The organism is Micromonospora sp. RP3T (assembly GCF_003027925.1).
Lineage (GTDB): Bacteria > Actinomycetota > Actinomycetes > Mycobacteriales > Micromonosporaceae > Micromonospora.
Map to the genome: position 1 here is coordinate 1 of NZ_PYPS01000040.1, position 57,671 is coordinate 57,671.

Annotated in this window: 43 protein-coding genes and 3 pseudogenes (1 of these 46 running past the window's edge); 33 read left to right on the plus strand and 13 right to left on the minus strand. The window is 69.6% G+C overall.

The features are described from left to right. Nucleotides 1-136: 136 nt before the first annotated feature. Together C8054_RS26425 and C8054_RS26430 are read left to right on the plus strand one after the other, a co-directional pair. The gene (locus C8054_RS26425) at nt 137-757 is read left to right on the plus strand and encodes a tyrosine-type recombinase/integrase (protein ID WP_107161444.1); all 621 of its coding nucleotides are present in this window, start codon (nt 137-139) and stop codon (nt 755-757) included. Between the two features lie 125 nt (nt 758-882). After that, nucleotides 883-1,722, plus strand: coding sequence for a hypothetical protein (locus tag C8054_RS26430; RefSeq protein WP_146179976.1), 840 nt, complete (start codon nt 883-885; stop codon nt 1,720-1,722). Nucleotides 1,723-1,728: 6 nt separating this feature from the next. Here C8054_RS26430 and C8054_RS26435 read toward each other — a convergent pair. After that, nucleotides 1,729-1,908: pseudogene (locus C8054_RS26435) on the minus strand (transposase); the annotation flags it as partial. A gap of 776 nt (nt 1,909-2,684) precedes the next feature. Between C8054_RS26435 and C8054_RS26440 the strand changes: the two are divergent. From C8054_RS26440 to C8054_RS26450, 3 genes are all read left to right on the plus strand, one after another. Then, nucleotides 2,685-3,017 carry a CU044_2847 family protein gene (locus C8054_RS26440; protein WP_107161448.1) on the plus strand — a complete coding sequence of 111 codons (333 nt, stop codon included), beginning with the start codon at nt 2,685-2,687 and terminating at the stop codon, nt 3,015-3,017. Between the two features lie 5 nt (nt 3,018-3,022). Beyond that, nucleotides 3,023-7,330: a trypsin-like peptidase domain-containing protein gene (locus tag C8054_RS26445; protein WP_107161450.1), complete on the plus strand. Its 4,308-nt coding sequence runs from the start codon at nt 3,023-3,025 to the stop codon at nt 7,328-7,330. Between the two features lie 272 nt (nt 7,331-7,602). Further along, nucleotides 7,603-8,001 carry an MmcQ/YjbR family DNA-binding protein gene (locus C8054_RS26450; protein WP_107161452.1) on the plus strand — a complete coding sequence of 133 codons (399 nt, stop codon included), beginning with the start codon at nt 7,603-7,605 and terminating at the stop codon, nt 7,999-8,001. 747 nt (nt 8,002-8,748) lie between these two features. Here the strand turns inward: C8054_RS26450 and C8054_RS26460 are convergent. From C8054_RS26460 to C8054_RS26475, 4 genes are all read right to left on the minus strand, one after another. Further along, nucleotides 8,749-9,591, minus strand: a complete 843-nt coding sequence (locus tag C8054_RS26460) for a hypothetical protein (protein WP_146179977.1) — start codon at nt 9,589-9,591, stop codon at nt 8,749-8,751. A 29-nt stretch (nt 9,592-9,620) separates the two neighbouring features. After that, on the minus strand, nt 9,621-10,049 hold the full coding sequence (locus C8054_RS26465; protein WP_199199929.1) for a peptidase inhibitor family I36 protein: 429 nt from the start codon (nt 10,047-10,049) through the stop codon (nt 9,621-9,623). A 57-nt stretch (nt 10,050-10,106) separates the two neighbouring features. Continuing rightward, nucleotides 10,107-14,717, minus strand: a complete 4,611-nt coding sequence (locus C8054_RS26470) for a glycosyltransferase (RefSeq protein ID WP_107161461.1) — start codon at nt 14,715-14,717, stop codon at nt 10,107-10,109. Nucleotides 14,718-14,778: 61 nt separating this feature from the next. Then, nucleotides 14,779-15,468 carry a helix-turn-helix domain-containing protein gene (locus C8054_RS26475; RefSeq protein ID WP_107161464.1) on the minus strand — a complete coding sequence of 230 codons (690 nt, stop codon included), beginning with the start codon at nt 15,466-15,468 and terminating at the stop codon, nt 14,779-14,781. Between the two features lie 206 nt (nt 15,469-15,674). Between C8054_RS26475 and C8054_RS26480 the strand changes: the two are divergent. The 6 genes and pseudogenes from C8054_RS26480 to C8054_RS26505 form a co-directional block, all read left to right on the plus strand. Next, nucleotides 15,675-16,069: pseudogene (locus tag C8054_RS26480) on the plus strand (transposase); the annotation flags it as partial. A gap of 336 nt (nt 16,070-16,405) precedes the next feature. Then, nucleotides 16,406-17,014 carry a hypothetical protein gene (locus C8054_RS32130; RefSeq protein WP_158273893.1) on the plus strand — a complete coding sequence of 203 codons (609 nt, stop codon included), beginning with the start codon at nt 16,406-16,408 and terminating at the stop codon, nt 17,012-17,014. Between the two features lie 384 nt (nt 17,015-17,398). Continuing rightward, a pseudogene (locus C8054_RS32895) lies at nt 17,399-17,559 on the plus strand (IS481 family transposase); the annotation flags it as partial. Between the two features lie 104 nt (nt 17,560-17,663). Then, nucleotides 17,664-17,735, plus strand: a complete 72-nt coding sequence (locus tag C8054_RS33380; RefSeq protein WP_368854614.1) for a hypothetical protein — start codon at nt 17,664-17,666, stop codon at nt 17,733-17,735. Between the two features lie 330 nt (nt 17,736-18,065). Next, the gene (locus C8054_RS26500) at nt 18,066-18,422 is read left to right on the plus strand and encodes a YciI family protein (protein WP_107161466.1); all 357 of its coding nucleotides are present in this window, start codon (nt 18,066-18,068) and stop codon (nt 18,420-18,422) included. 74 nt (nt 18,423-18,496) lie between these two features. Further along, nucleotides 18,497-19,723, plus strand: coding sequence for an RNA polymerase sigma factor (locus C8054_RS26505; protein WP_107161468.1), 1,227 nt, complete (start codon nt 18,497-18,499; stop codon nt 19,721-19,723). A gap of 461 nt (nt 19,724-20,184) precedes the next feature. On the opposite strand, the gene C8054_RS26510 is transcribed toward C8054_RS26505, so the two are convergent. Further along, nucleotides 20,185-21,000, minus strand: coding sequence for a DUF3152 domain-containing protein (locus tag C8054_RS26510; protein ID WP_107161470.1), 816 nt, complete (start codon nt 20,998-21,000; stop codon nt 20,185-20,187). 143 nt (nt 21,001-21,143) lie between these two features. Between C8054_RS26510 and C8054_RS26515 the strand changes: the two genes are divergently transcribed. From C8054_RS26515 to C8054_RS26560, 10 genes are all read left to right on the plus strand, one after another. Further along, the gene (locus C8054_RS26515) at nt 21,144-21,644 is read left to right on the plus strand and encodes a SigE family RNA polymerase sigma factor (protein WP_107161529.1); all 501 of its coding nucleotides are present in this window, start codon (nt 21,144-21,146) and stop codon (nt 21,642-21,644) included. Continuing rightward, on the plus strand, nt 21,641-22,372 hold the full coding sequence (locus C8054_RS26520; RefSeq protein ID WP_107161472.1) for a hypothetical protein: 732 nt from the start codon (nt 21,641-21,643) through the stop codon (nt 22,370-22,372). The genes C8054_RS26515 and C8054_RS26520 overlap by 4 nt, the downstream gene beginning before the upstream one ends. 254 nt (nt 22,373-22,626) lie before the next feature. Next, nucleotides 22,627-23,217 carry an RNA polymerase sigma factor gene (locus C8054_RS26525; RefSeq protein WP_107161474.1) on the plus strand — a complete coding sequence of 197 codons (591 nt, stop codon included), beginning with the start codon at nt 22,627-22,629 and terminating at the stop codon, nt 23,215-23,217. Further along, a complete protein-coding gene (locus C8054_RS26530) occupies nt 23,207-24,259 on the plus strand; it encodes a CU044_5270 family protein (protein ID WP_107161476.1) in 1,053 nt (350 codons plus the stop codon). Before C8054_RS26525 ends, C8054_RS26530 begins: the two co-directional genes overlap by 11 nt. 111 nt (nt 24,260-24,370) lie before the next feature. Then, entirely contained in the window at nt 24,371-25,003 is a 633-nt protein-coding gene (locus tag C8054_RS26535) for a hypothetical protein (protein WP_107161478.1), read from the plus strand. A gap of 188 nt (nt 25,004-25,191) precedes the next feature. Continuing rightward, nucleotides 25,192-26,292, plus strand: coding sequence for a peptidoglycan-binding protein (locus tag C8054_RS26540; RefSeq protein ID WP_199199930.1), 1,101 nt, complete (start codon nt 25,192-25,194; stop codon nt 26,290-26,292). Nucleotides 26,293-26,315: 23 nt separating this feature from the next. Then, a complete protein-coding gene (locus C8054_RS26545) occupies nt 26,316-27,020 on the plus strand; it encodes an ABC transporter ATP-binding protein (RefSeq protein WP_199199933.1) in 705 nt (234 codons plus the stop codon). Beyond that, entirely contained in the window at nt 27,017-28,258 is a 1,242-nt protein-coding gene (locus C8054_RS26550) for an ABC transporter permease (protein WP_233220189.1), read from the plus strand. The genes C8054_RS26545 and C8054_RS26550 overlap by 4 nt, the downstream gene beginning before the upstream one ends. A gap of 130 nt (nt 28,259-28,388) precedes the next feature. Further along, the gene (locus tag C8054_RS26555) at nt 28,389-28,925 is read left to right on the plus strand and encodes a hypothetical protein (protein WP_107161482.1); all 537 of its coding nucleotides are present in this window, start codon (nt 28,389-28,391) and stop codon (nt 28,923-28,925) included. Nucleotides 28,926-28,986: 61 nt separating this feature from the next. Then, nucleotides 28,987-29,526, plus strand: a complete 540-nt coding sequence (locus C8054_RS26560) for a hypothetical protein (RefSeq protein ID WP_146179978.1) — start codon at nt 28,987-28,989, stop codon at nt 29,524-29,526. A gap of 313 nt (nt 29,527-29,839) precedes the next feature. Here C8054_RS26560 and C8054_RS26565 read toward each other — a convergent pair whose 3' ends face one another. Next, nucleotides 29,840-30,409, minus strand: a complete 570-nt coding sequence (locus tag C8054_RS26565; protein ID WP_107161486.1) for a TetR/AcrR family transcriptional regulator — start codon at nt 30,407-30,409, stop codon at nt 29,840-29,842. Then, entirely contained in the window at nt 30,399-30,890 is a 492-nt protein-coding gene (locus C8054_RS26570; RefSeq protein ID WP_107161488.1) for an SRPBCC family protein, read from the minus strand. The genes C8054_RS26565 and C8054_RS26570 overlap by 11 nt, the downstream gene beginning before the upstream one ends. A 308-nt stretch (nt 30,891-31,198) precedes the next feature. On the opposite strand from C8054_RS26570, the gene C8054_RS26575 reads away from it, so the two are divergent. The 6 genes from C8054_RS26575 (at nt 31,199) to C8054_RS26600 (ending at nt 39,344) form a co-directional block, all read left to right on the plus strand. Continuing rightward, nucleotides 31,199-31,912, plus strand: a complete 714-nt coding sequence (locus C8054_RS26575) for an MBL fold metallo-hydrolase (protein WP_233220191.1) — start codon at nt 31,199-31,201, stop codon at nt 31,910-31,912. Between the two features lie 355 nt (nt 31,913-32,267). Then, the gene (locus C8054_RS32135) at nt 32,268-32,435 is read left to right on the plus strand and encodes a hypothetical protein (RefSeq protein WP_158273894.1); all 168 of its coding nucleotides are present in this window, start codon (nt 32,268-32,270) and stop codon (nt 32,433-32,435) included. 84 nt (nt 32,436-32,519) lie between these two features. Further along, nucleotides 32,520-33,404: a tetratricopeptide repeat protein gene (locus tag C8054_RS26585; RefSeq protein WP_107161495.1), complete on the plus strand. Its 885-nt coding sequence runs from the start codon at nt 32,520-32,522 to the stop codon at nt 33,402-33,404. An 81-nt stretch (nt 33,405-33,485) separates the two neighbouring features. After that, the gene (locus C8054_RS26590) at nt 33,486-35,087 is read left to right on the plus strand and encodes a tectonin domain-containing protein (RefSeq protein ID WP_107161497.1); all 1,602 of its coding nucleotides are present in this window, start codon (nt 33,486-33,488) and stop codon (nt 35,085-35,087) included. 286 nt (nt 35,088-35,373) lie between these two features. After that, complete coding sequence (locus C8054_RS26595; protein ID WP_107161499.1) at nt 35,374-37,476, plus strand: tectonin domain-containing protein; 2,103 nt, start codon at nt 35,374-35,376, stop codon at nt 37,474-37,476. Nucleotides 37,477-37,562: 86 nt separating this feature from the next. Next, the gene (locus C8054_RS26600) at nt 37,563-39,344 is read left to right on the plus strand and encodes a tectonin domain-containing protein (RefSeq protein ID WP_146179979.1); all 1,782 of its coding nucleotides are present in this window, start codon (nt 37,563-37,565) and stop codon (nt 39,342-39,344) included. 159 nt (nt 39,345-39,503) lie between these two features. Here C8054_RS26600 and C8054_RS26605 read toward each other — a convergent pair whose 3' ends face one another. After that, nucleotides 39,504-42,428: a TIGR03767 family metallophosphoesterase gene (locus C8054_RS26605; protein WP_146179980.1), complete on the minus strand. Its 2,925-nt coding sequence runs from the start codon at nt 42,426-42,428 to the stop codon at nt 39,504-39,506. A gap of 77 nt (nt 42,429-42,505) precedes the next feature. Next, nucleotides 42,506-42,931 (minus strand): nuclear transport factor 2 family protein, encoded by a 426-nt coding sequence (locus tag C8054_RS26610; RefSeq protein ID WP_158273895.1) that lies wholly within the window; start codon nt 42,929-42,931, stop codon nt 42,506-42,508. A 767-nt stretch (nt 42,932-43,698) separates the two neighbouring features. On the opposite strand from C8054_RS26610, the gene C8054_RS26615 reads away from it, so the two are divergent. The 4 genes from C8054_RS26615 to C8054_RS26630 all read left to right on the plus strand — a co-directional run bounded on the left by C8054_RS26615 (nt 43,699) and on the right by C8054_RS26630 (nt 53,913). Further along, complete coding sequence (locus C8054_RS26615) at nt 43,699-45,687, plus strand: hypothetical protein (protein WP_199199931.1); 1,989 nt, start codon at nt 43,699-43,701, stop codon at nt 45,685-45,687. A gap of 554 nt (nt 45,688-46,241) precedes the next feature. Continuing rightward, the gene (locus tag C8054_RS26620) at nt 46,242-47,369 is read left to right on the plus strand and encodes an FKBP-type peptidyl-prolyl cis-trans isomerase (RefSeq protein WP_107161508.1); all 1,128 of its coding nucleotides are present in this window, start codon (nt 46,242-46,244) and stop codon (nt 47,367-47,369) included. A gap of 370 nt (nt 47,370-47,739) precedes the next feature. Next, a complete protein-coding gene (locus tag C8054_RS32140; protein WP_107161510.1) occupies nt 47,740-51,288 on the plus strand; it encodes a BTAD domain-containing putative transcriptional regulator in 3,549 nt (1,182 codons plus the stop codon). A 186-nt stretch (nt 51,289-51,474) separates the two neighbouring features. Beyond that, nucleotides 51,475-53,913, plus strand: coding sequence for a tectonin domain-containing protein (locus C8054_RS26630; RefSeq protein WP_146179982.1), 2,439 nt, complete (start codon nt 51,475-51,477; stop codon nt 53,911-53,913). A gap of 230 nt (nt 53,914-54,143) precedes the next feature. Here the strand turns inward: C8054_RS26630 and C8054_RS26635 are convergent, their stop codons facing one another. After that, nucleotides 54,144-54,782, minus strand: coding sequence for a response regulator transcription factor (locus C8054_RS26635; protein ID WP_306766831.1), 639 nt, complete (start codon nt 54,780-54,782; stop codon nt 54,144-54,146). A 5-nt stretch (nt 54,783-54,787) separates the two neighbouring features. Then, a complete protein-coding gene (locus tag C8054_RS26640) occupies nt 54,788-55,807 on the minus strand; it encodes a sensor histidine kinase (protein ID WP_158273896.1) in 1,020 nt (339 codons plus the stop codon). Nucleotides 55,808-56,034: 227 nt separating this feature from the next. Here C8054_RS26640 and C8054_RS26645 point away from each other — a divergent pair, with 227 nt between their 5' ends. Further along, nucleotides 56,035-56,628: a CDP-alcohol phosphatidyltransferase family protein gene (locus tag C8054_RS26645; protein ID WP_107161519.1), complete on the plus strand. Its 594-nt coding sequence runs from the start codon at nt 56,035-56,037 to the stop codon at nt 56,626-56,628. After that, nucleotides 56,625-57,095 (plus strand): VTT domain-containing protein, encoded by a 471-nt coding sequence (locus tag C8054_RS26650; RefSeq protein WP_107161521.1) that lies wholly within the window; start codon nt 56,625-56,627, stop codon nt 57,093-57,095. Before C8054_RS26645 ends, C8054_RS26650 begins: the two co-directional genes overlap by 4 nt. A 312-nt stretch (nt 57,096-57,407) precedes the next feature. Here the strand turns inward: C8054_RS26650 and C8054_RS26655 are convergent, their stop codons facing one another. Further along, nucleotides 57,408-57,671, minus strand: the 3' portion of a protein-coding gene (locus C8054_RS26655; protein ID WP_107161523.1) for a cytidine deaminase. The gene runs 174 nt beyond the window's last position; the window shows 264 of its 438 coding nt (coding positions 175-438); the start codon falls outside the window, past its right edge; its stop codon occupies nt 57,408-57,410.

The following is a 57,671-nucleotide window of genomic DNA, read 5'->3' on the forward strand; positions in this document are numbered from 1 at the left end:
CCGGTGTTCGGGTTCTGCTTGGTCGCTGAACCAGATACCGGAGACCTCGCTACATCTCGAACACCGACACGCCAAGATCCTCACCCAACAGCTCAAGCCCTCGCACGGACTTCGACACAGGCCCTAGGCCGAGGCGTTGCTCGCCGCCGCCGCCAACATCGGCCCCCAGGCCGCCCGCACCGCCGCGATCGTCGCCCTGCTGCTCCACACCGGGCTGCGCGTGGGAGAACTCGTCGGCGCCGACGTCGAGCAGTTCGGCCACTACCGCAACCACCGCGTCCTGCGGTTCACCGTCAAGGGCGGCGGCCCGCACCTGGTCGCGTTGCCCGCTCCAGTCACCCGCCGCCTGGACGCCTACCTCGCCGGCCGGCCCGACGTGACCGAGTCCCGGGTGCCGGTGCCGGCCGGGCAGGCCGGGGCTCGTCCGCGCCGGCCCCTGATGGCCACGGCCAGCGGCGCCCGTGTCGACCGGGGCGCGGTGTGGCGGCTGCTGCGGCGCCTCGCCACCACCGCGAAGATCCCGGTCAAGATGAGCCCTCACGTGCTGCGCCACACCTGCGCCACCCTCGCCCGCGACGCCGGCGCCCGCCTCAAAGACGTCCAGGAGCGGCTCGGGCACGCCGACGCCCGCACCACCCGCCGCTACGACCACGGCGGTAAGCGCCTTGACCGGGCCCCGGCCCGCACCCTCGCCGCGTACCTCACCGCCGCAGGCGACGAGCATTCCCCGGAATCAGCAGAGGCAGAGGCGCCATGACCGCCAAGGCACGCACCCGGCACCGGCGGTGGTGTCGCCCGCGGGGATGAGGCCGCGCCGTAGCGCCGGCTGTGCCCGGCGCGGCGGGACCGGGTAGTCCGACCGATGCGGCTATGGTCCGCAGCATGGACGACGTGAGCAGCTTGCATTCCTCGGTGACCACGTTCGCCGAGGAGCACGCCATCACCATGGTGCCTGCCGTGCCAGTGCAGGGCCAAGGCGGACCGGAGGTTCTGCTCGACGCAGAGTGCATCGACCTGCCGAGCTTCCTGAATCTCGCGCGTCAGATGGGTGCGCAGGCCCTGTACCTGGATGCCGACCCGTTCGACGTGGAACTGGACCTGGCGGACGTCGAGCTGCCGCAGCATGTGCTTGCCCGCCGGGGGCAGCTCTACTCCGTCCAAGTGGCGTTTGTCGCGGGCGGCGTCGTGCACTACTGGGAGCACACCGCCGCCTGGTACACCGAGTGGGAAGACCTCATCGACGCCAACAGAGCCGCTGCCCGCGATAAGCTGGACGCCGACGACGATCGGCCGCGCTGGCTGAGCGAGGGCGAGAGCGAAGCGCTCGCGGCACCCGCCGTGGAGGCCCTGCTCGCGACGCCGGAGTTCCGCGCTGAGAAGCCCGGCGGCGGACGGTACCGGTTCGCGCAGCGCCACATCCCCGACGGCACGGACGAGCGGGTCACCAGCACGGTTGTGCGGCTGGCCTGCGACCGCGCCGACGACCTAACCCGGCAGCGGTACGCCGACATCGATGACCACTACGACCAGCTCGCCGCGAGCCTCCTCACCGACCCGGCCTTCAAACGAGCCGGATCGGCCGCAGCCCGTAAACAGGCCGCCGAGCGCTTCCTCGCCGCCTGGGCCGATGGCTGGGTGCCGCCCACCGTCCCCCGTGACGAGCTCTACGCCCGCGCCCAACGGCTGGCCAAGAACCGCACTCCCGCCCCAGCCCTGTACTAAGAACTCCTAACTCTGGGGGCGTTGGAGTTGGCGCCAGCAGATGAGGGAGCAGGCGAGGCTGAGGAAGGCTTCGTGGATGTCGTCGCGGAATTTCCAGCGGATGCGTAGGCGGCGGAACCAGTGCAGCCAGGCGATGGTGCGTTCCACGACCCAGCGTGTGGTGCCCAGACCGGAGCCGTGGAGTGTGGCGGTCGTCGCGGGGGGCGGGCTTGCGGTCGGGGCGGGGCGTCACCGTCGGCACGCGGGTGCCGTAGCGGCTCAACGGAGTCGCGGCACCGTTGGATGTGGTCATCTGGGTTCCTCCTTTGGTTGAGGCGCGCGGAGATGGCCGGCCCATCGGGTACATGGGTCGACGCACGGACGAACAGGGGGATGGGTGCAGTAGGGGGCGTTGCTGGTGAAGCGAGATGGTGCGGGTGGTGCGGTACGACCTCGGGGTCGCCGCGCGGCGCAGGGCGCCCACCAGCCGAAGGCGGGTGGACGCAGCGCACCGTGAGGTGGGGCAATCGGTCCTCGAGGCGGGACCGGACTGGTGGAGCGATATGGGGGTGTAGGTGGTACCGGTGAAAGGAGCGGCCGGACCTGTCAGCGCCGAGCGCCACCATGATCGTCAGCAGTGCAGTTGACCTTCCCTGTCAGGCGACCGTGAGGTTTCGGGTCGGCGTACAGCGGGACTGTGAGGGCGCTGACGGGGCGCCCTGACGCCTCCCGCGTTGGCCGGTAGTCAGCATGGTGTCCCCCGGTGGGAGCGATGGAACGATGATCACCGGCAACGCGAGATGCGCGCTTGCTGCCCACTGCTGGGCCAGCACGCCCGCAACCACATGCTGTTCAATCGCCGCCGGTCACTGCGCTCGATCACTACTTGTTAGGCTGGTGTTGCTGATAGTCAGTCATCCGAGTGGATCGCGGACGGTCAGTCCGGCGTCAGCTACCCGCAGGACGACAGGAAGTGGAGTGAAATGGTCGAATTCCTGGCGGTTCCGCTGAAAGAAGGCGGAACGGTGCTCGTGGAGATCGACGAGGTGGAAGGCCGCTCCGGCGTGGTGAAAGCGGGGCGTCCCGGCGAGATGCTGACGCGAGCCGCGCAAAGCATGGAGGCCGCCTTGCAGCCGGTGACAGCTGCAGCCCGCGCCGCGCTCGAGGAGCTGCGCACCGTCGAGCCTGACGAGGTCACTGTGGAGTTCGGCGTGCAGTTCCGCGCCGAGCTCGGCGCGGTGATAGCGCGGTCGAGCGGAGAGTGCAACTTCAAGGTGACCATGCGCTGGAGTGCCCCTACCGATCGGACCGACTGACTCCGATGGAGAATCCGGAGGGCGCCGACGCCGGCGGGCGACCGGAAAGAGTCACCGCGTCGGTGGAGTTCGTCCACGGAGTCGTCCAGATCCTGGATGACGACGGCCGAACGGCCGGCGCCGGGTTCCTGATCGCCGACAGGCTGCTCGTCACCTGTGCCCACGTGCTCGCCGGCGGCGCGAGCACGGCACCGAACACACCGGTGCTGGTCCGCTTCCCCCAACTGAACGACGAGCCACGGCGGGCTTGGGTATCGGTGCCGCACTGGCGGAGGCCCGGCGCGGGTGATGTCGCGTTCTTGCAGATGGCCGACCCGGCGCCGGTCACGGCCCAACCGCTGCCACTGGGCGCCGCCGGCTCGGGCCGGCGTCCGGTGAAGACCTATGGCTTCCCCACCACCGCACCAGACCAGGGACAGTTCGGGTACGCGGTGACCGGTGACCGGATCCGCGGCGACAACGACGTCGAGCTGCTGCAATTGACCGACTGCACGGAGGTGACCGAGGGGTTCAGCGGAGCGCCGGTGGTCGATGAGCGAACCGGCCTGGTGATCGGGATGGTGGACTCCATCGCCAGCCCGGACCGGCACGGTCGTGGACGTTCCACCTGCTACGTCACCCCCACAGAGACCCTGCGGGCGATCCACCCGGACCTACGGCTGTCGCAGATCTGCCCCTACCCGGGATTGCGGGCCTTCACCACCGAGGACGCGGCGTGGTTCCACGGCCGGGAACACGCGGTCGCCGCAGTGCTGGCCAGCATCGACCGGCATCCCCCGTTCGTCGCCCTGCTCGGGCCGTCGGGCAGCGGCAAATCCTCACTGGTGCGCGCCGGTGTGCGACCGGCATTGGGCCGGGCGGAGCTGCCCGGCAGCGACCGCTGGTACTGGGTGATCGCCCGACCCGGCCAGGACCCATACGTGAACCTGACTCAGGCCGGACTGCCGAACGCCGAGGCCGGGCTGGCGTCGGCGGTACGCCAGTGGCGGGACCGCAATCCGGACGCGGGGCGACTGGTACTAGTCCTTGATCAGTTCGAGGAACTGTTGCTCGCCACCGCCGAGGAGCCCCACGACCGACTGCTGCGGGAGCTCGTGGAGCTACCCGACCGGGAACCGGCCGTGACCGTGTTGTTGACCCTCCGCGACGACTTCTACAGCCGGCTCGCCGCCGCCGCTCCCGAGATGATGACCCTGGTGGAGCGAGGGCTGGTAAACGTGCCAGCCCGAGTGGAGGCGGTCGATCTCGCCGCCATCGTCGAACAGCCGGCCCAGGCCGTCGGACTGACACTGGAGCCCGGCCTGACCGAGCGGATCGCCCGCGACGCCGCGCGGGTCACCGAGCCGTCGACCGCGGTCGGGAGCGCACCGACCACGGTCCTGCCGCTGCTGTCCTCGTCGTTGGCCGAACTGTGGCGCCGCCGGGAAAACGGCAGGCTCACCCACGCCGCGTACGACCGGATCGGCGGTGTGACCGGCTGGTTGGACCGATGGTGCGACCAGGCGTACGCGGACGCCTGCGCGACCCTACCCGCACACCGGACGCCGATGGCCCGCCAGATCATCACCGCCCTCGTCCGCCCCGGTGACGAGGCCACCGGAGTGCCCGCCACCCGGCAACGGCGCACCCTCGACGAGCTGCGCGCCGCCACCCAGGGACCCAACAGTCCGGAAGCCACCGCGGTGGTGGCCGTACTCGCCGATCGTCGCCTGGTCACCACCGGCCGGGATCCCGTCACCGGCGCACCGGTCGTGGAACTCGCCCACGAGGCCCTGATCCACCAGTGGGCCGCGCTGCGCCACTGGCTCGCCGACGACCACGAATTCCTCACCTGGCGACGAGGTGCGGAGGCTGCCCATGCGCAGTGGCAGGCCAGCACGAAGGGCCGTCCCGGTCCGGACCCGGAGTTGCTGCTGCACGGCACCGCATTGGCCGCCGCCGTGGACTGGGTCGATCGCCGGGCGGAGGCCACCCCACCGGACCTGGCCGAGTACGTCCGGCTCAGCGCCACGGCCCAGCAGGACCGACTGCGGCGAGAGCGCCGCCGCGTCGCCGCACTGGCCGGTCTGCTCGTCCTCGCGGTGCTGCTCGGCGCGTTCGCCTTCGTGCAGCGACAGGAAGCGCGGCACCAGGCGGCGCAGGCCGTAGCGCAGGCGCGTCGGGCGGACGCCCGTCGCCTGGCCGTCGAGGCGGGCGCGCTGGCCGACCGGCAGCCCGACCTGGCGATGCTGCTCGCGTTGGAAGGGCTGGGTATGGACCCCGGCCCGGACGCTTGGTCGGGCCTTGCGTCCCTGCTGTCCCGCCCGGTTGCGCCGTCCCGGGTGCTGTACGGCCACCGGGCCACCGTCGCGGGCGTCGCTGTCAGTCCGGACGGAACCCTGCTGGCCAGCGTGGAAGAGACCACTCTTTTCCGGTCCGGTGACGTGCGGCTGTGGGACCTGCGCACCGGGCAACAGGTGAAGGTCCTCTCCGATGGGCCGACCAGCCAAGCAGTAACCTTCAGCCCGAACGGCCGATTCCTCGCCACCAGCGGTTCGGACGGCATCGCGCTGTGGGACCTGAGCCTCGACTCACCGACGGCGCATCGGCTGACCTCCCGCAAGCTGTTCCTCGGCGCGGTGGCATTCAGCCCCGACGGCCGACTGCTCGCCGGTTTTGACGACAAGGGTGGGATTCAACTCTGGGACGTGGCCAGCCGCCAGCCGTCCGGGGGACGACTCCACGCGAGATCGGGCAACCTCGTCGACCTGACCTTCAGCCCGGACGGCCGGTGGCTTGTCAGCAGCAGCGAGATGGGCATTGTGGACTACTACGACGTGTCCACCCGCCGGATCATCGACCGGCTGCGCATCGTGCAGGGTGCGCTCGCGGTGGCGTTCAGCCCCGATGGGAAGCTCCTCGCCGTCGGTGGCGAGGAGGGTGTGGTGCATCTGTTCTCCTCCGATCGGCGGCAGACCGGTGCAATTCGGCTCGCCGCCCCGATCCGTGACCTGGTGTTCCGGCCCGGACGGCCGGGCCTGGTGACCGCTGACTCTCGGGGCGTGGTGCAGGAGTGGGATCCGACGACCCGGCAGCAGTCCGGACCAGACCTGGTCGGGCATGTCGGCAGCGTCGAGACGTTGGCGGTCAGCCGGGACGGCTCACTGTTGGTCTCGGCCGGAGAGGATCAGCAGGTCCGGCTCTGGAGCCTCACGGTCCGGCAGGCCTTGGGGGCCGCCATCAAGGTGGACGCCCGTCGAGTGAACGAGGTCGCATTCAGCCCCGACGGTACGCGGCTGGCCACAGCTGGATTCGACGGCAGCATCCGGCTTTGGGTGGTGGCCAACCGGCGGCAGGTCGCCGGCCCCTGGAGCCCCGACGGAAAAGTCTTGGATCCGAACGACGTGATCAGCGGAAATGCACCTCGCCAGGTGGTGTTCGATCCGGATGGACGATCGCTGACGAGCCGAACCAGCAGTGCGATTTACCGGTGGGAGATCCCTTCCGGGAGACTCCTCGACACCCGTCCGGTGCCCGGCTCCATCGACACGCTTGTGCAGCTCGCCCCGGACGGCGAGCGGTACGCACTCAGGCCCGAAGACGGTGAGATCACGGTGCGGGAAATGACCACCGGCCAACCCGTCGGACCGGCGCAATCCGGCAAGCGCGTGTCCTCGATGGTGTTCCGATCCGACGGGCGTCAAGTCGCCACCGATGGTGAAAACCTCGGCCAGGTGAGGGTTTGGGACGTGACCAGCGGCGAAGAGATCGCCCAGGGACAGATCGCCGGCGATGACCCGGGCGGTTTCAACACCGAAGGTGCTCGAGCCTTGGCGATCAGCTCGACCGGCGACACGCTGCTGACCGTGGCCGATCCCTGGGGCACTGGGGCTCGGGTCTGGCGCCGCTCCGGCACCAAACTGCGCGATCACCGGCTACCTGACGAGGCTTCGGTCACTGCGGCGGCGTTCAGCCCGAACGGCCGGCTCTTCGCCACCGGCGGGCAAGACCGGTCGGTCATCTTTTGGGACGTCGACACCGCCGAGCCGGTTTCCGACCCGCTCACCCCACACCTGAGTGGAGTGACCGCCGTCGCCTTCAGCCCGGACGGCGAGCTGCTGGCCAGCGCCTCTGACGACGGCACCGTCCGACTCTGGGCCACCCCGGGCACCTGGATACGCCACGCTTGCGAGCTGGCCGGTCGGAACCTCAGCCGCGACGAGTGGAACCGCTACCTCGCCGGCCGACCGTATGTGCGCACGTGCGCGAAGCAAGCGGCCGGCTACGGAGCCGACGCGAAGGCCCCTGTCGCCACGTACCCGCCACCGTCATAGACGGGTCGCCAACGCCCACGAGAAACACCATGCTCCGCAGTACGCCCTGATGGCTCGCTGATCCCCGCGTGGGCTCCGCGGGACATGGCTGTACGCGCCGCCGTCACCCCGGCCATGACCGGCAGACGGCTGCCTCGCCACGACGGACGGGGACGTTAGAGCTGAAGGCCCGGGCCGCTGGGATCGGTGTCGGGGAAGCGGTGCGGGTTAAGTTGCCGCGAGGCGCGTGGTGCAGGGCGCTGTGGCCGCCCAGGATGTGCTTACCTTCTGGTGTGCCGCACCCGATCATGTTTGACGAGGCGGACCCGCTCCTGGGCCGGCTGCGGACGCTCGCCCTGGCCTTCCCCGACGCGGCCGAGAAGGTCTCCCATGGGCGTCCCGCCTTCTACACCACCAAAGTCTTCGCCTACTACGGGGGATCGGTGAAGGTCGACGGCGTCTATCAACAGCACGGACAGTCGGTGATCGTGCTGGTCGACCCCGAAGAGCGCACGGCGCTGCTGGCAGAAGACAGTTGCTTCGTGCCGGCCTACCTAGGGGCCTATGGGTGGGTCGGTGTGGACCTCACCGAGGACATCGGCTGGGATGAGGTCGGCGAGCTACTCGACGCCAGCTACCGACGTACGGCCGGGGCACGCAGGATCGCGCTGCTTGACTCCCGACGGCCCTGAGCACCCCGCAGTTGCTCGGCAACCAGTCTCAGTCGAGGATGCCGACGACAGCGTCAGCCCGCACCAGGCCTCTCATAGGCTGGGTCCGGTCCCGTCGCCCTGATCGCCCCTGATCCGGTGCACGCTCATGCCGCTGATAAGACGCGGCATTCCAGAGCACGTCCGGTAGACGAGCGGGCCGCGGAATCGGGTCGGGAGCGACTGAGCCACACGGCCCTGACCGGCGCTGACGCCAGCCAGGGCCGCTCGGGTAAACGGCCGTGATCTATGACGGACGACCAGCGGGACGGCGCATTCAGCCCGGCTGCAGCAACCCGGTCACGGGCCCGGATCGGGGGAGCAGGTTGGGAGCAGCAGGGTGCACTGAACGACCGTTCCTACCCCCGTCCGGTCCTGCAGGGTGATCGGCATGCCCGGCAGCAGGTGACGCCAGCGGGCTGGAGACAGTGGACCCAGGCGGACTGCGGTGCGGGTGACGGGCGAGAACCCGAGCGTCCCGCCGGACGTGGTCGAAACGCTGCTGCGCCACCCCGACCCGTCGGTCCGGCAGGGATTCGCGGTTTCAGGGGTTGGGCCGCTGCTGTTCTGTGGTGGATGGGCTGCGGTTGCGGCACGGTCGAGCGATGGACGTCCGGGTCCGATCGGTTGATCGGCCTGGAGGGCGGTGCTGGCGTTGCCGCTGGTCCCGTTCTCCAGGTCGCTCGCCGAACCAGTCGTGCGCGTCTCCGCACAACGGGTTCTCCTTCTCTAGCCGGAGCCGCGCCTGAGGACGGCCCTGGCGGTGATGGCGGCGGCCGCGCGGAGTTCGCGGAGTTGCAGCGCGCGGTCCTGCACTGGTGCTGCGGTGGCTGCCTGCACGGCACTGGCCGCTCTCGCGATTGCCGCCCCCAGCCCGGCAACCTGCTGGCATCTGGCGTCGGTCGTGGCGATCTCCCGCTCCTGCGGGGCTGGCAGACCCACGGCTGTCGCGCGGGCGTCGGTGAGCTGCACGGCCGGGTGACCGCGGTCGCGCATGCATGCTGACCATCTGCTCTGGGCCGCGCCGACGGCCGGATCGCCCTGCACCGTCCGCACCAGCGCTGTGGTATCTGCGTTTACCTGCATGTACGTCCGGTCCCAGCGGTTGCCGACCACCTGTATGTGCGCCTGGTAGGCGCAGGCATCGGATCGGTAGGTGAAGACACCGCCGTCATCCAGCACGATGTCGAGCCGGTTGCGGTCGGTGCCGAGCAGCGCCTGATACCAGCGATCGCGTTCGCTCGGTGGCATTCGGTTCACGAAGTCGGCGTTCGGATCAGGGTTCTTGCGGCGCGCCGCGGCGTCGGCGATTCCGTATCCGAATGCGCGAGCGTCGGCAACCGCGAGTAGGCCGTAGGGGTTATCAGGGACCGGGCCGATGACCACCAACCGGCTCAGGTACGCCAGCCCGCGGCCCGCCATGCAGTCCGCCACGAGCCGGTCCTCGGCGCTTGCCAGGAGTGCCTGCTCGTCGGCGGTGACATGTCCGGCACCGCCGAACGGGTACCCGATGGGAGGGGGTGTGGGGTGGGGAGACGCGACGCATCCCCCCACCAGCAGCAGCCCCAGCAAGGATGTGAGCGTTCCTCGCCGGAACATGTTCAGCACCAGATGTTGGAGGCGACGTTCAGGTAGAACGGCGGGTTCTGAGAGGCGAGGTTCGAGTATCCGGTGCCGCGCGGCAGGTATACGCTGGTGCCGCTGTAGCCGGTGCCGTTCCAGATCGTCACACCGCATGACGTGCCGTTGTTGAAGACCGAGGCGGCGTTGTCGAACTTGGAGTACTGCAGCAGGTTGGTGTTGTTGCCGGCGACAGTGCCCGGCACTCCGCCGTAGTTCGTCGACAGGTACGCGCAGAGTTTGGTCGACGGGCAAGCGTCGGCGCTGGCCGGTGCTGCGGTGGCGGTGAGGGTCGCGGCGGTCGTCGCGGCGAGGGCCCCGGCGACGGCGACGACTCGTTTGAGCTGAATGTTCATGGGTCTGCTCTTTCCGTCGGTCATCATGACAACGATCGATCGCAGTCCCAGCATGGTTGTTCGCGTGGGTGTCCTGAAGGTGTTTCCTGTCGCCTGTACGAGGAGGAAACGTCACGGTTCCCGAAGTTCGAGGGTGGCGACGCCCTGCGGCGTGCTGATGGCGAGCCGGCCGTCGGCGAGGATCGCCAGATCGGTCACGGGTGCGCCGATGTCGATGGCGGCCGCGGGAACGCCGCCGGCAGTCCAGACGAAGACTTTCCCGTCGTCGCCGCCGCTGACCATCTGGCCGCGGATGTGAAGGAGCCGGCGCACGGGCTGCTGGTGGGCCGCAACAGTTGGCTGTGTTGCTCCCGCGCCGAGGAGCATGGCGCCAGAGAGTGTCCCGGCGATCACCTGATGGGACATGAGTGCGACGCTCGTCAGCGGTTCCCTGGCGAGTGCCTGCACCGGAACTGCTGGGAGGAGATCGGGTAGTCGCCACACGCCCGCTCTGCCGTTTCGGTCCCCCAATACCAGCAGCGCACCGCCGGAAGCCCCGGTCGTCACGGTCATCGCTGTTACCGGTCCGAACGGTTCGGGTAGCGCGAGTAGTCGCGGCGCGGCGTGAGTGGCGGGATCGAGTAGCAGGACTTTGCCTTCGGTGGTCACACATACCAGGGTCAGCGAGCCGGAGATCGTCGTGTACGCCATTCCCTGCACCCAGCCGGGAACGCCGGTGGGTACCCAGGTCGGTGGGGCGTCGCCGCAGGCCAGCCCGATGAGCTCTTCGTGCGTCGCCGCCGCGTACCAGACCTGCGCACCGTCGGTATTGATCGCGGTGGTGCAGATGTCGTTGCCGCCAGGCACGCCGTGTGGTCCGTGGACCACGTCGCCGGTCGCGGCGTTCAGGACCGCGACGTCGCGCGCTTCGTTGATCGCGACGGTGAGCAGCCGGGACCCGGCGTAGGTGAGCCGCGACGGGTACCAGTGCGGCGTCGCTGTGCCGGGCCGCCCGCCGGTGAGCCCGCCAAGTGACCACAGGTGCACTTGGTCGTCGCCGCCGGCGCCGAGCACGACCGGCCGCCCGTCGACGTGGCCGACCGCGAGGCTCCACAGCGGTTCGTGGTGGCCGGTGAGTCCGGCCGGCAGCACGATGCCGCGGGCAACGTCTACGACATGCACCTCGTCGGCGGTCTCGGTAGCAGCGATGACCAGGTCCACCTCGCCGATTCTGGTGGCGACGACGGCGGTGACCGTATCCGCGTCGGGCAGTTGTGTCATGTGCGGAGCGTGGTCCGGGTCGGCGGTCCAAAGCCTGATGGTTCCATCGGTGTGCCCGGTGATCACTTCCGCGTCGGCGCTGAGGCCGATGGCGGAGGCGAGGGCCGACACGGCGGGACAACCGTCGTGCATCGCTCGGGTTCCGCGTCGCGTATCCCGGTACCAGAGTTCGCCGCCGCCGGTGGCGGCGAAGTATGCGCCCGAGGGTGCGGCTGCGATGGCGAAGATCTCGGTGTCGGTGATTTGCTCATCAGCGAGCAACTCGGTCGGCAGCACACTCCACGTGCGCACGACGCCGTCCTCATGCCCGGCCAGCACCTTCGGTGCCTCCGGATCCGGCACTGTGGCCAGGGCCATGACCGGTGAGTCCGACGGCGGTGTCCGCTCGCTCAGGCGCCCGCCGGGTAGGTCAACGAGGTTCAGGCTGCCATCGTCGGTGCCCGCGACGACGAGCGGCATGCTGTCAAGGTGAACGACTGTGAGGGCGAGCACGGGCGCCGGCAACCGGACACTGACGTCGACGGGTGCAAGGTCCACCCCGGCGACGGTGGGAGCGCCGATCGACGTCAAGCCGACCGTCTGGTCGTCGCTGCCGCTGATCGCCACCGTCTCGTTGATCGTCGTGGCGATGCCGATGTGATTGACGGTGCGGGCGTGTTCACGTACCACTCGATGCGACGTCGGTGAGCGCCACCACGCCGTCCGAGGCCACCAGCCGGCGTCTGCGGCGTACCCGCTCCTGCGGCACCAGAATTCGACGAGGTCGGGGTCTGCCGCGCGAAGGGCCGCAAGCGCAAGGTAAGCGGCCCGAAGGGGTGGTGGGGTGGCAGCCGCCTGCTGCTGTGACACCGACTCGTACGCTCGGACCACGACCTGCATCGGCTCCGGTATCCGGGTCAGCACCCGTCGGACCGCCCGTCCTCCGGCCGTCGCCAGCAGTACCGGATCATGCAGGAGTTCGGGCAGCGCGGCCGTATTGAGGGCGTGCTCGAGGATGTAATCGAGGAGATACGGATCGGCCTGCTCCCAGTCGCGGATGCCATCGCCGTTGGTGGGCACCGTCACCAGCAGCGTCTCCATGATCTTCTCCCGGGTTTCCGCAGCATCCTGAGGTGCTTCAGGGAAGGGCGCGGCGACGCTTGCCAGGTGCTCGGCCAGCGCGTCGTGAAAGAGTCGGTACGACGACCGGCCGATCGCTCTGCCGGTGCTGCCCGGGCGGCGGGAGACCGACAGCAGCGACGCCAGCGGTGTCCGGAACAGAGCGGCCAGGTCCGTGTCCTTGTATTCGCCTGGTGTACCGGCGAGTGCGCCGGCCAGCCGGGCCCATAGACCGGCCGGGAGGCCCTGCCCGCAGGCGAATGCGAGTGGTCGTAGTAACTCTTCGGCACGTGCGCGGTCGTCGGTCACGGCATCGAGGTAGTCGGCCATCGCCTGTCCGACTTCGTGCGGGAACCGGTGCTCCCGGGACGGTAGTTCGCCACGGGCGACGATGGCCACGGAGGCGAGCTGCGCCACGAGGAATGAGCGGCGGGCCGCCTGCGCCACAGTCAGGGCCACCCGCCGGATCCGCTCGGAGGATGCCTGGAATGACCGTTCCATGCTGAGTCGCTGCGTCAGTAGGCCGTAGGCGTACTCCGCGATACCGTCCTGATCGGCGTAGGCGTCGCTGTCGAGGTCGAAGGTGTCAGCCATCTGGTCGAGTCGGTGGGCGATGTGGCGGCGCCCGCCGATCAGGACCCGGGCCCCGCCCTGCCGGCGACACAGCGGTTGGATGAGGTCGCCGATCAGCGCCTCGACCTCGCTCGCCTCGTCGGCGGCGTCGATCACGACGCAGGTTCGGCCGGGTAGCTCGGTCAGCCGCTCGACGAGCGCTGGCGCGCCGGTGGCGGGCACGCCGGCCTGCTCGGCGATCGCCGCGACGATCTCGGCGAGCTCGCGGCCACGCGCGTGCACGGGGATGAATCGAACGCCGGTCGGGACCGGCACGGTCGACCTGGCATGCAGCCAGGACCGAGTCTCCCGATCGTCGGATAACGCGAACCAGGCGAGGACCGCGGACTTGCCGGATCCGGGATCGCCGGTGACGATCGCGCCCGTGGTCCCGGTCGTGTCCGCGAGCCACTCCGAGATGGCCCCAAGCACTGCGGTCCGACCGCTGAACAGCCGGCCAACTGTGCCGTTCGGGAGCGTGACCTGGACGCTGTCGATCCAGTGGCGGTCGCTGACGGCGGCGTCGCTGTGCGGCGCGGTGCAGACCGACAGGACGTCAGCGGCGGCTTTCGCCCAGCTGATCCGGGTGGCGAGCAGACGGCGAACCCGGTCGACACGTGCGAAAGCGGTGTCGAGGTCGTTGAGCACCCCGGCTAGGGCTTCCCCCCACCGCTGTGCGTCGAGCTCCGGCTGGTCGGTGACGGGCACGACCAGCTTGGCCGCGTCGCCTGGTTCCAGCACCTCTGTCAGGAGCATGCCAAGCCCGCTGCGTCCGCTCACCAGGACCGGCGTGCCGGCCATGATGGCCTCGGCGCCGACGAGCCCGAACGCTTCGGCCCGCGATGGCATGAGCATCACGCTTGCGCGGCGCATGTCGTGGCCGAGGTCGTCGCTGTTGGTGGTGTACCGGCGCGGCGTGACCCGCAAGGCCAGCTGGCCGGCGGCGCTGCGAAAGTCATCCCGCACCTGCGACTGCGTGGCTGATGGGGCGCCCCGCAACAGCACCTCGATGTCGTCGACATGGATGCGGCCATTTTTGACGGCGTGTCCGATTGCGGCGGCGGCGATCTTCAAGCCCTTGATGCCGGCGTCTTCAAGCCGACCGAGGATGAGGATCTGCGCGGGTCGGCCCGGTGGTGGCTGGCGTGGCCGTGCGTCGGTACCGTCGAAGCCGGGATCGAGTCGCAGCGGCGTTGGCACCCCGTGATAAGTGGAGAGGTTGCGGATCGCTTCCTCGTGCAGCCGTGGTCCGACCGCGGCCACGCGGGTCGCCGTCGTTGCCAGCGCCATCTCGGCCTCATACCTTGGCTGCGCGCGCTCACCGGCATCTGGAATCTGTTCGATCCGTGCCCACTCGGTCTCGTCCGGGGAGGTGTGAATGACATGCAGGCGGGCTGCGGCCGGGTAGTGATCCTCGACGAGAGCACTCGCTGCCGGCCCGGTGATCCGCCCGTGCCCAATGATGAGGTCGGGCTTGATGTCACCGGGCAGTCTGGGCCGGCGCAGCATCTGATTATGACCCTCAACGCCGGGTGTCGGTGGTACCGCCACCAACTCGACGCCGACCGCCGCAGCCGCCTCTGCCTCCTCGACGGTCATGCCAGGCACAGCGCAAAAGACCTGCGCGCCGGCTGCGGCAAGCGCGATGCACAGGTGGCGGTTGATCGTGGTGATCCCGCCGTGCGCCGAAAACCAGTCGGTATCCAAGGCCAGGACGGACAGCTGGCGCGGCGCGATGCCAGCAGTATTCACGGCATCCGATGCTACTGGCGGCGCGCCGGCCCCGGTCGTTCAAACTGCCCGCCATGACGGCTCAACGGCACGCCGGACAGCTGTCCCGGTCCGACCAGTCGATGAGATCGAGCTGCGCCGGGGTGATTGCTGGCTGGCCCAGTTCGGCCCGTATCGTCATCCGATAGGCCCACAAGGCGGCAGCGAAAGCGTGATAAACGCGGTGGTACTCGGTCGAATCCAGATCGGCGCCGTTGCGCACCTCGTTGCGGATGTGGACGAGTCTGCGGAACACGAACTCACCGGCCGTGACTAGCGCTGCAGAGCCGGATACGAGCAGGCGCTCACGTGCGCTGTAGAGCCCTGAGTCCTGCATGCTCCGCAGCGATTCCGCGCCCCGGTGCTCGGCGTCGGCGTCGGCGCGAGCGAGGTGTCGAAGCCTGTTGTGCGCCAGGTCCATCGCGATCAGCAGGTCGATGCCGCACTGGATCATGAGGCTGGACGGGTCGGCACGTGCCCGCGGTCCCGGCCCATCGGCTGGCCGGTCGTCCCATTCCATGCAGGCGGCAAGCTCGCCGCCAGTGTCGAGGACGACGTCACACAGTACGGCCAGCTGCAACGTGCCGCGCGCCTGGCCAGTCTCGACCTTGCTGAGATACCCCTTGCTGTAATGCACCTGACGCGCCAGCGCGGCCAGAGACAGCTGTGCGGCTTGTCGTCGCCGTCGCAGCGCTGGCCCAATCGGCTCGGGGCCGTACGGATCAGCAGTCATCTATCCATAACTATGGAAAGGAAGGGTAGCCCGTCCACCGATGCCGTCCCAATGTGCGCCGGTCGTCAAGACCGTCGAACCGGCCGCGCCGTTTTGCGGGGTGAACGCTGGTGTCGGCCTGCCCGCCCTGTTCGCGGTGGTCCGGCTGCGGCCCGTCGACTCGGACCAGTCGAGGCGTCAATGACCTCGCCGTCAGTCATGCTGCGGTCGAGCACCTCGGCGACCTGGCTGGTGTGTTGATCGTTGATGACATCTGCTTCCTGAAGAAGGGCACTCGGTCGGCGGGGGTGCAGCGGCAGTATTCCGGCACCGCCGGGCGGATGGAGGACTGCCAGGTCGGGACGTTCCTGGCTTACCGCTCGTCGAAGGGTCACGCGCTGATCGACCGGCAGCTCCATCTCCCGGCGTCGTGCACCCACGACCGGGACCGGTGCCGAGCGCCGGGATCCCGGACGACGTCGAGTTCGCCACGAAGGTGCAGATGGCCGGGACGATGCTGGCCCCAGCCTTCGACGCCGGAGTGCCGGTGGGGTGGGTGACCATGGACGAGGCCTACGGCCAGTCGAAGGCGCTGCGGCTGTGGCTCGAACACCGGGATGTGGGTTCTGTGCGCCCACGCCTACCTCGCCGTCACCGCCGCGCAGGCCAAAATGGGGATGTCGAATCCGATGACGGCCTCATTCCCCTTACCCTCGGCGAAGTCCGCGTCTCCTGACACGCCTGATCACTACCATCCGACTCTTCGACCACATCCATCGATGGTCAGGGTGGCGACGTCGACACCAGTACCGCGCCAAAACAGCCAACTACCAGCGAAGACTCCGACTCCATCAGGTGCGGCTGGAGTACTGAATCGGGCAAGTGTTGGGCGCGCTGGCGGCGGTGGCAAGGCTGCTCCGCCCTTGCATTTCACTGGGCAGGGCCGAACAATTTTGCCGTGCCCGATGGCCTTGGTCCGTTCCTATGCATCCTGATTCTGCTGGGCGTATTGTCCAGTGTGATCAGTGCACTGCTCGGTCGCCTGAACTCGTGGGAGGCGGTACCGGGGGCGTCGCCGTGGCGGGTCTGGGGACCGGGCATCCTGGCGTGGTCATGGACGGTTGCCGTGGCCGCGTGCTTCCTCCTGTGGATCATCACGCCCTGGGCCTTCTACCTTCTGGTCCTGGCTCCACTGACGCTCTTGGCCGCAACCGCACTGCTCTGGTGGAGCTCCGACGCCGACATGCTGAGGATCTTTTGGCGGAGACGCCTCGGCGCGTTAAGGAATGACACCAACTCGGCAAGCTGGCGCAGTTCCGCCTACAGCGGATCGGCGACGGTGTCGAGGTCCGGGGCAGCGGATGCGGGCGTCGACGAAATCAGCGCGCTCATCGTCGGTGAGTTTGTGGCCGGAACGCATGATCCAGGCGGTGATCCGCCGAGCCGACGGCACCCGGACTTCGGTCACAAGCGTGGACCGCGTGCGGATCGTGGCGAGCCGGTCCCGCAGCACCCGCAAGCACCCTTGATAACCGTGGGCCACGATCTCGCCGTGCAACGACGTTGAGTGGCCCATCCTCCTCGACCATTTGTACCGGATTGAGCGGCGCCACAGGGCTCTAGCCAACCAGGTTCTAGGTGATCATGATGACACCCATTCGGGCGCGGCATGCTGGTGTGACGTCGAGAGCTGCCGGCTGGCAGCCGCCGACATCCGTCGATGACCCTCAAGCGGGAGTGGTGCAATTCAAAGTACCGGCCGGTCAGCCGCTGGCGGTGTAGTGCCGAGAATGGGGGGAGCGGGATGGGAGCGGACGGGTGCACTGAATGGCGTTGAACAGCGTTTATCGGCCCTGAACGGCATCCAGCTGCACCCAGTATCGCCCACCATGGATGTATAGGTCAGAGACCCGTTACCGGAAATATCGGTAACGGGTCTCGCTGCTGTTCGCACCGCAGCCCGACCAAGACTGCCCCGCCCCTGGTACGCAAGATCGTGCACCTGCGCTGGAAACAGCGTCTCGGACCGGTGCGGATCGCCGGCCGGCGATACCAGCCTCGACCGAGCACGCCGTACTCACCCGCTGCCGAATCAACCGCCTCTCGCACGTCGTCCAGCGACGTAGCGCCGTAGCCCCGGCGCCAGAACAGCTCCTCGGCGGCGCGGACCGCCTCGCTCTCGTCGAACCCTCGCGGTCATCGGCGCGCTGCCCGGCGTGGCGCTCACCGAGATGCCGCGACACCGCAACCGCTCGTTCTGCTGCGGCACCGGCGGTGCCCGCATGTAGATGGAGGAGAAGCTCGGCACGCGGATCAACACCCCCATGGACGAGTCCCTCGCCACAGGTGCCGAGCAGGCCGCCGTGGCCTGCCCGTTCTGCCGCGTCATGCTCGGCGACAGTCTCACGTCCAAGCAGGCGGAAGGGTCCGTGGGCAAGGCGTCGAGGTCGTCAACGTCGTGCAAATGCTGCTCGCCGCCGTCCGGCGCGGCGACCGGACCCCCGAACCGGCGAACGCCTGAGAAATCCTCGCGCCGGTTGTCGATCCGGGGCCAGGCTGTGCGACGGAAGGGTGCGGGGCCGGAGGGACCGGCCCACGACGCCCGACAGGAGCCCGACATGACGCAGTACATGATCTCGATCTACGAGCGCGAGGCCGACTACGCGACCCTCACGCCCGAGGCGTGGGGCTCGGTGGTCGACGCGCACGGCGCGTTCGCCAAGGCCATCGCCGACCTCGGCGGCACGGTCACCGGCGGCGGCGTCCTGCAGCCCACGACCACGGCCACGTCGATCCGCGGCGGCGAGGTCACCGACGGCCCCTTCGTCGAGACCAAGGAGGCGTTCGGCGGCTTCTATCTCGTCGAGGCCCGCGACCTCGACCACGCCCTCGAGATCGCCAAGCTCACGCCCGCCCCGTTCGGCGGCGTCGAGGTCCGGCCGCTCATGGACGTGAACGCCGGCCCGGCCCGGTGACCTCTGCCGCGAGCCCTCCCTCGGGTGGGGTTGCGGACGCACTGGCGGACGCGCACCGTCGCGAGTGGGCCTTCGTGCTCGCCGCGACGGTGCGCGTCGCCGGCGACCTCGACGTGGCTGAGGAGTGCGCCCAGGAGGCCTACGTCGACGCGATGACCGCGTGGACGCGCTCGGGCGTGCCCGAGCGGCCCGGTGCCTGGCTCACGACGACGGCCCGGCGTCGCGCCGTCGACCGGCTGCGGCGCGAGGTCGCCCTGCGCCGCAAGTTGCCCCTGCTCGTCGAACCCGTCGAGGCGGACGCCTCGGGGTCGCCGTCCGGCAGTGACGCGGACGACGACGAGGCGGTGCCCGACGACCGGCTGCGGCTGATCTTCACGTGTTGCCACCGGGCGCTCGACCCGGCCGCGCGGGTCGCCCTCACCCTGCGGCTCGTTTGCGGTGTGGCCACGCCCGACGTCGCCCGGGCGTTCCTCGTGCCGGAGCCGACGATGGCGGCGCGGATCACCCGGGCGAAGAAGAAGATCACCCAGGCGCGGATCCCCTACCGCACCCCGACGGCCGCGGAGCTGCCCGAGCGTCTGGACAGCGTGCTGGCCGCCGTCCACCTGCTTTTCAGCACCGGCCACACCGCACCCACCGGCGAGCAACTTGTGCGCGACGACCTCTGCGAGCGCGCCATCGACCTGGCCCGGACGCTCGTGCAGCTGCTGCCCGTCGAGCGCGAGACCCGCGGGCTGCTCGGGCTGCTGCTACTCACGCACGCGCGCCGGGCCGCGCGGCTCGACGCGCAGGGCCGGCTCGTGCTGCTCGAGCACCAGGACCGGCAGCAGTGGGACCACGTCATGATCGTCGAGGGCCTGCGCTGGACCGTCGAGTCCCTGCAGGCCCCGCGACCCGGACGGTTCGCCCTGCAGGCCGCGATCGCCGGGGCCCACGCCGTCGCGCCGACGTTCGCGGCCACCGACTGGGCCCGCGTCGTACACCTCTACGACCTGCTGCTGGCGGTCGAGCCGTCACCGGTCGTCGAGCTCAACCGCGCCGCCGCGCTGGCGTTCGCCGAGGGGCCGGCGGCGGCGCTGGGGATCGTCGAGCGGCTCGCCGACGATGCCCGGTTACGCTCGTACCCGTACGTGCACGCCGTCCGGGCCGACCTGCTGCGGCGCCTGGGCCGGGGCGGTGAGGCGTCCGCCGCCTACCGCGCGGCGCTCGACCTGACCGCCAACGGGGCCGAGCGCGACTTCCTCCGGCGCCGGATCAGCGACCTCGACCCGGGCGCGGCGACCCGGGAGCCGAACCGGTGACCGTCCACCGCCGAACGCAATCCGGGTGCAACGCGGACCTCTGCCCGCCCCATTGAGGCTCCGTGAAGTTCGAGGAGTACGTCGCAGCACCGGGGTGGAGCCCTGGAGCGGTACGCCTACCTGCTGACCGGTGATCTGCATTGGTCAGCAGGACTTGGTGCAAACTGCCCTGGTGCGTTGGCGACGGATCAGCCGGGTCGACCACCCCCAATGCCTGGCGGCAGCGCCACCTCTACTCGCCGTGCAAGCTGCAGTGCCGTCGATTGCCTTAGCCATCGACGGACCGCCGTTTCTCAAATCACTTAACGCTGGTTAGGCCGCAAGGTTAGGGACGCACCCGTAGGTTCGTCAGCAAGCACCAACGCTGGCATCTTTACTGGGAGACGCGCTAGGTGTACTGCCCAGACAGGTTAGTTGAGGTCGTGTGACGACACGGCGTAGCTGGACGTGTCAACGCCGCCTCAGTTTCTAGGCGGAGCCGACATCTGGCCTCGATCGCGGGGCGGGACAGGGTCGTCATAGGCACCCGACGGTCCCGTGTGGCGCTCACCGTCCAGGTACGGCGAGGCGTTGGCGGTGCAGCCGTGCAAGCCCAGCGTCTGCTGCTGCATCACGGGGGCAGGTCGCCCCCGGCCCGGGCACAGCTCGTGACCGTGACCAAGGCGGTGCCCCACTTCGTGGTTGACCATGTACCGGCGGTACGTGGCGAGGCTTGCCCCGTAGGTGGGAACCCCCTTCACCCAGCGGGCCACGTTCAGTACGACCCGGTTGCCGTTGCGGCAGGAGGTGTAGCCGTCCGGCGCGTCCTGGCACAACACGTCACGAGTGCCGGGCGTGGCCAGGTAGATGGTGAAGTCGCTCGGTTGGTCCCAGCCAACCCGGTGCAGTCGTAGCCTCCCGTCCGCGGTCCATCCCTGGGGGTGGTTCAACGTGCCGGTGACCTCCGCCGCGAACTCGGCCACGGGCAGGCCCTGGATGTCGCGCTCCACCGCCACCCGGTAGCGCAGCAGCCTCCCGGCACCACGCGGGGTTCCCACCTCCGCGGCAGCGCCTTGCCACCGGTTTTCGCCGTCAGCGGGATAGGTCACGGGGGTAGACGTCCGGGACGGCTCGGGCGGTGACGTCACGCGCGCCGGAGCATCTGCGCTGTCGGCCGGATCCGCCGGGATCGTCGGCCTGCCGGACGCCGGTGCCACACACCCCGACAGCAGCGTTGTTGTCAGCACCAGCCCCGACAACGCGCCGAGACGAACCGCGCTCGTAGTCTTACCTGCCATGTGTCTCTCCTCGTCACCCAGCGCCAGTCGGTGCTGCGTAGCGAGGAGGACGGGTGATCCCGCCGCAAAGTTGGTGTCGTACGGACTCAACCTCTCCGCCGTTCCAACCGTCCTGTCCGGCGTGGGATGTGAAAGAGGCCGGCATGGCCCGGGGTGACGCGGAGTTCGTCGAGTTCGCCTCGGCGGCGTCCGGGCGGCTGGTGCATGCCGCCTTCCTGATGACCGGCAACCACCACCAGGCCGAGGACGCGGCGCAGACAGCCCTGGTCCGCACATACGCGTCGTGGTCCCGGGTCCGCGGCAGCGACGCCTATGGGTATGCGCGCTCGGTGCTGGTCAACCACCTCATCGACACCTGGCGACGGCCGATTCGCGAATACCCCAGCGAGGATCTTCCGGAGCAGCACCGGGGCGACGTCGCCGACGAGGTTGTCACCCGTCGCTGGTTGCTCGCCATTCTTGGCACGCTCAGCGCTCGCGAGCGCGCCATCGTCGTACTGCGCTACTACTTCGATCTTCCGGAGGCGCAGGTGGCCCGCGAGCTCGACGTCTCCGTCGGGACGGTCAAGAGCACCAGTGCCCGCGCCTTGGCGAAACTGCGCACCCGCAACTGTGTGCCGGAGACGCAGGAGACCTGCACATGAACGAGGCACAGCAGCTCCGCCAGGCGATGAGGGCGACGGAACCTGCCCACCGCCGTGTCCTCGACCTGGACACGATCATGCGGGACGGCCGCCGGCTGCGCCGGCGCCGCCGGCTCGCCGGGTCAGGGGCGGCGGCGCTGTCGGTAGCGGTCGTTCTCAGCGTGGCGATCGGCGTGCAGGCGGCCCGCCCGCCCGAGCCGGAGCCCACGGCCCCTCCGGCCGCCACCGCGACGGCGACCCGGCCCACGGCGACTCCCACCCGGAGCGAGAGCACCCAGGAGCCGCGACCGGTCGGCGACGTGGTGGCCAGCGGGATCTGGTACGGCAGTGAGGAGCGGGTCTTCTACTTCGTCCCGATCGACGTGCCCGGGCAGTCCCGCGTGACGATCGGGCTGGTCGCCGGCCGCCGCGCCGCCGACGGGAGACTGACCTCGGACTACGTCGTCAACGACGTCGAGGGCAGCGACCGCAGGCCGGGCTTTCACCAGATCGGCTATGACCAGACCGGGCCCATCCCGACGGGCCCTCCAGTGCCCACCTTCGGATACTTCGTCGGCCCGGCGGAGCGGATCGTCGGTACCGCCGAGAGCCGGCACGTCGACGCTCGACTGGCCACGTGGAGCCGGGATCCGAAGGTGAAGATCTTCTGGTTCCAGCCGGCGCAGCTGAGGCCGGGCGTACCACTGGACGGCATTGTCGCCTTGGACGCACGCGGCCGGAAACTGTAGCCCTCGAAACAGCGACCACCGCGACACCAACGGCTGGTGGGGGATCGGTGAGCAGGGTGGATGATCTGCTCACCGGCTGTCGTGCGCGGTGCGGAGGCTGGCCAGGCTGCCTCGAAGGTGTCCCGACGACTGTCGCCGATGGTGCGGACGCCCCCGGCATGGGGAGCTGCTCGATCTGGCGTGAACTCGGTTGGGGTGGTGTGGAAATACAGATCTGAGGGCGGCGGGTAGGCGGATGAGATGGCTGGGCGGACATGGTGATTGCGGCGATCGGCGCTGAGGGCGGTGTGCCGAAGACGTCGGACGACGACGTCGGGGACTTCGCGCGCCTCTACGACCGATACGCCGGCGCTCTGTATCGCTATGCCTGTCAGCGGGTGGGAGAACACGTGGCGGAAGACGTGGTTGCGGATACGTTCCTGGCGGCGTTCCAGCAGCGTGACTCGTACGACCCGGGCCGCGCGGAGATCCGACCGTGGCTGTTCGGGATCCTGACCCGCAAGTTGGCCCGCCATCACCGCACGGAGCGTACGCGTTACCGCGCGTTGGCACGTTCGGCTGTCGAGGTCGCGGTGGGTGATCTGGCGGATGACGTCACCACGCGGGTGGCGGCGGCGGCGTCACACGCGTCGCTGGCCCGGGCGTTGGGGCGGCTGTCGGCCGGTGACCGTGACGTGCTGCTGCTCATCGCATGGTGCGACTTCACCTACGAGGAGGTCGCCGCTGCGGTGGGCATTCCGTTGGGCACGGTCCGGTCCCGACTCAACCGGGCGCGCCGCAGGGTACGCGAGGCGCTCGGCGGTACCGATCCGTCTGTCGTTGCGGGGAGTGGAGATGAAGTCTGACCTGGATCTGTTGCGTGGGTTGGGTGAAGGGCTGAAGCCCTCGGTCGAACAGCCCCCCGTGGATCTCCGCCACCGCGTCCTCACCAGGTTGCGCCACGCCGAGGTGTCCCACTCCCGCCGCCTGTGGGCGGGTGTGCGGTCGCTGCGCTGGCGCGTACTGGCCCCGGCCGCAACGGCGGTTGCCGCCGCAGCGGCGATCACGGCGCTGACGCTACCCGGGGTCGAGCCGGGCAGCCGCAAGCCCGACGTCTCGCAGGTCGTCGCGCGCACGCCCGCGCAGGTGTTGCAGCTGGCGGCTGCGCAGGCGACGACCAGGGCTGCGCAGAAGCCACGAGCCGATCAGTTTGTGTTCACCGAATGGATCGAGGTGGTCCAGAAGTTCCGGTTGCGCGAGTCGCGGCTCGTGTTCGAGGTCGGCGAGCCCGTGGTGGTCAGGCAGTGGCGCTCGGCCGACGGAAGCCGTGGCGGCCTGATCCAGCGTCGCACGAGCGGCGGCAACTGGCAGGAAACGCCGGTGGCGCCCTGCCGAAAGGCCCCCAGCGGCAAAGTCCGGCAGGACGCCTCCATCGCCGGCTGCAGCCTCGTCGCCGGCCATGACGCCGGATTGCCCACCGACGGTGACGCGATGTACGACTACCTGTATCGCGCGAAGGGTTCCACTGACGATCTGCTGACCCTCGCGGGGGCTGACGTTCCCGCTCTGGCGAATGCCGCCGAAGTCCTTCGTCTGGGCAGGCTGTCACCGCAGGTCCAGGCAGCCGTGTTCGATGCCATCGGCCGGATTCCCGGCGTCCGGCTGAAGGCCGGTGTGGTGGACGTGTCCGGTCGCTCGGGTGTCGCGTTGGTCTTCGACGGGCCAGGGGGAGAAACTGAGCTGATCTTCGATTCGCACACCTATGAATACCTTGGCATGAATCAAAGAATCGTTGGCTCCGGTTGGCGGCCGGTACCGGGTCGCAACGCACTTGTCGTCGCTGACACTCCCGTACGTCAGGCGATCCTGCGTGTTGCTGTTGTCGACCGGGCCGGTGTCCTGCCCTGAGTCAGTGCCTGCACGCCGCAGGCGGCGGGCGTCGAAAAGATCTGGTAGGCCAACTCGAACCGGCTGCGTGACTGCCGGGGATGAGAGCTGCCCGAAAAAGGAGAACAGAAAATGACGACCACTCGACCCTTCCCGGTATTCGGGCTGTTCGTAGCTGCCGTCTCGGCAATCAGCCTGAGCGGGTGCGGCGGCTCGGCAGACACCGGGGATGCCCGCGTGGCAACTGCTCAGAAGCCGGCCCAGACCGCCACCGCCACGCCCCGACAGCCCACGGAGACCGCTGCCGGGGCCACGAAGGGCGCATCCTCCGCACCGGGCAGGGCCAGCGCTTACGACAAGGCGCTCAGCTATACGCGGTGCATGAACGAGAACGGTGTGAGGCTGCCTGACCCGGTCGAAGGAAAGCCGTTGCCCGTCGGCAGCACCAAGGGCGCGTCGGCCATCTTGTCGACGGATGGGACGCGTGGCTGGATCAAGATATCGCCCGAGGCGTTCGCAGCGTGCAAGAGTTTCCTCCCCGAGGCCTGGCCGGTGAAATTCGATGCCGCCGACCTCACCCGGGAACGCCCGTTCCGGGAATGCATGCGTCGTCAGGGGATCGACATGCCCGAACCGGTGCTGGACGCCCGTGGAATGGTGAACGACAACCCCGACCGCTCCGACCAGGACGCCCCTGAGTACCGCGCTGCCGAAGAGGCGTGTCGCGGGACGCTCGATGACCCTGCCGTCAAGGCGGGAAAGTGAGCATCGGGGTGACTCACGACCGGCAGCAGGATGACCGTGCGCGACGCGATGCGCTTGTTGCCCGCGGCGGTGGCGAGGCGGCGAACGATGTTACTTCTGCCGTACCGGGGCCGGCGGCCGGCGTCCGTGTGGCCGAGTCGGCGGACGGGAGAACTCGGACACGTGCGTCGCGGCGGAGCCGGTGGGCGGTGATCGCCATCATCGTTCTCGCCGGGACGGCAACGGGAAGTGTGCTGGTCCGGCAGAACTCGCGGGCCGGGTCGGTCCGGCCGGCGGCCGTTCCGAGCACGACAACCGTCGTCAGGGACACCCTGGTCGATGTGGTCACGGCCCGAGGTGAGTTGGCCTACGGCCCGGAACTGCTGATGGAGAGCAGGTTGTCCGGGACGGTGACCAGGCTCGCTGGCGTCGGCGCGACGGTGAAGCGGGGGGAGGCACTGTTCTGGGTCGATGATAAGCCGGTGGTGTTGTTGTACGGCAAGCTCCCGGCGTACCGGGAGTTGACCGTCGGCCGGTCCGGCTCGCAGCAGAACGGCGGCGACGGCGGCACCCCGCCGACCGGTACCGGCGCGACTCCGCCCGCCGTGCCGGCCACCCGGGGTGCGGACGTGCGGCAGTTCGAGCAGAACCTGCAGGCTCTGGGCTACACCGGGTTCGTCGTCGATGACCAGTTCACGGCGCAGACGGCCGGAGCCGTACGTCGGTGGCAGAAGGACCTCGGTGTTGAGCCCACCGGCGTGGTCGAACTCGGCCGGGTGCTCTACTCTCCCGCTTCGGTCCGGGTCGCCGCGCACAAGCTCGTCGCCGGCCAGGTCGCCAGTGGGCCGGTGTTGTCGTTCACCGGCACCGAGCGCCTCGTGACGGCGAAGCTACCCGCGCACCACCAGGCGTTGGCGAAGCCGAAGGCGAAGGTGACCGTCGCCTTGGGCAACGGGGCGCAGGCGCCGGGAGTGGTGCGCTCGGTGCGGACCCCGGCCGAAGATCAGGATCGCGGCGGCGGCCAGGGGCCGGTCGTCGAGGTCGTGGTGGCGTTGGCCGATCCCAAGGCTTTCGGCGGTTCCGACGAGGGCCCCGCGACCGTTCGCTTCGTGGCCGAGCAACGGAAGGGCGTGCTGGTGGTCCCGGTCGGTGCGTTGCTGGCCCTGACCGAGGGCGGGCACGGACTGGAGGTGATCGAGGGCGGTGCGTCCAGGATCATCCCGGTAGAGACAGGATTGTACGCCGACGGCAGGGTCGAAGTCAGCGGACCTGAGGTCCAGGAGGGCATGACCGTGGGGATGGCGCAATGACCACGGCCCCCGGCCAGCGCCCGGTGGTGGAACTGTCCAGGGTGTCGAAGACGTACCCGGGTGGGGTCAACGCTCTGGTCGACGCGGACCTGGACATCCGGACCGGAGAGCTGGCCGCGATTGTCGGCCCGTCCGGATCCGGCAAATCCACACTGCTCAACCTGGTCGGGACGTTGGACCGGCCCACGTCCGGCGTGGTGCGGATCGCCGGCCACGACGTGACAACGCTGTCCGACCGGCAGTTGTCCGCGCTCCGGGCGAGCACGATCGGATTCGTGTTCCAGCAGTTCCATCTGGCCGCCGGGGTGAGCGCGCTGGACAACGTGGCCGACGGGTTGCTGTACGCCGGGGTGTCCAGGACGCGACGGCGCCGGCTGGCCGGCGAAGCCCTGGACCGGGTGGGACTCGGCCACCGGCTGTGGCACCGTCCGCACGAGATGTCCGGCGGCGAACGCCAACGCGTTGCCATCGCCCGAGCTGTCGTCGGTGCTCCCGCCCTGCTGCTGGCCGACGAACCCACCGGCAATCTGGACACCGCGGCGGGCGAGGGAATCGCCTTTCTGCTGCGGGAACTGAACACCGCCGGGACCACCGTCGTGATCATCACGCATGACGTGGAACTCGCCGCCGGCCTCCCCAGACAGATCAGGGTCCGTGACGGACGCGTTCACGCCGGCACGTCGAATCGGCTGCCATGCGGAACGCAGGAGGAGGCGGTGACCCCGTGACAGGTTCCGACACCCGTGCACGCGCTCACCCGGACAGCTCAGCGTTGTCGGTCAGCCGGCTGACCGTTGGTGACGTGCTGCGGGTCGGGGCGACCGGGCTGCGTACGCGGCCGCTGCGCGCGGTGTTGTCCGCGCTGGGCGTCGCGATCGGGATCGCCGCGATGCTGTGCGTCGTCGGGATCTCCGCCTCGGGTCGGGCCGACCTGGAGCGCACTCTCGACGCCCTCGGCACCAATCTGCTGGTGGTTCAGGGCGGCAAGAATGCCGACGGAGACACCAGCCGGCTGCCCGACGCGGCCGTCGCGATGATCGAGCGGGTGGGGCCGGTCCGCGCCGCCGTCTCGCTGAGCAGGCTGCCCGACGACATCCACGTCTATCGCAACGACCACATCCCCGCCGAACGCACCAGTGGCGTCATCGTCTACGCCAGCGACCTCGACCTACCCACCACGACGGGGGCGGCGATCGCCCACGGCGCCTGGCTCAACCCCGCCACTGCTGAGCACCCCGCAGTCGTCCTCGGCGCCGAAGCCGCCCGACGGCTGGGCATCACCACAGCCGGGCCGGACGTCCTGGTCCAGATCGCTGACGAGCGTTTCGCCGTCATCGGCATCCTGCGACCAGTGCCGTTGGTGCCCGAACTCGACAGCGCCGCCCTCATCGGTGCCCGCGCAGCCGCCGACTATCTCGCGGCCGACACCGACCCGAGCATCGTCTACCTGCGTGCCGCCGAGCATCAGGTCACCGCGGTCCGCGATGTGCTCGCCGCGACCGCCAACCCGGCCGCACCGTACGAGGTCGTCGTTTCCCGACCGTCCGATGCCCTCACCGCGAAACGTGCCGCCGAACGAGCCTTCAACGGGCTCCTGCTCGGCCTCGGCGCGGTGGCACTGCTCGTCGGCGGCGTCGGCATCGCGAACATCATGTTCATCTCTGTGCTCGAACGACGAACCGAGATCGGCCTACGCCGCGCGCTGGGTGCCACCCGCGGCCAGATTCGCCTCCAGTTCCTGACGGAGTCTCTGTTGCTGTCCACCCTCGGTGGCATCGCCGGCGCCATGCTCGGAGCCACCATCACCATCACCTACGCCTCTTTCCAGCAGTGGCCTTCCGTCACACCCGCGTGGGCGATCGTCGCGGGCATCGGCTCGACGATCACCATCGGTGCGGTCGCCGGCATCTACCCAGCGGTCCGGGCAGCCCGCATGCCTCCCACCGAGGCACTCGGCAGCGTGTGAGGAGACCTCCCGGCCGGAGGACCACGGGGCGCGTCACGGAACGGCCTGGAACGTCCTCGGAGCAAGGTGACAAAACCTTGAAAGGATTCTTATGAGAAGGATGCGATCGGGCTTGGCCGCGGCTGTGGCAGTGGCCCTGCTCGCGGTGATGCAGCCGGCAGCGACGGCAGCCGAAGCGCCAGTGGTCGGGCCGGCCTGGACGGCCTCGGACCTGGACTACCACTGGCGCGGCCTTCCTACCTGGAGCCAAGGCTACGGGCCGATGAGAAACCTTGCCCGACAGGCATACAAGAACGACGACTCTCTGCACTATGAGACCCGTAGATATGGGATCAACATCGGTTGGACCGACTGGCCGAGGTCGCAGATCTATGTGTACGGTGAGGGGCTTCCCCGTGATGCGCCAATCACTCCGACGACCAGGGTCGCCCTGTACTTTCCCGGCGGCGGATATCTGAAGCACGGCGCCCGGGAGTGGGGCATCGGGCTGGTCTGGTCGAGCACCCCCGTGTACGAGTGGCTGATCGAGCCGGCCGGATCGTCCGGCGATCAACTGGTTCACAACATCGGCACGCCTGATGCGTCTATTGATGCGTATCTGGCGATGGGTCCGGACACCGGCGCGGGGCCGATGCTGCGGTGGGGGCCCGGGCCCGTCCGGTACTAGGAGCGGCGTGTTTGTCCACCGGCACCTCGTCGGGTGTTGACGGAACTATAGGAGCAAAAGCGTGATGATGGCGCTGAAGCGGTTGGGTGCCGTAGCGGTGGTTGCCGTGACTGCCGCACTGCCCGCCGTGCCCGCGAAGGCGGCCGGCAGCTACGGCCCCGGTTATTGCGAAGCGGCAGATGGCAAGTACTGGCACGGCCTTCCCACCTGGAGTGGGGGCTACGGGCCCATGAGAATAAGCGAGGGGCCAGGCGACAACGCCTACAAGTACGGCAGCCAGCCCAAGGGAATCAACATCATCCCGACCGAGTGGCCGCAGTCGCGGGTAACCGTGCTCGGTCAGGGCCTGCCTGATGACGGCTGGGTCAACCCGGAGACGAATGCTGCGATCTACATGCCGGGGGGAGGTTACCTGAAGTACGGCGTGCGCGAGTGGGGCATCAATCTGGTGTGGTCGGCGACGCCTGTGTACGAGTGGCGGATCGTGCCCCACGAGTGTGGTCAGCGGATCTTCAACCTGACGAGGGGTGCCTACCTGGTCGGTCAGATGCAGTACGGCGTCGACTGGGGCTGGGGACAATTCGAGGAGTGGGAGGGCTGACCACGGCCGCCTGTGCCGTGCGGCTCCATGTACTGCCTGGCCGGATCGTCATTCGGCTGGTGCGCTGGCTGCCCACTGGATCACCCGTCGGGGGAACCGCTTCCCCGGCGGGTGACGGCCGTGCTCGCTCGGCCGGCGGGAACACCGTGCCGGCTGCCGCCCGTCTCGTTCGAGCCGATGAGGACACGATTCGGCAGTTTCATCCACCGGATAACGAGATGGGGATGAGTCACCGGTCGGAGTGCTGCGCTTCGCGGCGCCGTGTCCGGCACGGGCACGGGCACGGGCGGACGCTCAACCGGAACCCGCGTGCTCACGCCCCGGTCGGTGGCGGTGCCGTGATGAGCTCGGCGAAAAGTTCGGCGGCGGCGTCCAGGACGTCTCGGTCGCCGGTGATCAGCAGATCCAACAACAGGCCTCGTGTCGCGGCGAGACTCAACCGGGCCCGCCGCCTGGCCTCCGGGCCGGCCCAGCCGAAGTGGGTGAACAACTCCTCGACGGGGCCCGCCCAGGCGGCGATGACCGAGGCGCGGAATGAGTCGGTCCAGGACTTGTCGAACAGCGCGTGCGCATAGATCTCGAAGAACAGCCGCTCCGCCGGCGCCAGGGCCGGGTCGGCCAGGCGCCGCCAAAAACGGCGGCTCACCTCGACCGGGTCGTCAAGCTCTGCGGCGAGGTCCGCGAGCGCGGCGCGCTGCTCCGCCTCGACCCGCCGGACGACCTCGGTGAGCAGGCCCTCCCGGCTGCCGAAGTGATAGAGCAGCATGCGATGGCTCGTGCCCGCGCCGGAAGCGATCTCGCGGAGGCTGAGCTGGCTGAACCCGCCCTCCTTCAGGAGATTGACGCAGCGGTCGAGCAGCGCCTCCCGGGCATCACCGGCCACCGGTGCGGCGTACCCCTTCGTCCATGGTGTCCCCGGCGGCCTCGGCCGGCGACGGGATGGTTCCTGACTCCGCGGCCGCCTTCAGCGCGGCCGCCTCCATCCGCAGGTACCGTCGCGTCCGCGACGCGGTCAGCAGTGCGACCAGCCAGGCGAGCGCCCCGCTCTGCTCGATGCCGATGCTGATCCGGGTCGTCCCGTCGGGCTGGGCCTCCACCCGGTGATAGGCGAAGGTGTGCACCCCCGGCGCGTGCGTCTCCCAGGCGAACGACACACCCGGTTGCAGGTCGTAGACCCGCCACACGGTCGTGGGGAAGCCGGGTTGGCGGATGCGGAACCGGCTGCCCACGCCCAGTGTCGGCCGGTCGAGCGGCGCCACCTCCGCCATGGAGGCCGTCCATTCGGGCCAGCCCGTCACGTCCGCCACCGCCGCCCAGGCGGCCGCGGTCCTCGCCGTGGTGATGATCGTCTCTCCATAATTCATGTACCAGATGGTACATGCGATTCCGCGAATGGGAAGACCGGGAGCTGGGCAATTTCGCATATCGCGGGACCGACCGCAGCCCACGGATTGCCGTCGGGCACCCGTCCACCACGAGAACCGACTTGTCATCCCGATCGCAATGATCGACACGCGCCCTGTCCTTGCCGCGTTCCATCCTGTTCCACGCTGTTCCGCCCGGTGGGTTCGGCCATCGCTGATCGATGCTTCCGTTCGCTGCGAGCTGAGAAGGCATAATCGCATTTGTCGGCAAGGGTCCGTCAAATATATCGTCGCCGGTTGTGGACGTCATGCAGCTGCTACCGAATCTCTACATGTTCCGCTTTCCCGTGGGCCACGCGTACCTGTGGCGTGGCGCGGACGGGCTGACGCTGATCGATTCCGGTGTTCCGGGATCGGCACCCGCCATCGCGGCGGGGATCGAGAGCCTCGGTCATCGACCGGCCGACGTGCGGCGCCTGCTACTGACGCATCATCACGTCGACCACGCCGGCTCGGCGGCGGAGATCACGACGTGGGCGGACGTGACGGTGTACGCACATCAGGCGGACACCCCGGTGCTCGAGGGTCATGAGCAAGGCCGGCCGCCGCTGCTGACCGACTGGGAACAGCGCCTCTGGGACGAGGTCCACGGCGGGAAGCCCCCGCAACCCGCCGCCCCGGTGGTGGTCGACCACCGGCTTCACGACGGTGACGTCATCGATCTCGGTGGGGAGCCGGCCGTCGCGGTGGCGGTGCCGGGGCACACCGCGGGCAGCGTCTCCTTCCACCTGCCCCGGTCAAGGGTCCTCTTCACCGGCGACACGATCGCGCGACTGCCCGACGGGACGGTGATCCTCGGGGTGTTCAACGTCGATCCGGAGCAGGCGGCCGGGTCCATGGAGCGGCAGGCCGACCTGGATGTCGAGATCGCCTGCTTCGGGCACGGGGAGCCGCTGACCCACGGGGCGTCCGTTCTGCTGCGCGCTGCGGTGACGCAGCTCGGCGATCGGCGCTCGGAATGACCGAGGGCGGGCCGTAGGGCGGTCACGCGTCCGCGCACCGGCGGACCGGGCACTGGTGCGGAACCAACTGGAACGGACCGGCACGGCATATCCGAGAGACGCAACGTGCCTGGAAGGAGCCGTTAGTGAAGATGCCATCGCACTCCGCCGAAGACAGGGTGAGGCGGTTCCCCCGCCTCCTGATTCTCGCGGCGCTGCTCGGGGCGGGTGCAGTCGCGGCCTCCGTGGGCGACGCCTCTCCCATCGAGGCGGGGACGCAGGCCCTCCGTGACTCGTGCCCGGACTGGGCGTGCGGTCAGAACCACAACCAGGTCCTCCTGTGACCGATCCCGACAGCACACCGACAGGGGGAGTCATGACGAGGATGTCCATGGCGATGCTGACCGGCCTCGCCGCGCTGGCCCTGGTGGCCGGCGCGGTAGTCGTCCACGCCGGCGGCCCGGCCGGCACCGCGCCGACGCCGACCGCCGCCGGAGGGCTCTACATCGGCCCGCACCCGGCCGGTCCACCCGGACAGGCCTAGCGGCGCAAGCGCCGCGGAGATTGTCGTGCCGGCGGACCGGGTCCGCCGGCACGTCGTCATGCGCGGCCCGGCAGGGAGACAGCCGTGGATCAGAAGGCAGACAACGCGCTGCACGCCGTCCGCCGCCATGCGGCCGAGGGCGACTACGCCTCGGCCGTCTCGACGGCGGCCGCCGCGATCGAAGCCCTCGACGCCGGGCCCGGTGACCGCGACCTGCTGGTAGTGATGCTGAACGAGCTGGGCATGCTCTTCAAGTATCTCGGTCGCCTGGACGAGGCGGAGCACCTGTACGAGCGGTCGCTCTCGCTGCTGTCCACGCCCCCGACGAGGGCGGGCGATCTCGCCGCCGTGTTGCACAACCAGGCGGGATTGGCACACGTGAAACGGGACCTGGGTCGCGCTGAGCGGCTGGCCCGGGTGGGCATCGCCGTGCGGACCGCCCAGCCGCGGTTCGACGGTCGGGCGCTGGTCGCGGACGAGGCGGCGCTGGCGGCGATCCTCATCGACAGCGGTTCGTGGGCCGAGGCGGAACGGCTGCTCGAAAGCTGCCTCGACCACCAGCGCCGCGAGTACGGTTCGGTGCACCACGAGGTGGCCGTCACACTGCACAACCTGGGGTCCCTCCTGTTCCGTCAGGGCGATGCCGCAGCGGCCAGCATCCCTCTGCAGGAGTCGCTGAGCATCAAGGTGACCTGTCTGGGCGAAGACCATCTCGACCTCACTCCGACCCTCTACAACCTCGCTTCCTGCTGCGAGGCGGTGGGCGACCTCGCCAGCGTGCGACACCTGCTCACCTGGGCCGTGTCGATCCTGCGGCCCCAGGTGCCGTCGTCGCAGGCGACCTACGCCGCGTGCCTGCGGAAACTGGCGCGGCTGCCGGCGGAGATCCCGGCCGGAGGGAACGGTGTGGAACGCGTCGGACATGACCGGACAGGCGTGACGAACGCCAGCACCCGGCGTGACCTATGAAGCATCCAGAGAAGGGCTCACGTGAAATCGTCGGAAGTGCGAAGAGGCGCACGTCGTGTCACCACGGCGGCGGTTGCCACGATGATGGCGCTCACGATGGCGTCGCCCGCCCGGGCGGACACCCTCGACAAGCTTGAGGAGTACGCCAAGTACGCCGGCTACGCGAAGACCGCATACGACGTCTACAAGACCCTGCTGGGCAACGAGATGACGCTCGAGCAGGCGGTCAACGAGCTGCAGGCATCGATCGCCCAGGTCGGCGAGCAGGTGGCCGAGGTGCTCGACGAGATCGGTGAGATCGCGGCGGCCGACGTGGAGACCTGCACCCGCAACGCGGTGATCACGTTCGCCGACATCGAGGCGCTCAGCCCCGACAACGCCCAGGCGTTCGCTGTTCAGGCGACCGACTGTGTGGCCAAGGCCAGGGCGTACATCAACGTCGTGGACAACCGGGCCGCTGTCGATGTCATGGGATTCGCGGTGAACACGGTCGGACCGATCGCCCTCTTCGCCCGGGCGAACGCCGGCTTCAGCACCACCCTGCTCAAGGACGAACTCATCGCGGCGAACCAGCGCAACATGGAGAGGCTGGAACCGACGTGCGGGGCGACGCCGCTGTGGGGTGACCGGCCCGTCGACCCGAATCCGCAGCCGGTGGAGGTGCAGCTGCGCTGCACCGCCTTCAACCACGACGGCTACGACTTCGTCACCACGGAGTTGCGACGCGGCGATCCGCTTCCGGCGTTCGACTACAGCAAGGCGCGGGACCGCGCCGTCGAGGTGAGCAGCTACCCGACCTCGCGTGCGGCGTTGGCCTCGCTGCGGGGCCCCGGCCCGGCCAACGGATCCTCGATCGCGGCGGCGGTCGGCGGCGACGGCCTCGTCCGGCTGTGCGGCGCCTCGATCCACGACTCGGTGCACTGCCGCGCGCAGCAGCAGCCCGGATCGGCGACCTGGAATGCCTGGTCTCAGCTCGACGGGCAGCTCAGGTCCATGGCCATGGAGAAGAACGACGACGGGCGGCTCGAACTGTTCGGCGTGAACAAGGAGGGCACCCTCTGGCATCGCTGGCAGACCACGAGCGGATGGTCGGCCTGGGCGTCGCTGGGTGGTCCGTTCACGTCTGTCGCCGTGGCGCGCAACGGCGCGGGTCGCCTCGAGTTGTTCGCCACGAACCAGGACAGCCAGGTCAGCCACCGCTGGCAGAATACCAGGAACACGACCAGCGACTGGTCCAACTGGTCGACCCTGGGGATGACCGCTCGCTTCGTGGCCGCCGAGGCGAACGGCGACGGACGCGTGGAGGTCTTCGCGCTCAACGCGTCGGGCGATGTCTGGCACCGCTGGCAGATGCTTCCCAGCGGCTGGTCGAACTGGGACCGGCTCGAGGGCACCCTGAAGACCGTCGCGGTGGCTCGCAACGCGCAGCAGCGGTTGGAGATCTTCGGCACCAACGCGCAGGGGATGCTGTGGACCAGGGCGCAGCGCGCCGATGGCAACGGCTGGTCGTCCTGGAGCCAGCTGAACGGGACCTACTACGGCGTCGCGGCCGGGTCCGACGCCGACGGCCGGGTGGAGCTGTTCGCGGTGGACGCTGCGGGCAAGGTGTCCGGTAGCCACCAGACCGCCTCCGGTTGGAGTGGCTGGACTGCTCTGGACAACGGTCTCAAGATCAGGCCATAGGTCGGGCCCGACCGCCCGACCGTCCTCGACGTGCGGCGCCCGTCCGGGCACCCGCCGCCACGGAACGCGATGGAACGTCGGTTGGGTGAGCGAGGACAACCGTGACAAGGCCCTCGGAACACTGTTCCGAGGGCCTTGTCACGCCGTCCCTGAGACAGGCACGACAGCCGGCGGCGTGCGGACGCCCGCCGGGCTCAAGGAGGCAACGATGACACATCTGCGGGCAAGGGTCCGTGGCTCGGCACGTTCAGCAAGACGGTGTACGGGCTGGGCCGCGGCTGCGGTGATGATGGTGGCGACCGCGGTGCCGGTGATCGCCGCGCCCGCCTCGCCGGCCTTCGCCGAGCCGATCAGCTTTGACCTCGGTACGCCAGCGCTCACCAGGAACGCGTTGGGCGCCATGGAGTTGTTCGCCACGGACGGTGCCGACCGGGTGTGGCACCGCTGGCAGTCCGGGCCTGGTTCGGCCTGGAGCGGCTGGAGCCAGCTCGACGGGTCACTGCGCTCGGTCGCTGCCCAGAGCAACGGCACCAACGACGTCGAGTTGTTCGGCATCAACGACCAGGGCCTGATCTGGCACCGATGGCAGCTTCCCGGGGGCGGCTGGTCGTCCTGGACCTCGATCGAGGGCGAGCTGACGTCCCTGGCCGTGGCCCGCAACCAGGACAACCGGATGGAGCTCTTCGGCACCAACAACCTGGGCCAGGTCTGGCATCGGGCCGAGACGACCGCCGGCTCGCACACCTTCGGCCCGTGGGCGCTGTTCAACGACGGCCTGATGCGGACCGTCGCGGCGGAGACCAACGAGGACGGCCGGGTCGAGTTGTTCGCCCTGAACGACGCGGGTGAGATCTTCCATCGCGCGCAGACCCGCCCCGCCGGCTGGTCGGCGTGGGCCAAGCTCGACGGCACGCTGAAGTCGCTGGCCGTGGCGAAGGCGGCGGACGGCCGCCTGGAGCTGTTCGGGGCCAACGCGGCCGAGCAGATGTGGCACCGCCGGCAGATCGACAAGGGCGGCGCCGGATGGACGGGCTGGGATCCGGTGCCCGGCCAGGCGCGCACCATGGCGGCGGAGGCGGACGCGAACGGGCGGATCGCGCACGTCGTCATGAACGGCGCCGGCGAGAGCCTGGTGCGTGCGCAGCAGCAGGACGGTTGGTCGGACTTCACCAAGCTCGCGGGTGACCTCGCCCCGCTGTACTGGATCACCCACAACACCCAGGCCGAGCTGTTCGCGAACGCGGTGACCGTGCCCAACGCGATCATCAAGATCGTCGGCGACGTGAACCTGGACCTCAGCGGCCGCGAGTTCATCCGTATCGCGGCCGGCGTGCAGATCCTCGGCGACACCTCGGTGCACCCGCGCGGTCCCCGCCTGTTCACCACGTCCTTCCCCCGGGTGCTGTTCCAGTTGGGGCACGACCCGGCCCAGGTGACCTCCGACAACGTCCGCATCAGCGGCATCCGCCTCGACGGCGGGCAGGGTGAGGAGCCCGCGGAGACCGAGGAGGAGGACAGCGACGCCATCCGGATCTTCTCCAGCCGCAACGTGCAGATCGACCACAGCGAGCTGTACGGCTGGCGCGGCTCGACCGTCCTGGTCGACGACGGCCAGGGGCGGCTCGGCAAGGACGACGACCCCGCCAGCATGGTCCGTGTGGTGGACAACTACATGCACCACAACCAGCACCAGACCGGCGACATCTTCGGTGGCGGTCACGGGGGCGGGTACGGCGTCGCGGTGCGCAATGGCGGCTTCGTCCTCATCGAACGCAACGTGTTCGACTGGAACCGCCACGCGGTGGCCGGCGACGGCCGTGAGGGCAGCGGCTACCGCATGTACAACAACCTCGTCCTGCCCAACGGTGGCTGGAACACCGACGTCTACCACACCCACATGATCGACATGCACGCCCGGGACTCGTGCGGCCTGAGTAGCTACAACTGCGGGCTCGCCGGTGAGTTCATGGACATCAAGTTCAACACGATCCTCTACAGCGCGGGCACCGGCATCAAGCTGCGCGGTACGCCGAGCATCGGCATGTACGTGTCGAACAACGTCTTCACCCACCGGCAGGAGTTCGGCAGCGCGCTCGACGACGCGGCGATGGTGCAGAACGAGACCGGGCTACACGCCTCTGCCAACACCTTCGGGTTCAACGCGACGACCGGCACCAGGTCCACCGTCTGCGACTTCGACGGCGACGGCACCAACGACACCTTCCTGGCGTCCGGCGCGAACTGGTGGTACCAGTCCGCGACCCTCGGCTGGCACCACCTGCGCCAGTCCACCATCACGGCCGACAAGGTGACGGCATTCGGTGACCGCAACGGTGACGGCCGTTGCGACGTGACGGCGAACGGAACCGTGCACCCCACCGCGGGGTGACCGCTTTCCGGGCTGGCCCGGAGCCGCACCGGGACCGCCGGGGTGACTCCGGGCCAGCTCTCCATGCTTTTCTGAAGGGAGACAGGGTGAGGAAGTCCATCCGAGGGTCGCGTCGCCTCGGGTCGCTGGTCCTGGGCGCGGTAACCGTCCTGGCCGCTGCGGTGACCATGGTGCCGGCTGCCACGCACGCCGCTACCGACCGGGTTCTCGGGCACGGCACGCTGGCCGTGGCACGGGACGCGAGCGGCCGGCTGACGTTGTTCGGCAGGGATGGCACCGACCGCCTCAGCGTGCGCACGCAGTCCGCCTCGGACGCGCAGACGTGGACCGAGTGGTCGTCGCTGGACGGCGCACTCCGTTCGATGGCGGCGGAGGCGAACCAGGACGGCAGCGTCGAGCTTTTCGGCGTCAACGCCGAGGGCAAGGTCTGGCACCGGCGGCAGGCGGGCAACGGCTGGTCGGGATGGTCCGGGCTCGACGGCACGTACCGCTCGCTGGCCCTGGGTCGCAACGCCGACGGCCGCCTGGAGTTGTTCGGCACCGATACCAACGACCAGGTATGGCACCGCTGGCAGACCGCAGCCGGGTCGACGACGTGGTCGCCCTGGGCCCGGTTGGACGGTGGGCTGCGGTCCGTGGCGGTGGAGGCCAACGCGGACGGCCGCCTGGAGCTGTTCGGCCTGAACGCCGAGGGCCGGATCTGGCACCGCTGGCAGCAGACCGGCGGTTGGTCGGCCTGGGCCGCACTCGACGGCACGTTGACGTCACTGGCCGTCGCGCGCGACCGCACCGGCTCCCTGGTGCTGATCGGCACCAACACCCGCGACGAGCTGTGGCAGCGCAGGCAGACGACCGCCGGGGCGAACAACTGGTCGTCGTGGGCGGCGCTCGACGGGAGCCTGCAGTCGGTGGCTGCCGATCGCCGCGGCGACGGTCGCATCGAGCTGGTCGGGGTCAACGCTCAGGGCAACGTCTGGCACCGATGGCAGAGCGATGCCGGTGGATGGTCGGCGTGGGCTGCCCTGGGGGGCGACCTGCCGCCGGCGCCGCCGGCACCGCCGATGTCCAACCCCTCGAACTGGCGCGCGACGACGACCGCCGACTTCAGCAACGAGGACTGGACCGAGGAGGCGCAGGGCCTGACCACGGACGGTGTGAACTGGTACGTCGGCAGCAACGACTCCGATCACCGCCGGCTCTACAAGTTCGGGCCGCGCTTCCCCCAGGGTGACGATCGCGTTCTCGGCTACCTGGCCCTCCCGGCTGACGCCGGTAACCACCTGGGTCCGCCGGTCTGGGATCCCGTGCGACGCCGGATCGTGGTGGCCGTGGAACCGGCAAACGTGTGGGTGGTCGATCCGGAGACGATGCGCACGGACTTCATCGGCCCGCTCGGCGGGGACGGAAACCGGCCGCAGGGCACCTCGATTCCCTGGGTCGCGATCAATCCGCGGGACGGTCTGCTCTACAGCTCGGCGTTCGGGCGGAGCGACCAGCCCATCAAGTCCGTCGACCGGGTCAACGTCTACGACCCGGCCAACGCATATCGCTGGCTGCGGTCGATCCCGCTGTCTCGGGAGATCAAGGAGGTGCAGGGCGGCCACATCTCCGCCGGCGGCCATCTGTACCTGACGTCGAACGCGACCTTCGACATCAGCGCCTACGACCTGGCCAACGGCGCGTACGGCGGACGACGCGTGGTCGACTTCGACCCGTCCGACGACGACGAGATCGAAGGTCTGACGCTGGGCCGCTACGAGTGGGACAGCGGAGCCGAGTCGGACGTCGCCGTGCTGGTGCTCGATAACGACATCGTGAGCGACGACGATGTCGAGGTGAGGTTCTACAACTCCGGCAGCGGCCTGTAGCGGCCGAGGATCCGAGGGCGGTGGGGTCGACGGCCCCACCGCCCGTCCCTTTCCGTGTGCCCCGGCGCCGGGGGCGTCATCCCCGTCTGTCATCTCGGTCGCACGCACCGCGGGCCGCTCCCCGAAGGGAACGGCCCGCAGTGAACTCGTGCCTCGGACCTACCGGCTTCCGCCCGAGTACTCGCCGTAGGTGACGCTCACCGCCGTGCCGCCCGGGACCTGCTCGCCGGCCCTCGGGTTCTGGGACAGCACCCGGCCGCTGTCGTACCGGTCCGGCACCGACGACGGCGCCTGCGTGCCCAACAGCAGGCCCGCGCTCAACAGGGCGTTCTTCCCGTCGATGAGCATCTTCCCGACGATGTTCGGCACCGCGACCGACTGCCCCACCGGCTCGGCCATCCGGGCCCAGGCGGACCACCCCGAGCTGGTCTGGTAGCGCCGCCACACCGCCCCGAGTTCGCTGGTGCCCTCCACCCGGGTGCGCTCCGTCGCGTACACCTCCATCACCCCGGCCGTCGTGGTCGCCGCGGCCAGGTGACTCATGGCGCCGATCGTCCCGCCGAAGTGCTCCCAGCTCGTCCAGGTGGGGTTGGTGGCGCTGGTGTGGTAGCGGTGCAGGATGGCACCCGTCCGGTCGACGCCGAACAGTTCGAGACGTCCGTCGCCGTTGGCGGCGGCGGCGACCGAGGCCACCGGGGTGCCCAGACTCAGATCCATCCAGCTCGACCACCCCCCGGTCGGCTGCTGCCAGCGGTGCCACACCTTGCCCGCGGCGTTGACGCCGAACAGTGCCAGCCGCTTGTCCTTGAGCCGGGTCATGGCCACCTGACGCAGTTCGCCGTCGAACCGGGCCCACGGCTTCCAGGTGGTGTCGGTGGGACTCGTGTGGGTGGTCTGCCAGATCTGGCCGTCGGCGTCGGTGGCGATGAGTTCGAGCCGACCGTCGCCGTTGCAGCCCGCGGCGACCGAGGTCAGCGGCACGCTGTCGATCTTCACCCAGCCGTTCCAGCCGCCGGTCGTGCGCTGGGCGCGGCTGAACAGCTCACCGCCCCGGTTGATGCCGAAGATCTGGGTGGTGAGCGCGGCGGTCTGCACGGCGGTGACCGAGCGGAGCGCCCCGTCGAACTGGGCCCAGGTGGACCACCCGCCGGCGGTCCGGGTTGCGTGCATTACCTCGTCCCGCCGGTTGACCGCGACCAGTTCCAGCACGCCGGACGTGTTGGGCGCGGCCGCCAGCGGAGATCCGTAGGTGGCCGTCATCGGGAACGGCGCCTTCACCAGCAGCTCGGCGTTGCGGTCCTCGGGCGTGCCCTCCCGCGCCAGCTTGCCGTCCTCCAGCTTGGCCTGCGGGTCGTTGGCGGCCAGCTCCCGACCCAGCGAGGCCAGACCGGCGGGGCTGCTGAGGTCGCCACCGTTTTGCAGCGGTGCGTCGATGTCGATCATGGTGGTGAAGATCGAGATGTTGCCGGCCTGTTCGGCGACCTCGATGAGGCGGCTCTGGATGGGCCAGTCGATGTGGGAGGCGGTGGTCACCTCCCAGAAGCCACCTCGCCAACTGCTGTCCGGGCGAGCTGCCTGCGGCCGGGAGTGGGCGAGGATGCGGTTCGTGTGCGTGTGCCCGTCCACCATCAGGATGACGTTCGGGTAACACAGGAGCAGGCTTCGCAGCTGGTCGCCGTTCATGAACGGCGTCCCGGTCGGATAGTCGAAGTCGTTGGAGATGGTGTCCAGCGTGTGGTGGCAGTAGACGACGATCAGCTTGTCGTCCACGTTCGGGCGCGTCTGCACCGTGATCCGCTGGCCGGGACCGTCGATGGGCTGGAAGGGGAGCCACAACTTCAGATTGCGCGAGCTGTAGGACTCCAGCTTCGAGACGAGCCACTGCCACTGGTCGCCGTCGATGGCGCCGTCCGGGCCGGGCCACTGCGTCCGGCTGGTGTCCAGGCACAGGAATCGCAGTCGGTCGTCGGCGAGGGCTGGAATCTCGTAGTACGTCAGGTCGCTGCCCTGCGTGAAGCCGTGTCCGACCGGTAGGCCGGTGGTGTGGAAGTGCTCCTGCACGAACTGTGCCCGCTCCAGGAGACGCCGGTCGGGATCAGGCGTCACCCCCTCGGTCTCGAGGCCGTCCCACAGGAGCTGGACGCCGAACCCGATACTGGGTTCGCTCGGCAGCGGTGCACGGGGCTTGGTCGGCTTCCGGTCACCGACCGCCATGGCGCTCAGGAAGCCGAGACCTGGGGCGTCCTTCGGCGCGTTGCCCTGGACCAGGGCGTCGTGGTTGCCGTAGGCGGCGTACCACGGCATGCGGATGCCGTGCGCCTGGAACTCCCGCCGCGCGTTGGCGAAGAGCGTGGGCAGGCTGGGAAAGACGCGCGTGTAGCCGGGGGCGTGACCCATGTAGTAGCGGTCGAGCGTGCCGTGGGCCTCCTCGTACGAGCGCATGGTGGGGTGCCAGTAGTCGAGCAGCGGCGGCCACTGGTCGCCGGAGACGCCCTCCTCCTTGGTGGGGGAGCCCGAGTTCGGGCGGACGGGTTTGCCGTCCATCAGGTCGATGTACCAGCGGAGCTCGTTGTACTGGGAGTTGTCCACCGAGTCGCCCGTGACGACCGTGAACGCCAAGGGCAGGTTCGTCGCCGGACCCGTGCCGAACTTCTGCACCGCACGGATCGCGGCGTCGCTCATGTGTGCCGAGAGCATCTCCTGCGGCCGGTACGCGCTGGCGGTGCCCCACTGGTGGCCGTCGTCGGGGGCGTCCAGGAACTCGACCCGCACCGGCGACTTGTCGTCGATGATGTGCATGTCGCTCATCTGCGCGAAGGCGATGAGCGGTCGTTTGTAGCCGGGCTGCGGGTAGAGGGCGAGATCGTCGCGGACGACGTGAGGTTCTCCGGGACCTTCGGCGACAGGGTGGTAATCCTCGGTGACGAGGTACGAGACGGTCCGGGTGAGGGTCGTGACGACCTCGTGGGTGTTCGCGGCGGTAGCCGGGGCGCCATTGTTGCGCAGGATTCCCAGGGGGTCCAGCGCGGCCGCGATCACCCCCAGGCCGCCAGCGGCGAGCAGATTCCGACGGGACAGGGACACTTTGTTCCTCCGAGTGTTGCCGACGTGTCGGCTCGGAGTGCGTTCCAACCTGTTCCGCTGACCGGGGCGGCGGGTGATCAGCCGGTGCGCAGCGCCTCGAGGATGGGCTCGGTCTCGACGTACATGTCCAGGCTGATCACGAGGCCGTCGCGGATCCGCCAGACGTGCACCTCACGCGCCTCGAACGGCTTGCCGGTCGCCCGCACCACACCGCGGGCCAGACCGCTCTGCACGACGCGGTCGCCCGCCTGGTAGAGCTGTTCGATCTCCACGCGGCTGTCGAGCGCGCTGCCCAGGGCCTGCGCGAAGCGCTGGAAGCCCTCACGGCCGGTGTAGCGGCCGCCCCACGGCAGCTGCTCAGACTGGTAGACGCTGATGTCCGGGTGGGCTGTCGCCGCGCCCGCCGCCGCGGCCCCCGCCGAGCCCAGCATGGCGTAGATCCGACGGACGAGATCGAGGTCGGTCGACCCGGACGGGTCGGGCCGCGGTACATCCGATGTCATGTCGGTCCCCTGGGTGCGACGGGCAACTGGCGGCATTGTAGGGCGGCGGCGTGGGGTCCCCGGGGCGGAACACATCGGAACGTCCCAGGCGCATCAGGGCCAGATCCGCCCTCCGTACCGCTGACCGGCACAGTGCGCCGCCCTGACTTCGGGACACCCGGAGACGAAGCGCGCATCAGGGCCGAATTTGCCTCAGCGGTACGTCAGCGCGACTTCAGCGGGCTGAGCAAGGGTGCATGGAAATGACGATCGTGGGCCGGCCCTGAAAGCCCCTTGTCAGGGACTTCGTACGGACGGCCGCGAGTCCACCGCTGGAGAAGATCCTTCATGGCGCCACCGCAGACGTACCATCACCACGGCCTCAGTCCGACGCGCGCAGGCGTCACGGCTGCCGCCGGCCCACGACCGTGAGCGTAGGAGCCGCTGACGTTCGTCTGCCTGGCCCACGGCTGTCGCCTCATCGCCCGCCCCGGTTTCCGGGCGGCGGACCCCCGTGGCGGTCCCACCGAGCGATCGTCCGCAGCTTCCTCCCTGGCCCCCGATAGGGCTCGCCTCGCGTCTGCCAATCGCCCGCACCATCCGAACGGACTGATCATGTATCGCCCTCATGTAATGCACCGAATCGCCGAGGTCGCCCTCCGGCCCGAGGAACGGGCAGGCCCAGATGTGGACCAACTGACAGGTCTCGTCGCCTTCATCGAGCAGCATCCCCGCGTTCACCGGGAGCAGGAGGACGTCCGGTGATCGCCCGTCCACCGTCGCCCCGGTTGGCCGACCGCAGCCGTCTGGCCCTCGCGGCGGCGCCCGTTCATGTCTCGGCACAGCGTCGTCCCGCCGCTGGTGAGCTGCACTCGGCGCTGATCAACGGCACGCGTGCCCTTCATCACGACGGCAATCTCGTGGCCAGCCGGGAATGGTTCGACCGGGCCTTCGAGGCGGCCGAGCGCGAGCACGACGGCCCGGGCCAGGCGCTGGCCGCTGTGGGCTACGGGGGCCTGTGGGTGCACGAGCACCGCGGTGTGGCCACGAGGGCGCTGACCGAATCGCGCCTGCGCCGCGCACTGACCCTGGTGGACGACGACTCGCCGCTGGCGGCTCGGCTGCGTGCCCGGCTGGCCGCCGAGGCCGACTACCGCGAAGGAGCACACAGCCGGGTCTTCGCCGCGGTGGAGCACGCGCGCCGGCTGCAGGACCCGGTGGCGCTGGCGGAAGCGCTGAGCCTTGCTCATCACTGCGTGATGGGTCCCCACCAGGCCCACCTCCGCACGCGGCTCGTCGAGGAACTGATCGAGACGAGTCTGCGCACCGGACGTCGCGGCGATCTGCTGGTCGGCCTGCTGTGGCGTACGTCGGACCTGCTGCTCGTGGCCGACAGCCATGCCGATCGCTCGTTGCGGGAGCTGCAGGCCATGCTGCAGGACCAGCCGCATGCGGCGGTCGGATTCATCGCGCAGGCCATGGAGGTGATGCGCGTGATCCGCTCCGGCGACCTCGCGGCCGCGGAGGAACACGCCAATGCCTGTGCGAAGGCCGGGCAGGCGGTGGGCGACGTCGACTCGATCGGCTGGTTCGGGGCCCACATGATCGCAATCAACTGGTATCGGGGCAACCTGGCGGAACTAATCCCCACTCTCCGCGAACTGGTCAACTCGCCGCTGCTGAGCACAGTCGACAGTTCACACCTGGCGGCGCTCGCCGTAGCGGCCGCCAGCGCCGGCGACGAGCGGCTCGCCCGTGGCTCGCTGGCCCGGCTCGAGGGCGCCTCGTGGCACCAGCTACCGATGACCAGCAGCTGGCTCGCCACCATGCACGGCGTGATCGAAGCGGCGAACCTGCTCGGCGACACGAGGACGGCCGCCGCCGCCTACGACCAGCTGCGACCGTTCGCGCATCTGCCCATCATGGCGAGCATGGGAATCGCGTGCTTCGGCTCGGCGGAACACGCGCTCGGCGTCGCGGCACTGACGATGGGGCGCGACGATCAGGCCGTCGCACACCTGGAGGTCGCTGTGCACGCCAACCACGCGCTTCAGCACTGGCCGGCAGCGCTCCTGTCGCGCACCCGGCTGGCCGAGGTGCTGTGGCGACAGGGCGAGCACACCCGGGCCCACGAGCTGCTCACCCTGGCCCGTGAGGAGGCTGAGCGGCTGGCGGTGGCGCTGCCTCGATCGGTGGAGCACATAGCGCAGCGACCGGTGACAGCCGTCGGGAGAGCAGCCGGAGTGCTCAGCTGTGAGCGGCGCGGACTGCGCTGGCATCTGCGGCTCGGCGACCACCTTGCCGTGCTGGACGGCAGCAAGGGGATGAGCTACCTCGCCAGCCTGATCGCCAACCCGGGGTTCGAGATCTCGGCGGTGGAGTTGGCCGCCGGCCCGGGCACCGCAGCAGAGTCGGTCAATGGCAGCCTGACGGCCGGCTCGTCGCAGCCTGTCCTGGATGAGGCCGCGAAGCGCGCCTACAAGGCCAGGTTGTCCCAACTCGACGATGACATCGAGGAACACGAGGCGAACAACGACCTCGTCAGGGCCGAGCGGGCCAGGGCGGAGCGCGGCTGGCTCATCGAGGAACTGGCGGCCGTGACCGGGTTGGGCGGGCGTACCCGCACCTTCGCCGATGCCGCCGAGCGTGCGCGCATCTCGGTCGGCAAGGCGATCAGGCGTGCCATCGCGCAGGTAACCGCCGTGGATCCGGTGATCGGTGACCATCTTCGTTCCTATGTGCGGACCGGCATGCGCTGTTGCTACATGCCGAGGTGACAGGTCGCCAGGAGCGTGCGGGCCGCATATGCCGTAGTTCGGCGTCACACGCTCCTGGCGGAAACGGCGAGAGCCCGGGGGGAGTTGCTCGCCGTTCGACATCTCCCCGGTCGGGACGCCGTCGCGCAACCGTCATCGACCGCTGCGCCGCGTTCTTTCGGGTTGCGAGAACGGTCCCAGAGCCCGCTGAGGTTCAGCTGACGGGTCGCTGAGGCCCACGTACCCCTACGACGACCCGTGCGCGCAGATGACCGTCGTCCGTCCCGGTCTTCTTTGTGAGGAGCGACAATGCAGACGTACGAGACTGGGCGCGGCTGCTGCGCGACCTGGACGGGGCGGCGCGGTTCGTCGGCAGGACGGTGCGGCCCCCTGCGCCTACCTCGTCGCGACCGGTGTTGTCGCCGCGACTCTCATCCTCGGGCTCCTCTACCGGATCCAGGCCGACTGATGGTGCCCGACATCGTGCCTCCACCCTGGAACGTGAGGGAACGCATCCTCCGAGGTGACCCGCGAACGGCAGAGCGCCGACGGATCTTATGAGAGGAAGTGTCCGTATGAGCACCATCGAATGGCTCTCCGCGAGGGCGATCCGGGTCGTGGTGCCCTGCTCCGATGCCGAAACGATCCGCGCTCACCTGAGCGACCTGCTCGGCACCCATCGCCTCACGTTGTGCCGTCCGCCCGACATCCACGTGAACGAGGCCGGGCAGGGCGCCGTGACGGCCGAGGTGCGGATGGCCGTCCCACTGCCTGACCTGACGGGGCTCGAGGTCACCGTCGATGCGATGCCCGATGACAGGACCGTCGAGGGATATCTGGCTCACCTACGCGAGCACGCGGCGATCCTGACGCCGCTGCGGAGACCGGCCCGCAGCGGGGACTTCGTGACCGTCGACCTCAGAGCCACCGTGGATGGGCGGGACGTCGAGCGCGGCGAGTGGCATGGTGTGGTGCACGAGGTCGGCGCGGGGCACGCCCTCGATGGGCTGGACGAGACATTGCTCGGGATGAGCGCCGGTGAGTCCGCCACCTTCGGCACGACGCTTGTCGGTGGCCGGCACCGCGGTCAGGTTGCCGAGCTGGCCGTCACCGTCACGCAGGTGTCCAGCCGGACCCTGCCGGAGCTGGACGACTCCTTCGCCGGCTTGATGGGCGACTTTCAGACCCTGGACGAGCTGCGCTCGGCGCTGGCCTGGCGGCTGGCGGCTCGGGCCGCCGCCCGCCATCGGGCGGCGGCCTACGAGAAGGCGGTGGCCCTGGCGGCCGCGAGGGCTGGCATCACGGCGCCGGACGGCCTCGTACAGCGGCTACTGAACGAACAGAAGCGGCACATCTCGCAGTCGTTGGGCACCGTCGGGGTGGCCCTCGAGGACTACCTGGCAGCCGAGGACACCCCGGAGGACGACCTGGACGCGGTGCTGCGCGCGGCGATCGCCAGACGGATCGAGGCGGAGATGCTGCTCGATGTCATCGCCGGAGAACCGGGCTTCGACGGGCCGATCGACGAGCCTGCGCAGCCCGGTCCGGAGGTGCCGTCGGTGGCCCCCGCCGAGGCGGGTACGGCGCGGCGGGGCAGGGCGCTGGCCCACCTCATGAACACGATCGTGCTCAAGGACGGCAACGGTGACCTGCTGTCGGCCGAACAGTTGGCCGACCCCCGAAGGTATGCGGCCGCCGGCTGACGAGAGCACTTGTCGACACCTTCGGGACCGGCCGGTGGTCGAACACCATCTGATGCCTGTTCGAAGCTGTCAATGACCAGCGGAAACGGTCTGCGCCGAAGGGGAGGAGGCGCAGACTGGGCGTAGCATTCCCACGGTGTCAACACCGGAACGGCGGGGCCGAGTGGTATGGAATTCCTCCAGACGCGAGCGGGTTCGGCGGTTTGACTGATGAGTGCGAGCCGGATGATGTCGCCCCTCGAAAGGGTCGATCTGTCGGGGCGGCGGGGTTGTCGCGCCGTCGTCGCCGGCACCGGGTCAGTGGGGCGGGCAGAGGTCGAACCCACCGCGTGGCCGTGCCCCCGGTTGGCGGCCAAGGCCGAGGGTGGACATGAGCGCTGACGTCAGGGTCCGGCTGTTGGGCCCGATCGAGGTGGTGGCCGACGGGCTGCGCCGGCCTGTCGCCGGCCTGCGCAAACGTGCCGTGTTGGCGGCATTGGGACTCCAGGTCCGGCAGGTCGTCTCCGCGGACGACCTCATCGATGTCGTCTGGAACGGCGCGGGCCCCGTCACCGCCCTGAACGCACTGCAGAGTCACGTCTCGTCGTTGCGTCGAGCGCCGGGGTTACGGGAGGCGATCCTGGCCCGTGCTCCGGGTTACGTGTTGGACCTGGGCGGCGGGTGTACGGACGTGGAGGTGATGGAGGGTCTGCTTCGGCGCGCCGCGGAGGAGGCGGATCCGGCTCGCAGAGCCGGGTTGCTGAGGTCGGCGCTCGGCCGGTGGCGTGGTCCGGCCCTGGCCGGGCTGGCGGATCTGACGTGGTTCGCGGATCAGGCGACGCGGTTGGAAGGGGTGCGCCGAGGGGCGTTGTCGTCGTTGACGGAGGCACGCCTGGCGCTGGGCGAGCACGGCGCACTGGTGGGGGAACTGGAGCACCTGGCGGAGCGCTATCCCTTCGACGAGGAGTTGCACCGCCAGTTGATGTTGGCGTTGTACCGGTGCGGTCGGCCCAGTGACGCGCTCGCGGCCTTCGGCAGGCTGCGACGTCGGTTGGCCGACGAGTTGGGCGTGGATCCCGGGCCGGTGTTACGCGGGCTGCAGTCGTCGATCCTGCGTCATGACGAGGCGTTGACTCTCACGGGGACGACCGAGCCCGGTGGCGCGGGGCGCGTGGTGCTGCCGGCGGCACGGGAGGGGGCGTTGGTGGAGCGCGCGGCGGAGATGGGCCTGGTGGAGCAGGCGCTGGCGGAGGCACGCGCGGGAATCGGGTCGGTGGTCCTGTTCGAGGGCCCTGCCGGTATCGGCAAGTCGGCGCTGCTGGGACACGCGCGGGCTCGGGCCCGGGAGTTGGGGTTCAACCTCGCCGCCGCCGTCGGTCGGCAGTTGGAGACGACATATGACTGGGGCTGCGCGCGCCAACTTTTCGAAGGCTCGCTGGCTGCTCCGTTGAGCTTCTCCGGTCCTGCGGAAACCCCTGCTCCCGGTTCGCGCAGCGCGTTGCCGACACCGCCCGGCAGTCAGCCCGGGCCGGACCTCGAACGCTCGGAGATCCACGCCTTCTATCGGCTGGTGGTCAGGTCGTGTGAGCGGGGGCCGTTGTTGGTGACCCTTGACGACCTGCAGTGGTGCGATCTCCCGTCGGCGCGGATGATGGCCTACCTCGCCGTGCGGGCCCACGACCTGCCGGTGGTCCTGCTGGGGGCATCGCGCCCGGGCGTGGCGGAGATCGATCAGGTCCTGGCGGGGCTTGCTCGGTTCACCCGGGTCTTGGCGCCGCTGTCGGTGAATGGTTGTGCTGCTCTGTTGGGTCATGTGGGGGAGGAGTTGGCGCAGCAGTGTCACGAGTTGACCGGCGGTAGTCCGCTTCTGATCCGGGAGATCGGCCGTCACCTGGGCGGGGAGAGTGGGCTGGAGCGGGGCGCGACGGGCGTACGACGGCTGGTTCAGGCGCAGGTGCGCCAGTTGCCGCCGGGAGCAGCCGGGGTGGCACAGGCCCTGGCGGTGTGGCCCGGTCCGGCCGGGGCAGAGGCGGTGGCGTCGACGGTCCGGATCGATGTGGCCGAGGCGCTGCACCACCTGGCCGCGCTGCGCGCGAACCAACTGGTGGTCGCCAGCGACGGTGGTCGGCGATTCGCGCCGGCGCGTCCGTTGATTCGTGAGGCGGTGTATGAGGGGGTGGGTCCGGGGGTGCGGGCGGGGTTGCATGTGCGGGCGGCGGGGGTGGCGTTGCGGGTTGGTGATGTGGTGGGTGCGGGTTCGCAGTTGTTGCGGGTGCCGGCGGGGTGGGGGGGTGGGGTGGATGCGGTGGGGGTGTTGGGTGAGGCGGCGCGGGTGTGTCTGGCGCGGGGTGCGGTGGATTCTGCGGTGGCGTTTTTGCGGCGGTTGTTGGAGGAGGATCTGGGTGGGGGTCGGGGGGGTGTGCTGACGCGGTTGGGGATGGCGGAGTATCTGGTGGATACGGGTGCGGCGGTGGGGCATTTGACTGCCGGGTTGGCGTTGGAGACCGATCCCGAGACGCGAGCGCGAACCGCCCTGGCACTGGCCGGAGCCCAGTTCTTCGCGGGCCACGCCGCGCAGGCGGTCGCCGTCTGCCGGGAGGCGCTGGCAGACGGCAGCATCTCGATGTCCGCCCGGCAGGGGCTGGAGTCCTGCATGATCGATGCCGCCTACCCCGCCCACGATGCTCTCGGCCTGACGCAGATGATCGAAGCACAACGCGAGGTACCCGGCGACGACAGCGACGGTGGGCTGATGCGCGACGCCGCGCTGTCGCTCTGGGACGCCTGCCGCAACGACCGTCGATCCGCTCAGCAACGCGCCGCGCGTGCCGTCGCCGGCGACGTGCTCATCCGCCATCCCCTGGCGGAGAGCACCCTGGCCTGCGCGTGGCAGGTGCTGGACGTCTGTGACGCACCGCAGGCGCTGCCCAGTGTCGATGCCGCCATCGCGCACGCCCGGCGCTCCGGTTCACTGCGTGCCCTCGCGCCGGCCATGTGTTTCCGCTCGGCCCTGATGCTCAGCCGGGGCCACCTCGCCGAGGCCGTCTCCGATGGCCGGGCCGGTTGGGAAGCCGTGACGACCTCGTCGATTCACGTCGGTCTTCCGTACATCGGGAACTATCTCGCCCTTGCCCTGCTGCACCGCGGTGACGTCACCGGCGCGCGGAAGGTCCTCGCCGACGTCCGGGCCGGCTGCCCCGCGGACATCAGCACCCGGCTGTTCGGCGAGGCACTCATCGCCCTGGCGCTGGCCGAGGACGACATCCCCGAGGCGTACCGCCTCGTCGGCGCCCTGCGGGACGAGTGCGACAACCTCGCCATCGAGAACCCGATCCTCGCCGACTGGCGCTCACCGATGATCATCATCCTGGATGCCCTCGGCAGGCGGCGTGCGGCGGAGGACGTCTCAGCGCAGTTCGTCGACGTGGCGCGGACGTGGGGCACACCCCGGGCCGTCGCACGCAGCCTGCGCCTGAGCGCCACCGTGGCGCCCGCCCGGAAGCGACCAGAACTCCTGTCGGAAGCAGCGGAGCTGCTCGACGGTACGGAGGCCCGCCTCGAACACGCCCAGACGCTGCACGCACTCGGCGGCGCGCTGCTGCGTCTGGGGTACGCGGACGACGCCCACGATCGACTGCAGCAGGGTCACCAGCTCGCTTCCGAGTGCGGGGCGGTCCCACTACGTGACGCCCTCGCGGACCGGTTGCACGAGGGGGGCGCCCGGCCCCGCCGGGGCGACGTGACGGGCAGACGCGGTCTCACTCCGAGCGAGGCGAGAGTGGCCGACCTGGCGGCGCACGGTCTCACCGACAAGGAGATCGCGCAGCAGTTGTACCTGACGACGAGGAAGGTCGAACTTCACCTCACTTCGGCCCTTCGCAAGCTGGGCGTCACCACGCGGACCGAGCTGCCCAGGGTGCTGACGCCGCAACGTCCCTGAGGGCGGTTCTGCGCGACGTGAAGCGGCTCCCGGTGCGAGCGCGTCACCGCGCCACCGCTGACCGCGACCCGTCCCGGCCTCGTGGTGGAACGCCACCGGAACCAGGCGGAACGCGAGAGCGCATGACAGACCCTGAGAGATTGGGAAAGCATGAAAAGAGGACACGTCAGCGGGCACCGCTGGCGAATGCCCAAGTGGCGCAGCGTTCTCGCCGCCACCGTCGGCATTATGGCGGCGGTTCCGGCACTGTCGCTGCTCCCGCAGTCGCAGGCCGCCGCGGTAAGCGGCGACTTGTCGACCAGTTTCTCGTCGAGGACACCTGCACTGGCGGCCAACTCCGACGGCCGGATGGAGTTCGTCCTCACCGACGCGTACGACACCGCGCTGAACCGTTGGCAGTCCACGCCGGGTGGTAGCCAGTGGACCGGCTGGAACGCCTTCAACGGCCAAATCCGATCCCTGGCCATGGAGGCACGTCAGGACAAGGCGCTGGACCTGTTCGGCCTGAACAAGGACGGTGACATCTGGCACCGTTGGCAGCAAGCCGGCGGATGGACCAACTGGGCCCAGATCGATGGGAACCTGAAGTCGATCGCGGTGGCTCGCGCCGGCAACGGGCTCCTCGAGATCTTCGGCACGAACGCGTCGGGCACGGTGTTCCACCGGTCGCAGGCGAGAGTGAACGCCAACGAGTGGGGCTCGTGGCAGGCATTCGACGGCCAACTCGTCTCGGTCGCTGCCGAGACCAACGCCGACGGACGCCTCGAGGTGTTCGGCGTCAACAAGCAGGGCATGGTGTATCACCGTTGGACGCAGACTGACGGCACCTGGTCGGGCTGGGCGTTGTTCGACGGGAACATGAGTTCCGTCGCGGTGGCCCGCAACGGCTTGGGACGGCTGGAGCTGTTCGGGACCTCGGTGCAGGGCGACGTCTTCCACCGCTACCAGACTGACAGCGGCTGGTCACGCTGGGCCAACATCAGTCACTCCACCCGGTTGCGATCCGTCGCCGCGGACGCCAGTATCGACGGTCGGGTGATGGTCGTCGGTGTGAGCACGAACGGCGACGCGTTCTACCGGGAGCAGTTGACCGGTGGGGGGTGGTCGACGTGGACTCAGCTGCCCGCCGGCGTGACCCCGCCGTTCCGCGCCGGGGGCAGCGTCCGCACCCTCGACTCGCCGCAGACCGTGTCGAGGGTCGCCAGCACCGTCGGTTTCGACGGCCTGCCACTGACCGTGCAGAACGCCAGTAGCGTCCTCCGTGTCACGCATTGCAACGATGCCGCCTGCACCACGAGCACCAGCACCGCTGTCGCGGGTGCGACCGGTCTGCGGAGGGTGGCGGTGAAGACCGGCTGGGACGGGCTGCCCGTCATCGCCTTCACGCGGTACGTCAGCAGCACGCAGCCAATGGTGCTCATGGTCGCCAAGTGCCACAACGTGGCGTGCACCGCCAGCACGATCTCGGTGATCGACGACAGTGAACCGTTGAGGGAGGAGATCGGCCTCACCATCAGCGGCGACGGCTTGCCGGTGGTGGTGTACACCAACAACCCCGGCAGCGGTGACAAGCTGGTCAAGGTCGCGCGGTGCCACAACGCTTCCTGCATCGGCGCGACGGTCACCAACACCGGGTACGTCAGCGGTTACATTCCGGCGCTGAAGGTCGAGAACGGTGTCGACGGGCTTCCGAACTTCTTCTACAAGGGCAAGGCCGACCTCGTACTCGCGCGATGCAAGACTGTCGCGTGCAACACCTTCGAGCAGCGAACGGCGGAAGCGGGCTCGTCCGCCGGTGTGGACCATGTCGCCATTGCCCGGGACAACGTGAGTGACCTCACCTATGTCGCGTGGGCGCGGCGCGACAGCGCCGGTCACGCGGAGCTCGTCATCCGCCGCTGCAACTTCGGATCCTGCGTCAGCGGTGATCGCAAGGTACTCGTGCCCAGCGGCGAGGTCACCGGGGGGATCGGCCTTGCGTTCGGCGACGACCGGACGGTCATCGCCTCGTTCAAGGGTTCCGGGAACGACCTGAAGGTCGTCAAGTGCGCCGACCAGGGATGCACCTCGGCCAACACCTACTCGGTGGAGAACGGCGGAGACCAGGGCAGCCTCAACTCGATCCTCATCGGGGCGGACGGACTGCCGGTCATCACTTACCAGGACGGCGACACCGATCGCGTGAAGCTCGCCCACTGCGAGAACCTGAGCTGCTCCGGCTTCCCGAGCACCGGTGAGCCGACGCCGACGCCGACGCCGACCCCGACGCCGACCCCGACGCCCGGCGCCGGCTACAAGTCGGTGGTGCTCTACAACTGCACGCCGTCGGAGTGGACCGTCAGCATCTGGACCCGCGACCTCACCACTGGTGGCGCGTGGCAGAGGAAGACGAGCCTCGACCCGCAGTGGACCTCCGGCGGGACGTGCGGCCCCAACGGCTACACGGGCACGCCCTACACGTTCACCATGGAGACCAACCACTACTACGACATCAAGGCGGTGACGATCGAGGCCGCCGGCTGCCCGGACATCCCGGACGGCAACTCCTCGTGCTCGGCACTGGACCTGAGGTACGTGCTCGGCAACACCAGCGGTCCCGTAGGCCACCAGATCATCGGAGGCTGAGGCTCACCTCTGCCGGGCGCCGCGGTACCTGACGACGTGTCGGGTGCCGCGGCGCCTGTCGCCTTCACTGACACGACCACGTGTCGAGGAAGGAAGCTTCGCCAACGGCAACGCGGCGCGGACTGCATCACGCCCGGACGTCAACTCGGCGGGTAGAAGCGGAGAGGCGTGGCCAGCCCGCGACGAACGGCTGGGGTCATTGTGGCGCCGAGCGAGACCGCTGCTGGTTCTCAGGGCAAGAGACCGGCCTGGATCGCCAGGATGGCGGCTCGTACGCGGTCGCGGCTGCCGGTTTTGGCCAGCACGTTGGTGACGTGGGTCTTGACGGTGCTCATGGAAAGGTGGAGGCGTTCGGCGATCTCGGTGTTGTTGAGTCCGGCGCCGATCAGGGCGAGCACGTCGGTCTCTCGGGCGGTCAGGTGGTAGGCCGCCAGTTCCAAGCGGGTGGCCGGCCCGGTCGTGCGCACCCGGTCGAGGACCGCGCCGGTGACCTCGGCGGAGAGGATCGCCTCCCCGGCCGCGACGGTGCGCACCGCGGCGATCAGGTCGCGGGCGCTGCCCCGCTTGAGCAGGAATCCGCGCGCGCCGGCGGCGATGGCGTCCAGGACATAGGCGTCGTCGTCGAAGGTGGTGACGACGATCACGGCCGGGGCGTGCGGGATCGTGGCCAGTTCGCGGGTGGCTTGCAGACCGTCGAGCACGGGCATGCGGATGTCGACCAGGGCGACGTCGATGCGGGGGTCGCGGCGTACGGCGTCGAGGAACTGCCGGCCGTCGGCGGCCTCGGCGGCGACCTGGATGTCGGGTTGGGAACGCAGGATCAGGCTGAAGCCGTCCCGGATGAGCTGCTGGTCGTCGGCGATCGCCACCCGGATCACGGTTTCGCCACCGGCAGGGTGGCCTGAACGATGGTGCCGCCACCCGGTCGTCGGCCCAGCTCCCAGCTCCCACCGCGAGCCCGTACGCGTTCCTCCATGCCGAGTAGGCCCGAGCCGCGCGTGGGCGCAGGGGGTGGCCCTATGCCGTCGTCGCTGACCCGCAGACGGGCGCGGTCGCCGATGCGGACCAGCTCGACGCAGGCGGTCGTGGCCTTCGCGTGGCGGGCGATATTGGTGAGGGCCTCCTGGGCGATGCGGTAGATGGTCAGCACGCCGATCTCGTCCAGTCCTGGCTCAGGGTCCAGACGGACCCGCACCGTCACGCCCTGCTGACGCAGCGGCTGCGCGAGCAGCTCGTCGACGTCGGACAGGCGCGGCGGCGCGCTCACCGCGATCGCCGCGTCCGGATCGCGCAGGTGCACGACGAGCGTGTCGAGCTCGCTCAGTGCGGTACGACCGCTGTCCGCGATCGCCCGCAGCGCCGCCCCCGGGTCGGCACCGAACTGGCCCGCCTCGGCTTGCACCACCATCGCGGTGACGTGGTGGCCGACCACGTCATGCAACTCGCGGGCCAGGTTCGTCCGCTGCTCGAGCCAGGCTGCCTGGCCGCGCAGCTCGCCTGCCTCCCGGGTCAGGGCGTAGCCGCGAGACCACGACCGGAACAGAATCGCCAGGAGGTACCCGACCGTCACGAAGCCGATCGGCTGCTCGTACAGCCCACGCTGGTCAAGCAGCGCGACAGCGAGGGCGCCGAAGGCGCCGGCCAGGCCCCCCGCCCACCCCAACCACGGACGCCGGGCCGGGTCTTCACAGGTCGAGACGAACACGAGGCCGGCGGCCGCGAGGCCCAACTGCACCGACTCCCCGGTGCTCACCACCGTCACGAACGCGGCGCAGACCGCGAACGCCAGGGCCCGGTACCGGGGCCGCAGCGCCATGGCCACAAGGCCGATGGGCAGCACCAGCTGCGCCCAACCCGCCGGCACGGCCAGGCCCCCCTCGACGGTGGTGACCACGACGGCGATGATCAAGCCCGCCGCGCCGTAAGCGAGCCGGCGTACTCGCCCGGGGTCGCGCCACCCTTCCCGATTCCTGGTCCTCACCTGCATAGTTTCGACGATCCGGCCCGAATCCGACCAGGTACCCCGGTACCAGACCGGCCGGCACCCCGGTGCCGCTCCCGCGACCAGATCGGCACTGCGGCACGTTCCGTCCGCAACGCTCACCGTACGAGGCTGCGGAGGTGACTCTTGTTGAGCCCCGCACCGCTGTCACTGTCGGCCCTCTCCGTACGGTTCCCAACCACATCACGGCCATCCGCACGGTCATTTCTGTCACTGTCGGTGTCGCCGCCGTCGTCGCCGGCTCCGCCGTCCTGCTGTCGGTGGCGTACGGCATCTACTGGTTCGGCGACGTGCTCGACGGCTGGGCCGCACGCAGGCTCGGACAGGAGACCCGGGCGGGGGCCGTCCTCGACATCGTGAGCGACCGCGCCTGCACCGCCGTGCTCGGCGCGGGCTTGGTCTCACTCCTGCCCGATGTCGCGGTCGTGGCCGTGGTGTTCCTGCTCTCGTTCCTGGTGCTGGACACCATGCTGTCGCTGGCGTTCCTGTGCTGGCCCGTGCTCAGCCCCAACTACTTCTACCTGATCGACCGGCGGGTATGGGCGGTGAACTGGTCGCCCGTGGCGAAGGTCGCCAACACCGCCGGGGTTGTCGGCGCCGTCGCGTTCGGGCAGTACCGACTCGCGCTGGCCGTCGCCGTCGCCCTCGTCGCGGTCAAGCTGTGGTCGGCCGGGGTGATGGTCCGGCTGCTCGACCGCGACGACCGGTCATGAGCGTCCTCGTCGAGGCGGTGCTGGCGCTCGGGTACGGTCTCGCCTCGGCCCTCGTCCCGATCGTCAACGCTGAGGCCTACGCCGTCGTCGCCGGAAGCCGTGGCAGCCACGCCCTGGTCGCCGTCCTCGCACTGGCGCTCGGGCAGACCGCCGGCAAGCTGCTCCTGTTCGAAGCCGCGCGTCGCGGAACGGGACGGCTCGCCCAGAAATTCGCACACCGGAGCCGATCAGGTCGCGCGGCGGCCGGGAGCGCCCGTTGGGCCGGGCGGATCCAGCGCTGGCTCTCCCGCCGGCGCACCGCCCTACCGACGGTGCTCGCCTCCGCCGCGGTCGGGGTCCCACCGCTGGCCGTCGTCAGTCTTGCCGCCGGCACCGCGGGCCTCCGGCACCGCGAGTTCGCCGCCGCATGCCTGGCCGGGCGAGTGATCCGCTTCGCCCTCCTCGTCCTACCAGCGGCGTTGACCTAACCTCGGTCGTCGTCGAGCACCGCGACGGGCTGTCGCCGAGGTGCCGGGCTGCGGAGACCTGTTGAGCGTCCGGGAGAGGTGTGGATCGCGACAGCGCAGGCGAGCCCTGCGAGTACGGCCGCCAGCACGAACCCACGGGCGAAGCCCGACATCACAGCATCATCGACCACTGCCGTAGACGGAAGACCCAGAGCTGTGGCATCAGCGACCTGGTCCTCGGTGACCCTGGCCGCCACCGACGCCAGCACCGCGACTCCGACCGTGCCGCCCACTGCCTGGAACGTGCGGATCTGCCGGTCAGCGTGCTTGTCATCAGCTGGTCCAGCCAGCGTCGATCTCGTCGGGGAAGGCAGTCATCCAGTAGTCGGGTAGAACGTCCCTGAGAGGCTTCCACACGACGACGGTCGGGTCGCGGGGCTCAGCCACGGCCACGAGGACCTTTGGGCCGTGGACAGCCAGTCGTTCCCGGCATACCCCGCAGGGGCTCAGCACGACGGTGCGGCCGCTCGGCTCTCGATGGATGCAGACGGACGCGACGACGCGCTGGTTCAGGCGGTAGGCGCCGCAGTAGGGCTC

Coding starts and splice junctions, on each gene's coding strand:
- C8054_RS26430 (WP_146179976.1), top strand. CDS start 883: ATGGACGACGTGAGCAGCTTGCATTCCTCGGTGACCACGTTCGCCGAG.
- C8054_RS26440 (WP_107161448.1), top strand. CDS start 2,685: ATGGTCGAATTCCTGGCGGTTCCGCTGAAAGAAGGCGGAACGGTGCTC.
- C8054_RS26445 (WP_107161450.1), top strand. CDS start 3,023: ATGGAGAATCCGGAGGGCGCCGACGCCGGCGGGCGACCGGAAAGAGTC.
- C8054_RS26465 (WP_199199929.1), bottom strand. CDS start 10,049: ATGCTGGGACTGCGATCGATCGTTGTCATGATGACCGACGGAAAGAGC.
- C8054_RS26475 (WP_107161464.1), bottom strand. CDS start 15,468: ATGACTGCTGATCCGTACGGCCCCGAGCCGATTGGGCCAGCGCTGCGA.
- C8054_RS26500 (WP_107161466.1), top strand. CDS start 18,066: ATGACGCAGTACATGATCTCGATCTACGAGCGCGAGGCCGACTACGCG.
- C8054_RS26510 (WP_107161470.1), bottom strand. CDS start 21,000: ATGGCAGGTAAGACTACGAGCGCGGTTCGTCTCGGCGCGTTGTCGGGG.
- C8054_RS26515 (WP_107161529.1), top strand. CDS start 21,144: ATGGCCCGGGGTGACGCGGAGTTCGTCGAGTTCGCCTCGGCGGCGTCC.
- C8054_RS26520 (WP_107161472.1), top strand. CDS start 21,641: ATGAACGAGGCACAGCAGCTCCGCCAGGCGATGAGGGCGACGGAACCT.
- C8054_RS26525 (WP_107161474.1), top strand. CDS start 22,627: ATGGTGATTGCGGCGATCGGCGCTGAGGGCGGTGTGCCGAAGACGTCG.
- C8054_RS26530 (WP_107161476.1), top strand. CDS start 23,207: ATGAAGTCTGACCTGGATCTGTTGCGTGGGTTGGGTGAAGGGCTGAAG.
- C8054_RS26535 (WP_107161478.1), top strand. CDS start 24,371: ATGACGACCACTCGACCCTTCCCGGTATTCGGGCTGTTCGTAGCTGCC.
- C8054_RS26570 (WP_107161488.1), bottom strand. CDS start 30,890: ATGAATTATGGAGAGACGATCATCACCACGGCGAGGACCGCGGCCGCC.
- C8054_RS26575 (WP_233220191.1), top strand. CDS start 31,199: ATGCAGCTGCTACCGAATCTCTACATGTTCCGCTTTCCCGTGGGCCAC.
- C8054_RS32135 (WP_158273894.1), top strand. CDS start 32,268: ATGACGAGGATGTCCATGGCGATGCTGACCGGCCTCGCCGCGCTGGCC.
- C8054_RS26590 (WP_107161497.1), top strand. CDS start 33,486: ATGATGGCGCTCACGATGGCGTCGCCCGCCCGGGCGGACACCCTCGAC.
- C8054_RS26595 (WP_107161499.1), top strand. CDS start 35,374: ATGATGGTGGCGACCGCGGTGCCGGTGATCGCCGCGCCCGCCTCGCCG.
- C8054_RS26610 (WP_158273895.1), bottom strand. CDS start 42,931: ATGACATCGGATGTACCGCGGCCCGACCCGTCCGGGTCGACCGACCTC.
- C8054_RS26620 (WP_107161508.1), top strand. CDS start 46,242: ATGAGCACCATCGAATGGCTCTCCGCGAGGGCGATCCGGGTCGTGGTG.
- C8054_RS32140 (WP_107161510.1), top strand. CDS start 47,740: ATGAGCGCTGACGTCAGGGTCCGGCTGTTGGGCCCGATCGAGGTGGTG.
- C8054_RS26630 (WP_146179982.1), top strand. CDS start 51,475: ATGCCCAAGTGGCGCAGCGTTCTCGCCGCCACCGTCGGCATTATGGCG.
- C8054_RS26650 (WP_107161521.1), top strand. CDS start 56,625: ATGAGCGTCCTCGTCGAGGCGGTGCTGGCGCTCGGGTACGGTCTCGCC.